We start from the raw sequence: 57,197 nt of genomic DNA, 5'->3' as shown, positions 1-57,197 counted from the left end.
GGCACGATCTCCGGCCAGATCTCGGCCCACACCTGGCGAAAGGGCTGGCCGAAGGCAGCCGGGTGCTTGTCGCCCATCAGCACGGCATAGGCGTCGTTGTACAGGAAGCGCAGGTCGGCGCCCCAGGTCAGGAACATCGGGAACGACGAGTCGAGCGCCATCCTGACTGCGGTCGCCAGTTCCGGCGGCCAGCTGTCGGGATGCCCGAGGGGACTGCCCTCCCAGTCATCACCGGCGAGCAGCGCGCGCACGCCGGCCAGGGGTTTCGAAGGGCTGCGTTGAAGTATGGCGGACATCCAGCGATTCTCGCACAGGAAGCGGGTTTACCCATGCACAGAAATGCGGCAGTGCCGGCACCAGGCAGGCCCGCCGCAATGTTGACGGACTGTTATACCTTGATGAAGTGCTCGCGGTAGTACTTCAGCTCTTCGACCGACTCGATGATGTCGGCCAGCGCCGTGTGCTTCTGGTGCTTCTTGAAGCCCGAGGCCAGCTCCGGCTTCCAGCGGCGGCACAGTTCCTTCAGGGTCGAGACGTCGAGGTTGCGGTAGTGGAAGAAGGCTTCCAGCTTCGGCATGCCGCGCGCCATGAAGCGGCGGTCCTGGCAGATCGTGTTGCCGCACATCGGCGACTTGCCGGCTGGTACGAAATTCTTGAGGAAGGCGATCAGCGCGGTTTCGGCGTCCGCTTCGGTGACGGTCGAGGCTTTCACGCGGTCGATCAGGCCGGAACGGCCGTGGGTGCCCTTGTTCCAGTTGTCCATCTTGTCCAGGGTTTCGTCCGACTGGTGGATCGCGAACACAGGGCCTTCGGCCAGCACGTTCAGGTGCATGTCGGTGACGACGACGGCCACTTCGATGATACGGTCGGTATCCGGATCGAGACCGGTCATTTCCATGTCGACCCAGACCAGGTTCATCTCGTTGGGACGCTGGGGCGCTGCAGCTGTGGTGGAATCAAGGGCTTGTGACATAATTCTCTCTTTGCCTAATCAATCCTGCATTTTCTCACAGGCACTGAATGTCTTCACTCGCGTTTTCGGTTTTGTTCGTCGTTTTTTTCGTGCTCACGCTGGGCTTGCGCTTCTGGCTGGCCAACCGCCAGATCCGCCATGTGCTGCGCCACCGCGGCCGCGTGCCGCCTGAATTCGCCCACAAGGTGTCGCTCGAGACACACCAGCGCGCCGCCGATTACACGGTCGCGAAAACCCGCTTCGGCATCGCCGGCCTGCTGTGGGGCGGCCTGACGCTGGTCGGCTTCACGCTGCTGGGCGGCTTGCAGGCCCTGTCTTCCAGCCTGCTGGCGGCGGCGGGACCTGGAATGCTACATCAGATCCTGCTGGTGGCGGCGTTTGCCGTGCTCTCCGGTGTGCTCGACCTGCCCTTCGATTACTACCGCCAGTTCGTGCTGGAAGAACGCTTCGGCTTCAACAAGATGACGCGCAAGCTGTGGCTGATGGACCTGCTCAAGGGCGCCCTGATCGGCGCCGTGATCGGCCTGCCCCTGCTGTGGGTGGTGCTCACGCTGATGGAAAAAACCGGCCCGCTCTGGTGGTTCTGGGTCTGGTGCGTCTGGAGCGGCTTCCAGCTCTTGATGATGGTGCTCTATCCGACCGTGATCGCGCCCCTCTTCAACAAGTTCACCCCGCTCGCCGACGACAGCCTCAAAAGCCGCATCGAAGGGCTGATGTCACGGGTCGGTTTTGCTTCGAAAGGTTTATTCGTGATGGACGGCAGCCGCCGCAGCGCCCACGGCAACGCCTATTTCTCGGGCTTCGGCGCCGCCAAGCGCATCGTGTTCTTCGATACCCTGATCGAGCGCCTGTCGCCGCAGGAGATCGAGGCGGTGCTGGCGCACGAACTGGGCCACTTCAAGCTGCGCCACATCGTCAAGCGCATCGTCGTCATGTTCGCGCTGTCGCTGGCCTTCCTGGCCCTGCTCGGCTACCTGAAGGAGCAGAGCTGGTTCTATACGGGCCTCGGCGTGATGCCGACCCTGGTCGCTCCGAACGACGCCATGGCCCTGCTGCTGTTCATGCTGGTGCTGCCGATCTTTACGTTCGTCCTCGGCCCCCTGAACTCGATCACCTCGCGCAAGCACGAATTCGAGGCCGACGCCTTCGCCGCGAAACACAGCGACGCCAGCCAGCTGGTGTCGGCGCTGGTCAAGATGTACGAGGACAACGCCTCGACCCTGACGCCGGACCCGGTGCACTCGGCCTTCTACGATTCGCATCCGCCGGCCTCGGTGCGCATCGCCCACCTGAATGCGGCGGCGGCATGATGCTGCGTGAAGGGCATTGCGTGCACGGCGCGCCCGCGCTGGCCGCCGCGGAGCTGGCGCCGCTGCTGGCGCAGGTGCCGCAATGGCAGCTGGCCGGCAACCGGATCGAGCGCACCTACGCATTCAAGGACTATCACGAGACCATCGCCTTCGTGAATGCGCTGGCCGCGATGATCCACGAACAGGACCACCATCCCGAACTGACGGTGCGCTATCGCCACTGCAGCGTCGCCTACACCACCCATTCGGCGGGCAATACCGTCTCGCTGAACGATTTTGTCTGCGCTGCGAAAGCCGACGCACTCTACGAAGAACGGACGCACGCATGAGCAAGAAACATAGCGAAAAGCACGGCGAAAAGCACGGCGACAGCCTGACCGGCACCATCATCGCCGCCCACGGGCGCCACTACCTGGCCGACGCCGGCGGCGAAAAACTCCAGTGCGTCACGCGCGGCAAGAAGACCAACGTGGCCGTCGGCGACGTGGTGCACCTGGTGCGCACCTCGAACGACCAGGCCGTGATCGAAAAAATCGCCGAGCGCACCACCCTCCTCTACCGCTCGGACCAGTACAAATCGAAACTGCTGGCGGCGAACATCTCGCGCCTGTTCATCGTGGTCGCCACCGAGCCGGGCTTTGCCGACGACCTGGTCTCGCGCTCGCTCGTCGCCGCCGAGGCGGCCGGCATCGAGGCCCACCTGATCCTCAACAAGACCGACGTGGAAGCACTGCTGCCGCGCGCGCGCGAACGCGCCGGCGTCTACGCGGCGCTCGGCTATCCGGTGCACGAGGTGTCGGCGCGCGCCAACCCCGAGCATGCGCTGTCCACCCTGCGCCCGCTGCTGGCCGGGCAGTCGTCGATCTTCATCGGCCAGTCCGGCATGGGCAAGTCCTCGCTGATCAACCTCTTGGTGCCGGATGCCGACATCGCCGTGCGCGAAATCTCGGCCGCGCTCGACACCGGCAAGCACACGACGACGTTTACCCGCCTGTATTGGTTGCCGGGCGGGCCGCCGGACGGCGCGTCCATCATCGACTCGCCCGGCTTCCAGGAATTCGGCCTGTACCACCTGAGCGAAGGCATGCTCGAGCGCGCCTTCGTCGAGTTCAAGCCCTATCTTGGCGGTTGCAAGTACTACAACTGCCGCCACCTGGCCGAGCCGCAGTGCGCGGTGCTCACCGCCGTCGCCGAGGGCAAGATTGCGAAACACCGCCATGAACTGTACGGCCAGTTGCTGCACGAGTCGGCGCAGACCCTGTATTGACAGCTTCGCCGCGGGGCGGAAGGCTTCGCCGTCCACCCTGCACAACCCGCTTTCCCTAGCGTCAAGCGAAACCCCTTATAATCAGGGGGATAATCTATGGATACCGATACCGTTATGCCAGGCACCAAAGCGATCAAGCACTTCCTGCAGTTCTCCGACTTCTCCCTCGACGAATTCGAATACGTCATCGAGCGCGCGAAGGTCATCAAGCGCAAGTTCAAGGCCTACGAGGTCTACCACCCGCTGGTCGACCGCACGCTGGTGATGGTGTTCGAGAAGAGCTCGACCCGGACCCGCCTGTCATTTGAGGCCGGCATGCACCAGCTGGGCGGCGCGGCGATCTACCTGAACACGCGCGACAGCCAGCTCGGACGCGGCGAACCGGTCGAGGACGCCGGCCAGGTGATGAGCCGCATGTGCGACATCATCATGGTGCGCACTTTTGGGCAGGACATCATCGAGCGCTTCGCGGCCAATTCGCGCGTCCCGGTGATCAACGGCCTGACCAACGAACACCACCCCTGCCAGGTGCTGGCCGACATCTTCACCTTCTACGAGCACCGCGGCCCGATCGCGGGCAAGAAGGTGGCCTGGATCGGCGACGCCAACAACATGCTGTACTCCTGGCTGCAGGCGGCCGAAGTTTTCGGCTTCCACCTGAACATCTCGACGCCGAAGGGCTACGACCTCGACCCGTCGCTGGTCTCGACCCAGCGCTACACGCTGTTCGATAATCCATCGGACGCCTGCGAAGGCGCGCACCTGGTCAGCACCGACGTCTGGACCAGCATGGGCTACGAAAAGGAAAACGCGGAGCGCATGAAAGCCTTCGACGGCTTCATCGTCGACGCCGCCAAGATGGCGCGCGCCACCCCGGACGCGGTCTTCATGCACTGCCTGCCCGCCCACCGCGGCGAGGAAGTGTCGGCCGAGGTCATCGACGGCCCGCAGTCGGTCGTCTGGGACGAAGCCGAAAACCGCCTGCACGTGCAGAAGGCGCTGATCGAATACCTGCTGCTCGGTAAAATCGAAGACAAGTAAACTTTTTTTCACCCACCTTTGTTTGATCGTCGGTTGTCCTTCCTGTCCCGGCAGGCAGGGCACACCGGCTGACCACTTCAATCCCTCCTCCTCTCCACACTGGAATCTCCATGAGCGACATCAAAAAAGTAGTTCTCGCCTACTCGGGCGGCCTCGACACCTCCGTCATCCTGAAATGGCTGCAAGACCACTACGGCTGCGAAATCGTCACCTTCACGGCCGACCTCGGCCAGGGCGAAGAACTCGAGCCGGCGCGCGCCAAGGCCATCAAGTTCGGCATCAAGCCTGAAAACATCTATATCGACGACGTGCGCGAGGAATTCGTGCGCGACTTCGTGTTCCCGATGTTCCGCGCGAACACCGTCTACGAAGGCGAATACCTGCTGGGCACCTCGATCGCGCGTCCGCTGATCGCGAAACGCTTGATTGAAATTGCCAACGAGACCGGCGCCGATGCGGTGTCGCACGGCGCGACCGGCAAGGGCAACGACCAGGTGCGCTTCGAGCTGGGCGCGTATGCCCTGAAACCGGACGTCAAGATCATCGCCCCGTGGCGCGAGTGGGACCTGCTGTCGCGCGAGAAGCTGCTGAAGTACGCGGAAGACGCCGGCATCGAAATCGACATGAAGCACAAGAACGGCGGCGCGCCCTACTCGATGGACGCCAACCTGCTGCACATCAGCTTCGAGGGCCGCCACCTGGAGAACCCGAGCGCGGAAGCCGAGGAATCGATGTGGCGCTGGACGGTGTCGCCGGAGCAGGCACCGAACGAAGCCGAATACCTCGACATCGAATACGAAAAGGGCGACATCGTGGCCCTGAACGGCAAGCGCATGAGCCCTGCCGAAGTGCTGACGGAACTGAACCGCCTGGGCGGCAAGCACGGCATCGGCCGCCTCGACCTGGTCGAGAACCGCTACGTCGGCATGAAGTCGCGCGGCTGCTACGAAACCCCGGGCGGCACCATCATGCTGCGCGCCCACCGCGCGATCGAATCGATCACGCTCGACCGCGAAGTGGCGCACCTGAAGGACGACCTGATGCCGCGCTACGCCAGCCTGATCTATAACGGCTACTGGTGGGCACCGGAACGCGTCGCGCTGCAGACCCTGATCGACCACACCCAGGCCACCGTCAACGGCTGGGTGCGCGTCAAGCTGTACAAGGGCAACGTGATCGTCGTGTCGCGCGACTCGAAGACCGATTCGCTGTTCGACATGAACATCGCGACCTTCGACGAAGACGGCGGCGCCTACAACCAGGCCGACGCCGGCGGCTTCATCAAGCTCAATGCGCTGCGCATGCGCATCGCGGCCAAGGCACGCGCCAAGCGCGGGCAATAAACCGCTCCGTCAACGGAACGTGAAAAGCCGCCTTCGGGCGGCTTTTTCATTTACAGATACCCTGTGATCGAGGTCACGATCTGCGCCGTCGGCGCCTGCGCCGGCACCATCGACCAGCGGTCGCGCCCCTCGTGGCCGATGCGTACCATGCCGGTGTGCTGCTTGAGGTCGGCGTCGCTTTCCGGGTTCAGGTTGTAGAAACCGAGCGTCAGGCGCAGCAGCTCGACCTCGCGCGGTTCGCCGGTGAGGAAGGTCCAGCCGCCGCGCACGCCGTACTGGTCCATGTAGCGGCGCAGGTCGGCCGGCTTGTCGATGGCCGGCTGCAGGGTCAGCGAATACATGAACACGTCGCGCCCGATGCGGCTGCCCAGCGCTTGCTGCACCCGCAGCAGGCTGGCCGTGTTCGGCGGGCAGATGTTGGCGCAGTTCGCGTACATCATGTTCAGCACCACCAGCCGGTCCTTGACCAGGTCGGTGTAGAAATGGACGTCGCGCCCCTCGTGGGTCTGCAGCAGCACCTCCGGCAGGCGCGTCGGCCGGGGCCCGCGCCCGGCGCGCGCCTGTGCCAGCGGATTGACGAGGGGCGCAATGGCCGCCATCGCCAGGAAGGATCTGCGTGTATGCATGGTGGTTCCTCTCTCGACTCTCTTGGTGCCGCCCTATTCCACGACATCGAAGCGCACCATCATGTGGTGGTCTTCGTGCACGGTGTTATGGCAATGCATGATGTATTTGCCGACGAAATCGTCGAAGCAGATCAGGATGCGCAGGACTTCGCCCGGCCTGAGCTCGAACACGTCCTTGCGCCCGCGCTCGTGGGGCGGCGGCGCCAGGCCGTTGCGCGTCAGGATGCGCGCTTCCTCGAAGTGGATGTGCACCGGGTGGTGCCAGCTGCCCTTGCCTTTCAGTTCCCAGATCTCCTCGACCCCGCGCTTGACGATAGCGGCCGGTTTGTTGAGGTCGAACAGGCGGCTGTTGACCGTCCACTGGTCGTTCTCGCGGTCGAATTCCCACTTGCGGACCCGTACGTTCCTCGGGATCACGGGAGGCGGCAGCGGGCGCAGCACGTCCGGCACCCGGCTCGGGTCCGGCTGGTCCGGCTCGCGGTCGACGTCGAAGCGCAGGACCGGGGTGCCCGGATCGAGCAGCAGCCCGGTCGGGCCGCGCCCGTCCAGGTGCTCGAGACGGTTGACGAAATACAGCTTGCTGCCGAGCGGGAACTTCGAGAAGTCGACCACGATGTCGCCGCGCTCGGCCGTCGCCAGGCGCAGCCTGTCGGCCACCAGCGGCGCGGGCAGCAGGTTGCCGTCGTTGGCGATCAGCGTGAACGGCTGGTAGGCGCCTTCGTGCACCAGGAAGAACTGGTAGAAGCGCACCGACGAGCCGTTCAGGCAGCGGAAGCGGTACTTGCGCCGCGCCACCGAAAAATAGGGCTGGATCTTGCCGTTGACGAGGAATTTCTCGCCGACGATGCCTTCCGGGTCGAACTGGTTGAAGTACAGGTAGCCGCCCGCATCGAAGGAGCGGTCCTGGAACACGAGCGGGATGTCGTACTGGCCGACCCCGCTCGGCAGGCGCAGGGCGCCCGGCGCCGGATCGCGCTCGTCGCCGGTGTCGACGCCGTCGAACATCAGGTAGAAGCCGGCCAGGCCGCGGTAGACATTGGGCGACGTGAACTCCATACGGTGGTCGTGGTACCACAGCGTGCCGAGGGCCGCGGCCGGGTCGCCGTCGGAATCCGGAAAATCGGCAGTATTCGACAGCTTGTTCGGGTAGTGATGATCCTTGTAGCGGCCGGCACGGGTGAGCGTGGGGCCATACTTGTCCCGGCTGTAGTAGTCGCCGGGGAAACCGTCGCTTTCCGATGGCGTATGGCCGTTGTGCAGGTGGGTCGAAATCTCGGGCGATCCGAAGCCGCGGTGCTCGTCCGGCAAGTCGTTCTCGATGCGCACCAGGACCGGCTCGCCATACTTGACGACGAAGGTCGGGCCGGGCGTCACGCCGTCATAGCCCCAGATCTTCTGCTCGGGCAGGTGCGGGTGGAAGGAATGCTGTGCCTCCCTCACGCGCAGCCGGTAGAAGCTGCGCGGCGGGTAACGCTCCCAAGCCTGGTGCGGCAGGCGCCCCGCCTCGTCCTTGCCGGCCTCGCGCGTCGGCTCGGGGCTGAGCCCGCTTTCCGGTTTTTTGATTTCCGGAATCGGCAGCGGGACCAGGAAAGGCGGCGTGGCCGGCCCCCGGACGACCGTGCTCTTCATGAAGTCGAGGCGCACGTCGGCCGCCGGCAGGGCCGGCCTGCCCACCGGCGCCGCGGCGCGGGGCGCGGCCCCTGTTGCCGCCACCCCGGCCGGGGCCGGCGGCGCAGCGCCAGGCGCGGGCGCCAGCGTGTCGCGCGCCAGGTCGGCCTGGGCGGCCAGCGCAGCGACCCCGGCCGCCGTTCCCGCAATGCCGAACAGGCGCCGTCCCGGATTGCCGGGATCATCGTCCTTGTCGTTCTGTTTGTGCTCATCGGTCTGGTTCATCGCATGCTCCCGTCCGGAATCGAAAAAGCGGGCGCTTGCCGCCTCAATTCAGATAATTGACGATCGAGTTGACGATCTGGCGCGGCGTGGCCAGGGCCGGAATCATCGACCAGCGGTCGCGCGCATCGTGGCCGATGCGCAGCATGCCCGTATGCTGCTTGAGGTCGGCATCAGCGGCGGCGTCGAGCGTGTAGAAGCCGAGCCGGCGGCGCAGCAGTTCGACATGGGCCGGTTCGCCGGTCAGGAAAGTCCAGCCCGGCTTGACCGCGAACCTGTCCATGTACCGGCGCAGGTCGAGCGGGCGGTCGATCGCCGGCTGCAGGGTCAGCGAATACATGAACACGTCGCGTCCGAGATGGTCTTGCAGCGTTTCCTGCACGCGCAACAGGTTGGCCGTGTTCGGCGGGCACAGCCTGGTGCAGTTGGCGTACATCATGTTGACGACGATCAGCCGGCCCTGCGCCAGGTCGTCGTAGAAGCGGACGTGCCGGCCCTCGTGGGTTTCCAGCGCCACGTTGGGCAGGCGGCGGCCGTTGTCGGCCGGTAGCGGCGTCGCCGGCGGCATGCGCGTCTGCGCATGCCGGGCCAGCGGGTACAGCAGCGGTGTGGCGGCCGCGGCCGCCAGGAAGGCCCTGCGCGATTTCATGATGTTCCCCTCGTTCTCTCTAAAACCCTGGTTCAGGCCACGACATCGAAGCGCGCCATCATGTGGTGGTCTTCGTGGATCGTGTTATGACAATGCATGACGTACTTGCCGAGGAAGTCGCGGAAGCAGACCAGGATCCGCACCTCCTCGCCCGGGCTGAGGACGAACACATCCTTGCGCCCTGCCTCGTGCGGCGGCGGCGGCCGGCCGTTGCGCGAGAGGATGCGCATCTCCTCGAAGTGGATGTGCACCGGGTGGCTCCAACTGCCCTTGCCGCGCAGTGTCCAGATTTCCTCGACGCCGCGCTTGACCTGCGCGATCGGCCTGGTCTCGTCGAATAGCTGGTCGTTGACGGTCCACATGTTGTTCAGGCGGCCGAAGTCGAAGCGGCGCTCCGGGCGCGGCTTGCGCAGGTCGACCGGCGAGAGCGGCCGCAGCACGGCCGGCACCTGGCTGTGGTCGGGCGTTTCCGGGTCGCGGTCGACGTCGATGCGCATGATCTGGGTGCCGGGCTCGAGGATGCGGCCGGTCGGCCCGCGCCCGTCCAGGTGCTCGAGCTTGTTGACGATGTAGAGCTTGGCGCCGAGCGGGTATTTCGCGAAATCGATGATCAGGTCGCCCCGTTCGGCCACCCCCAGGCGCAGCTTGTTGGTCGCCACCGGGGCCGGCAGCAGGTTGCCGTCGTTGCCGATCTGGTGAAAGCCCTGGTTCACGCCCTGGTAGACGAGATAGAACTCGTAGAAACGCAGGGCCGAGCCGTTGAGCATGCGGAAGCGGTATTTGCGCCGCTCGACCGAAAAATACGGCTGGACCTTGCCGTTCACGCAGAACTTGTCGCCGACGATGCCTTCCGGGTCGAGCTGGTCGAAGAACAGGTAGCCGCCGGAATCGAAGCGGCGGTCCTGGAACACCAGCGGGATATCGTACCTGCCGACCCCGGACGGCAGGCAGAGCGCGCCCGGGCGCGCGTCGTACTCGTCGCTGGAATCGAGTTCGTCGAAGATCAGGTAGAAGCCGGCCAGCCCGCGGTAGACGTTCGGCGCGGTGAATTCCATGCGGTGGTCGTGGTACCAGAGCGTGCCGAGCGCGAGCTGGCGGTTGCCGCCGGTGTCCGGATAGGCGTCGACGTTGGAACAGACGTTCGGGTAGTGGTGGTCCTTGAATTTGCCGGGCCGCTCGAGCGTCGAGCCGCACTTGGTTTCGCTGTAGTAGTCACCGGGAAAACCGTCGCTCTCCGAAGGGGTGTGGCCGTTGTGCAGGTGGGTCGAGATCTCCGGCGTGCCGTAGCCCACGTGGTCCTTCGGCAGGGCGTTTTCGATGCGCACGAGGATCGGCTCGCCATACTTGACGACGAAGGTCGGGCCCGGCGTGATGCCGTCGTAGCCCCAGATCTTTTGCCTGGGCAGTTCCGGATGGAACTCGTGCTCCTTTTCCTCGACCTTGATGTAATAGAATTTTTTCGGCGGGAAACGGCCCCAGGCCTGGTGCGGCAGCCGCCCGGCCTCGTCCTCGTCCGGATACTCGCCCGGTTCGGGACTCAGGCCGCTGACCGGCTCCTTGATCGGCGGCATCGGCAGCGGCACGATGAAGGGCGTCGTGTAGGGCGCCTTGCCGACGTCCTCGATCTTGAAGTCGCCGCGGGCGGCGGTGGTGCCGGTGCCGAGCGTGGCGACGGCGCCGGCCGTGGTGACCGTGCCGGGCGTCGCGGCGGCGCCACCGGCGCCCGCCGGGCCGCCAGCCGGCTCCGCCGGGGACGCCGGCGCGGTGGCGCTCGAGCCGAGCCTGGTCCCGGCGGCCAGCACGGCGGCACCGGCCGCCGCCAGCGAAGCGCCTGCCAGGCGCCGTTTGTGCACATGGGTGCGGGCCGGGCGTGCGCCGCCTGTCCCGCCATCGTCGGTATTCATGGTGTACTCCGTTTCCATTGTTGCGGTGTCGATGGCTGCCCGATCCGGCCAGGCCGGACGGCAGTCGCGTTGAAGGGGCGGTAGCTGCCGCGCGCGGTCCGCAGGGGCGAGGCGCCGGCGGGCCCGGCCCCGGCGGCAAGGCGCGGCGCGGCCTGGCGCGCCGGGTCGTCCTGCGCCGCCAGCAGCGCGCTGCCGCCGGCCAGCATCAGCAGCGTGAAGATGGCGCGCCGGCGCAGGTCGGTACGGCGTTCCTGCGGGTCCATGCGCGTGTTCCGGATGTCCATGCCAAAGCCCGCAGCTACATCTGGCGCCCTGCCCTGCGGATCGTCTTCATGACCGGCTCGGCCAGGTATTGCAGCGGCGTCTGTTTGGCACCGTCGACATACACCTCGGCCGACATGCCGGCCTGCAGCCTGATGTCGCGCGCGGCCAGCAGCGATTGCTCGCTGGCGGCGACCAGCACGCTGAAATACGCCTGCCCGGTGGCCTTGTCGACCAGCCGGTCGGCCGAGATATACGTCACTTCTCCCTCGACCATCGGGGCGCTGCGGTACGTCAGGGCGGTGAACTTGATGCGCGCCTTCTGGCGCAGGTGGACGTGGTTGATTTCTTCCGGACGAATGTGCGCCTCGAGCATCAGGCGCGCGTCCGACGGTACGATCTCGGCGATCGTGTCGCCCGGACGCACGATCGCGCCCGGGGAACTGAACTTGAGGTCGATGATGTCGCCGCCGGCCGGCGCCACCACCACCTGGCGGCTGGCCGCGTCGTCGGTCTTGCGCATTTCCTGGTCGATGTCGGTCAGGCGCGCGACGCTCGCCTTGACCTCGTCGCTGGCGCTTTGCATGTAGGCGTTCTGCAGCGAACGGATGCGCAGGTCGATGTCGGCGATGCGCTGGCCGGCGCGCGCCAGTTCCGAGCGCCGCTCGTCGGCCTTGGCCGCGTAATCGGCCACGGCCGCCTCGATCTGGGACAGCTTGGCGCTCGAAATGAACTTGTCCTGGTGCAGGCCGCGGTTCAGCTCCAGGTCCTGGCGCTGCAGGGCCAGCGAGCGCTCGATGTTGCGGATCTGGGCGCGCAGCGCCTCGACTTCGCTGGCCACCTGGGCGCGCTGGGCACGCATCAGCGCCGCTTCGCTCTCGAGCGAATTGCGGCGGCTGGCGAACAGGCTCATTTCCTTGTCGACCGCCTGGCGCACCCGCTCGTCGCGCCGGGCCGCCGCCAGGATGTCGTCGGGCAGGCGCAGGCTGGCGGCGCGCAGCTGCTCGCTCTCGAGGCGCGCCAGGGTGGCCCGCTCGATCACGGCGCGGTAGGCCAGCCGGTTGCGGTCGGCGTCGACCCCGACGTCGCCCAGCCGCAGCACCGGCTGCCCGGCGCGCACGTGCTGGCCGTCGCGCACCAGCACTTCGCGCACGATGCCGCCCTCGAGGTGCTGGATCGGGCGCCGGTTCAGGTCGACCTTGACATAGGCCGGCGCCACCACCGCCATCGACAGCGGCGCCAGGCAGGTCCACAGCGCCAGCGGCACCATCGCCACGTAGAACACGCGCATGCCGAAGCGCGCCAGCCGGCGCCCCTGCTCGCGCGGCGGCATGGCGCCATCGACCAGTTCGTCGGCCGGTGCGCCGGCCGTCATTGCGTAGTTCATGGTATTCCCCTTCACCGTTCTGATCAGCGTGCCACGGCGGCGCCGGCGGTATCGACCACGGCCTGCGCCTGGCGCTGCATTTCCTTCATGACTACACCCGCGTCGCCGTAGCGCTTGGCGCGGCCCGCTTCGAGCACCAGGATCTTGGTCACGTGCGCGATCAGCGAGGGCCGGTGCGTGATGATGATCGTCGTCACGCCGTCGGCGCGCAGGCCGCTGACCGCCTGCGCCAGCGCGACCTCTCCGGCGCCGTCGAGGTTCGAGTTCGGCTCGTCGAGCACCACCAGGCGCGGGTTGCCGTACAGCGCGCGGGCCAGCGCGATGCGCTGGCGCTGGCCCGGCGACAGGCGCAGGCCGCCCTCGCCGACCGGCGTGTCGTAGCCCTGCGCGAACTCGTTGATCATCTCGTGGGCGTTGGCGCGCTGCGCGGCCCGGATCACGCGCTCGGAATCGACCGCCTCCAGGCGCGCGATGTTATCGGCCACCGTGCCGTCGAACAGCTCGACATCCTGGGGCACGTAGCCGATCCACTGGCCGAGCTGGGCGCGGTTCCAGTAGGCGACGTCGACGCCGTCGAGGCGCACGGTGCCCGTGCTCGGCGCCCACAGGCCGATCAGGAGCCGCGCCAGGGTCGACTTGCCGGCGGCGCTGGCGCCGATGATGGCCAGCGACTCGCCCGGGTCCAGGTTCAGGGCCAGGTTGTAGAGCACCGGCTTGCCCGAGCCGGGCGCGCGGAACGACAGGCTTTCCACCGCCAGCCGCCCGGCCGGGCAGGGCAATTCGACCTGCTGGGCGCCGTCCGGAAAATCCTGCGCCAGCGTCTGCAGGCGGCGGTAGGCGGCGCGGCCGTCGGCCAGCGCGCGCCAGCTGCCGACCAGCTGCTCGACCGGCTGCAGGGCGCGCCCCAGCAGCACGGTGGTGGCGATCATGATGCCGGCCGAGGCCTCCTGGCTGATCACCAGCCAGGCGCCCAGCGCCAGCAGCAGGATCTGGATCGCCTGGCGCAGGCAGCGCGTCAGGGCCGTGAAGACGACGCTGCTGCGGCTGGCGCTGGCCTGCATGGCCGCCACCTCGCCCTGCAGGGCGCGCCAGCGTCCCAGCAGCTTGCCGGTCATGCCCAGCGCCTGGAGGATTTCGGCATTGCGCAGCGAGCTTTCCACGTATTTCGAGGCGCGCCGGCCGTCCTGCTGCAAGCCTTCGATCGCGCCCTGGGTGATGCGGTGGTTGAGCCAGGCCACGGCCAGCATCAGCGCCACGGCCACCAGCGCGCCCAGGCCGAGCGCCGGGTGGAAGCCCCAGATCAGCGCCAGGAACAGCGGCGCCCAGGGCGCATCGAACAGCGCCGCAAGGGCATTCGACGAGAGCACGTTCTTGAGCGTGGCCAGGTCGCGCATGCCCTCCCCGACGCCGGCATTCGGCATGCGCGCCGCGCGCTCGACCAGGGTCTCGACCACCGGCCGCGCCAGGCGCTCGTCGACCATCGCCGCCATCACTCCCTGCATGCTCTGGCGCACGTAGTCGAGCAGCAGCATGATGAGCAGCGCCACCCCGGTGCCGACCAGCAGCACGACCAGGGTTTCGCGGCTGTTGGTGGTCAGCACCCGGTCGAATACCTGCAGCATGAACAATGCCGGCACCAGGTAGAGCAGGTTGACGCAAAAGGAAAACAGGCCCATATAGCCAAGCAGGGGCCGCAGCTCTCGCCAAATCGTATTCATGGTGTTCTCCCAAGCGGTGCTGGGCTAGATCCGGGACGCGCCGTTCTTCCTGCGGCCGCAGGTGCCGCGCGGCCGCGCGGCGCCGGGCGGGACGGGCAAGGACGGGAGCCGGAAGGCGGGCCGGAAGCCGGCCGGATGGACCAGGATCAGGTCGGTGCTGGCCGGATCGGTTTCGGCGAGTGCGGCATGTAGCCGCCGCGCGCCGCTTGGGTGCTTGCTGATGGACTTCATTTTCTTCTCCCAGTTTTGTTTCTTGTAATCGTTGTTGTCTTGTTGTCCGGACCGGGGCCGCCGCAGGGCACGGCCGCCGGTCCTGGCATTGCACGGTCTCTTCGGTTGCGGCGTTCAGACGGTCAGCAGTTCTCCCGGCGCGGCGATGGCGGCCGGCGCCGACGGCGCCTGCCCCTGCAGGATGAAGTCGTCGATCGTGATGTCGGCCGGGTTCCCCACCCCTTGCAGGACGAAGGAACCGAGGGTGCCGATCGTCACGCGCAGGTCGGCGCCGAGGTCGGTGAAGGTGACGCTCGAGCCGAAACTGGACGCCGTGATGCCCAGGCCCGAGATGTCGAGCAGGTCCTGGCCGCCCACCGGATCGAAGTCGAAGCCGCCGGCGATCGTGTCGGCGCCGAAGCCGGCCGTCCCGAACACGAAGACATCGTTGCCGGTCCCGCCTTCGAGCCGGTCGTTGCCGGCGCCCCCTTCGAGCCGGTCGTTGCCGGCGCCGCCGCGCAGCGTGTCGCTGCCGCTGTTGCCGCGCAGGTAGTTGTCGAGCGCGTTGCCGGTGAAGACGACCGCACTGGTGCTGGTCTGGATTGCGTTCTCGACCCAGTCGCCGAGGATGTGCGAGGTGGAGGTCGACATCACGGTGTCGATGCCGCCGAACTCCGTCTCGACCACCACGTCGCCCGAGGCATTCACGTAATACGTGTCGTTGCCGCTGCCGCCGATCAGCCGGTCGTTGCCGGTGCCGCCGTTCAGGCTGTCGTCGCCGTCGCCGCCCGTCATCGTGTTGTTCGAACTGTTGCCGACACCGGTGAAGTTGCCGGTGCCGGTGAACACGAGTTCTTCGACATTGCTGCCCAACACGTAGCTGTTGACCGAGACCCGCGCCACGTCGATGCCGGCGGTCGTGCCCGTGCCTTCGACGATGACGTCGCCCACGTTGTCGACCAGGTAGACGTCGTTGCCGGCGCCCCCGGTCAGGCGGTCGGCGCCGAGTCCGCCGTCGAGGGTGTCGTTGCCGGCGCCGCCAGTGATCGCATTCACGGCCGCGTTGCCGATGCCGACAAAGTTTCCGGTGCCGGTAAAGGTCAGGTTCTCGAGGTTCGCGCCGAGCTCGTAGCTGGCGAGCGTCGTGCGCACCGTATCGGTGCCCTCCCCCGCCAGCTCGATCACCTGGTCGAGCGCTTCGTCGACAACATAGGTGTCGTTGCCGCGCCCGCCCGCCATCCAGTCCACGCCCTCGCGCCCGTCCAGGGTGTCGGAACCGGAACCGCCCTGCAGCCGGTTGGCCAGCGCATTGCCGGTGCCGCTGAAGGTCGAGGTGCCGGTGTAGGTCAGGTTCTCGAGTTCGGCGCCCAGCACGTAGCTGATGCTGGTGCGCACGGTATCGATGCCTTCGTTGCCGAGCTCGGTAACGATGTCGCCGGCGGCGCCGACCACATAGGTATCGTCGCCGCTGCCGCCGCGCATGGTGTCGTTGCCGCTGCCGCCGTCGAGCAGGTCGTCGCCCAGGCCGCCCTCGAGCAGGTCGTCGCCGCCCTGTCCGCGCAGGGTGTCGTTGCCGTCGCCGCCGAACAGGCTGTCGTTGCCGCCGCTGCCGCCGTCGAGCGTGTCGTTGCCGGCGCCGCCAGTGATGCTGTTGTTGCCGGTGTTGCCGGTTCCGGCGAAGTTGCCGGTGCCGATGTACACCATGTCCTCGACATTCGCCGCCAGCGCCAGCGCGCCCAGCGTGGTGCGCACCGTATCGAGGCCCTGGGCCGCCAGCTCGGTCACGCGGTCGCCGGTCTCGCCGACGATATACGTATCGTTGCCGAGGCCCCCGATCAGGGTGTCGGACCCGAGCCCGCCGTCGAGCGTGTCGTTGCCGTTGCCGCCGGTGATGGTGTTGGCCAGCGCGTTGCCGGTGCCGGCGAAATCGCCGCTGCCCGCGTAGGTCAGGTTTTCCAGGTTGTCGGCCAGCGTGCGTGCCGCCAGCGTGGTCTGCACCGTATCGGTACCGGCGCCGGCCGCCTCGATCACGATATCGCCGAGGTTGTCGACGACATAGGTGTCGTTGCCGGTGCCGCCGTCGAGCACGTCCGCGCCGAGGCCGCCGTTGAGCAGGTCGTTGCCGGCCAGCCCGATCAGCTCGTCGTCCCAGGGGGTGCCGTTCAGGGTGTCGGCGAGGGAAGTGCCGACTACCTGGTCGCCGACCGGCTGGGTCGCCGCCGACGGGATCGCGCGGCTGGCGCCGCCGGCGTCGCGGAAGCTGGCCATCACGCGCAGCTGCTGGCCGACCTGGGCCTGCTGCGGGATGAAGACGGCGCCGGTGGCGCCGGCGATGTTCACGAAGACGCCGTTGACCAGGGCCTGCCACTGGTAGCTGATGGCCGATTCCGGCACGTTCGCGAACGCGGCCACCGTGCCGGGCGTGGCGGTGAGCGCGTGGCGCTCGGTCGGCGTCAGGTCGTCGATGCTCGGCTCCCCGGTCAGGTTGACGATGTCGTCGACGAACACCAGCTCCTCGATGTTGCGGAGGGTGTCGGTGCCGTCGACGCCGGTGCCGCGCGCATGGGCCACGGTCCAGGTGTTGTCGGCGTTGCGCGTGATGTCATAGTTGGCGCGCAGGTCGGAATAGATGGCCTGGTCGATCTCGGCGGCCTTGGTGGTCGACTGCAGGATTTCGCGCACGATGCGCAGCTGGCCCGGGTTGATGGCGCCCGAGAGCATGTCGTCGCGCAGTTCGGCAATGCTGTCGACCGAGCGGATCTCCACGGTCGGATCGGTTTTCGACATCACGGCCACGCGCACGTTGAGCCAGGCGTCGCCGTCGATCAGGTCGTTGCCGTTCTTGCCGGTGATCTTGTCGCTGCCGGCGCCGCCGATCAGGATGTCGGCGCCGGTCCGGGGATCGAACACGATCGCCTCCGGGTTGTCGACGGCCGGCTTGCCCAGCAGCTCCTGGAAGCCGCGGATCAGGGCCACGTTCTTTTGCAGCAGGCCGCTGCCGTCGGGCGGCAGCAGGATGCCGCCCTCGCCTCCCGGTGCGCCTGTGGGGCGGATGGTGCCGACCAGGACGTCGTCGAACTTCCAGCCGGACAGGGCCTCGACCGAATCGAAGCGGTCGCGCAGGATGAACTGGGTCTGCTGGCCGAACAGCGGGATGCCGAGGTCGGAATTGGCAGCCACCGGGTCGCCCTTGTGGATGGCCCAGTCGAAGCCGAGCATGCCGTTGTTGCGCTGGATGCCGGCGCCCTGCACCATGATGTCGTCGCCCGATTCGCCGTCGTAGTCGGTGTCGTTGCCCTGTCCGTTGAGGACGTCGTGGCCGATGATGGTGCTGTTGAAGAACAGTTGCGAGTTTTCGCCCGACAGGCTGTCGAAGCCCTCGCCGCCCTCGATCCAGTCGTCGCCTTCGTTGCCCAGCAGGGCGTCCGAACCGTTTCCGCCGAGGATGAAGTCGTCGCCTTCGCCGGCGAACACCTCGGTGAAGTCGGGGCCGACGATGAAGAAGTCCTGGCCGGCGCCGCCGAACACGATGTCGTTGCCGGCGCCATTGCTGATGACGTCGTTGCCGTTGTCGCCGCGCAGGAAGTCGGCGGCCCCGGCCGGGGTGCCGTGGTCGGTGATGATGTCGTCGCCGTCGCCGCCATGCACCTGGTCGGCTTCGTCGCCGCCGTCGAGTCGGTCGTCGCCGGCGTCGCCCCACAGGGTGTCCATGCCGCGCCCGCCCTTGATGATGTCGTTGCCGGGCGTGCCGCCGAGCACCACGTGATCGGGACCGTCATAGGCATAGATCAGCTCGCCGCCGTCCTTGTGCCCGTCGCCGTCGACGTCCGCTCCCGGCGCCTTGCGCGTCACCAGCGAGGTGAAGGCGTTGAGGATCGGGTTGGCGCGTCCGGGGTCGCCGTTCATCAGGCCGTTGCTGCCGGCGATGCCGGTGCGCTGGTCGGCCTTGTTCATCTCGAGGATATAGCTCGGCGTGGCGAACATCAGGCCCGGCAGGTGGCTGGTGTTCATGGCGTCGCCGAGGTCGCTGTTGCGCATCGCCATGGCCGAGAACAGGTTGCCTTCCAGTTCGTTGAGCAGGTTCAGGCCCTGGGTCCGGCTCAGGTAGTAGAAGCGGTCGCCGTTCTGCAGCATTTCGAGCTGTTGTTCGAACACGAAGTTGAAGGTTGGCGCCAGCATGCCGCCGAACTCGAGCTTCGCTTCGGCCAGGCCGCCGATCCAGAAGTCGACCTTGTTCAGGCCGCTGTTGGCGGCGGTCCAGGCGCCGGTGCTGTTCAGGAAAGCGAGGCGGTCGCTCGGCGCGACTTCGTTCGGGCCGCTCGGCGGGGGCGCCGTCTCGCCTTCGGCGGGAGGTGCCGGGAAGTCGATCTTGCCGTTCTTGTTCAGGTCGAGGTCGCCCATCACCAGCAGGGTCGCGGCCGCGCGCTTGGCCTCGAGCGTGGTCGCCGAGGTGATGGTCGGGTGCAGGCCGTAGGCGGCGATGAAGTTGATGATCGAGGCCGGGTTCTTCATGTGCGGCGCGAAATCGGCCCAGCTCGTGTAGGGCTTGAGCTGGGCGTCGCCGGTCATCTTGAAGAAGGCCGCGCGCGCTTCGTTGAAGCTGGGCGCGCCGGTATCGCGCGCCCGCGCGATGTTGAGCGTGGCCAGGTCGAGCGGCAGGCCGACCAGGTTATTGCGCAGGGCATCGGTGACGAATTCGTCGATCTCGTTGCCGACCTGGCGCGTCATGCCGCGCACGATCTCGCCGACCGCATCGTGGGCATTGAGCGCGCCGTCCTTGTCGAAGGCGACCGGGTTGAGGAAGGCTTCGATCAGGCCGATGTCGTCCGACTGCATGTCGCCGTCGATGCGCGCCACGCTTTCGTTGAGCATCGAGTGGCCGAAGCGGTACACGACGTTGGCGAATTCCTCCATGATAGCCGGATCGATGTCGGCCGAGTTCGAGAACACGAAGGGATCGATGCTCGGCTGCACGGCGCGCGCGAATTCCTCGAACACCATGTGCTGGTACTGCATCTCGTTGACGAAACGCCCGGCCTGGAACAGGCGCTCGCCGTCCCATTGCAGGGTCGACGGGTCGGCCGGCAGCGCGCTGATGTCGACCCGCAGCCACTCGTTGATGAAGGCCAGGTCGCCGCTGGCGAGGATGGTGTCCTTGTACTGCTCGACCAGGCGGTTGTGCTCGCTGTGGAAGATCTGGTGGATCGCGGTCAGGCCGATGTTTTCGTTGCCGCGGCCGTCGCCGGTGACGAAGTGACGGTCGAGCAGCTCGTTGTCGTATTTGCCGACGGCGACCGGACCGCCGGCAACGTTGTCGTCGTCGGCCTCCAGCGGCACGCCCGGGGTGCTCGGATTGTGGTCGTGGTCGTAGGTCCCGGGCACCGCATTGTGGGCGATGTCGTCGAGGAAGGCGTGGCCGGTGCGCATGGTGTCGGCGGGCAGCGCCACTCCTTTCCCCCCGTTCGCGCTCGGATCGCCTTCGACCAGCCCGTGATCCTTGGTGACGATCTGCACGAAGCCGTTTGGTCCGCGGATGAATTCGCCGTAGCGGTCGGTCGCCAGCAGCGGCACATTGAAGATGTCGGTGTCGGTCAGCTGGATGCCCAGCAGCTTGGCGGCCTGCTCCTTCACCTCGCCCCAGTTGCCGGTGCCGTGCGCGCCGTCGAGCAGGCGGCCGGTGGCGAGCGGCTTGCCGTCGACCATGGCGTAGTCGCGCAGGAACACCTGGTGCGAGGGATGCGAGGTGTAGGTCTGGTTCTGGTCGATGAAGGGGGTGGTGGTATTGACGTGGCCGCGCGGGTCGTCGTCGGCGGTGCCCATCTTGCCGTCGGGGCCGGGGCCGGCGGTATTCGTGGCGCGGGTAAGCACCATGAAGTTGGTCGGGCTGCCTTCGACATACAGCGGGTCGTCCGGCTGCAGGGGCACGAACACGGTGCCGCCGCCCTTGCCGATCAGGTCGAGGCCGTGGTCGAAGAACTGGCCGAACAGCGCCATCATGCCGTTGAACGGCGGCGACAGGCCGATGTCGGGCGACTGGTTCGGGATCAGGAGCGTGCCGTCGGGCGATTTCTGGACGACGTCCAGGCCCGGATAGGTGGCGATGTCGGCGCGGTCCTGGGCGGCGATCACGGCCGCCGGATTGCGCTCGGTCTGGTCGACGATCAGGTTCGAGATGATGCGCGGCTGCGAGTCGAACACCATGTTGCCTGCATAGGTCTGCTTGTAGCTGGAACTGCCGACCGCGGGGCTGCCGGGTCCGAAGAAATTGGCCTGGATGCCTTCGGCGTCATGCCAGACGCCGGCGATCAGGCGCGGCATGACATTGTCCGCCGCCCCCATCCGCTCCATGCCCGGCAACAAGCTGTTCCAGGTGCCGTCGACGGTGCGCAGTCCGTAGGGCAGCAGCGGGCTGCCGACGTCGGCGCGCAGCTTGGCGCCGTCGATCGAGCCGTCCGCCTTGGTGCTGTTTTCGGCAATCTTGATCTGGTTCAGGATGAACAACAGGTCATCCAGATTGACGTTAAAGTTGTACTGCGGGTTCTGGGCCATGACTGATTCCCCTTGGATAGTTTTGGATGACCATATTCATTTAATCGACTCCGGTCCCGCGGCGCCGAGCGACCGTTTTTACTAATTCCGACCCAGCTCCGGATCGAACGGGCAAAGCAATGCCCGTCACGTCCGGCTATCCATGCAAAACCAGCCAGGATAGGCAGAGTAACCATTAGTGTCAGCGGTGTATTTACTAAGCTAGCACGAAAATTTTACGCAAAATGCATAAATTTTTCGATGTGGAAAAAACAACACATCAGCTTGTTTAGCGTTCCATGAATTATTTCTATCGCCCCGCAACCATGCATAGCGGGTAAGACAATACCTACACAGGCGTCGGAATGCGGCAGCCGCCGCCTCTTCATAGGAAGCCGACTACGCCCCGCATTTCAGAAAATTTCGTCGGGAAACTTTGTAGGCCTCGCCTACTCTTGAATCGCGCCCCTTATTGACCGGCCGGTTCAATTTCATGCGTTGCGCATTACACGAATCGCGGTGCACAATATTTTTGCATTCACAAATCCGTCATTTTAAAAGACGGCCAATCGCAGTGGCGTTTCTTATCTTCAATAACTGTTAATTACAAAAATAAGCGCCGCCGTATGCGGCATAAGTTGAATAAAAGAAAATCAAAATGAACTGGGGAAAATAATATGTGCGCACCTGCGAAGGATCGCCTGGCGGTTGTTTCATATAAACAAATTAGCTGTCCTGAAAGACAGGAGCGGCGCCTGGCGGCAATGCGCTGTCATGCCCTGCTGCTGGCGGCCGGCATGGCGCTGAGCGCCTGCGGTGGCGGCGGTGGCGACGGCGGCACGCAGACGGCCGTCGTCGCGCCGCCGACCGCGGTCACGCCGCCGGCCACCCCGCCCACGACGCCGCCTGCGACGCCGCCTGCGACGCCGGTGACGCCGCCCGCCACCGCTTCGGTGCTGGAGAAGTATGCCGGCACCTGGTACGGCCCCTGCCAGGGCCGCATGCAGGACACCGCGACACTGGCCAGGGCCGGCGGCGGTGCGGATGCCTTGCAGCTGAACCTGGTGCGCAACTTCCATGATGCGCTCGGCTGCACCGGCAGCCCGATCGCCTCCGAGACGCTCAGCGCGGATTTTTCGCTGACCTACACCAGCACGGCGACGGCGCCGGCGGCCCTGGCGCCGAATACGGCAGCGGTCCCGGTCGCGCTCGACCTGGTCACGATCGCGGTGCCGGCCTACACGCGCACCCGCAGCGGGCCGGCGGTGACGACGACGGTCGAAAACGGGGTGCGCAACTGGTGCATTGCGTATTCCGACGGGCCGGTCTGCAGCGCCGATGCCGGGCAGCAGCCGGCGGCAAGCGCGCCCGGTGCGCTCTATCTCGACAAGGGCGAGCTGGTCCTGCTCTCGCCGGTCGGTGCCGGCTACCTGGCCGACAGCCGCTACACGAAAGACCGCGCCAGCACGCCGCAAGGCCAGGGGCCGGCCTTCCAGCGGATCGACACCACGCCCGGCAGCGGGACGCTGGCCACCTCGGGGCGCACTCTGACGGTGCATTACACCGGCTGGCTCTACGATGCGAGCAAGGTCGACTTCAAGGGGGCGCAATTCGACACCTCGGTCGGGCGGGCGCCCTTCACGTTCCGGCTCGGTGCCGGCCAGGTGATCCAGGGCTGGGAACAGGGGCTGACCGGGATGCGTGTCGGCGGCAAGCGCACCCTGATCGTTCCGGCGTCGATGGCTTACGGGCGGGCCGGCAGCGGCAGTGCGGTTCCGCCGGACGCGGCCCTGCTGTTCGAGATCGAGCTGATAGGCGTTCAGTAATGCATTTCATTATTTCGCAGAAAAGATTAACGAACATGACGCCCACAGGCAGCATGGAGCACGTCATTGGAGGTAGGGTTGGACAAGCCTTTGAAGGAGCGCCGCCAGGAGCGCCGCATCGATCCCATGCTGGCCACGCTGGTCGACGTGGCGCTCGCCTACCGCGAAAACCTGGGCAGCGAGGTGGCGCAAGCTTTCATGCGCGAGACCGACATGCCCGCGGCACTGGTGCAGCGCGTGCTCGCCGGCTCGGCCAGACAGCGCTCGGGCGTGCCGCGGCGCTGGACGCTGCGCGGCGTGCCCGGCCTGCCGGCGCCGGAGCGCATCGGGGACGGGCCTGCCCTTCCTTGAGCACAGGCCGGCGGCAGGCGCCGCCGCAAGTACGGTTCATCCTTCCCCTTTTTTCCCAACGATCGATCAAATGATGAGTGTCTCTAAGATAGAAGCAGGCCGGCAGCGCAGCGGCTGGCTGTGGTACACCGTGGAAGAGGTATGCAGCCTCCTGGACATCCGGCTTACCTTCCCGGTCAGCTGCGACAACCTGCTGTTCCAGCGTGTGCATTTCAAGGCCGGGCAGCATGTCTACCGGACCGGGCACACCTTCGACAACTTGTATGTCGTCAACACGGGCTTCCTGAAAATCGTGCAGTTCGACCAGTCCGACAACGAGCAGGTACTGAGTTTCCCGATGAGGGGCGACCTCATCGGTGTCGATGGCATCGATACCCGGCAGTACATGTCGGAAGCCGTCGCCTTGTCGGATTGCGATCTGGTCGTATTGCCGTTCAAGACCTTGTCCAGGCTGGGCCACCTGTATCCGGACGTGGAAAACATGGTGTATCGGATTATGAGCCGGGAGTTGATGAGGCGGCAGGCCAGCATCGGGATGCTCAGCACAATGTCGGCCGAGGCGCGGGTTGCCCGTTTTCTGGTGTCGCTTTCCGAACGCTTTGCCGCAATGGGCTACTCGTGCAGGACGTTCAACCTGCGCATGACACGCCAGGAAATCGGAAGCCATCTCGGCCTCACCCTGGAGACGGTCAGCCGCACGGTGTCCGGGTTTGCGGAGGCGGGGCTGATCACCATCCACCAGCGCGCCGTCAACATCAACGACCTGGAAGCACTCAAGGCCCTGCGGCGGCAGCCGTCGTCGCGCTCGCATGCGAAGTACGGGGCGCCAGGTCTGATTTGCGTGGCCCGGCGGCGCTGACGCCACCGCTTCCTGCCTCGACCCTCGCTATCCGCGCGCTAGGCCCGGCGCAGGTCGTCGGCCGGCCGGGCGCCGAAGCGCGGCGCCAGCAGGTAGTCGACCAGCGCCGCGGCGCACGCCTCGGGCGGAGTCAAGGCCCCTTCCTGCTTGAGCCGCTCGAAACGCTCCTTCATCGGAAAGCGCGCCGCGGGCGTGGCGCGGATCTCGGCCTGCATGCCGGTGTCGATCACGCCGGGCGCCAGGCTGCAGGCGCGCACCGCCGGGTCGGCGTCGAGCGCGACCGCTTCGGCATGCCGGTCGAGCGCGGCCTTGGTGGCGCAGTAGACGCTCCAGCCGGGATAGGCGCTGCGCCCGGCCCCGCTCGACACGTGCAGGATGCGCCGCTGCGCCCCCGGGCTGGCACGCACGGCGGCGGCAGCCAGCGCCAGCGGCGCCGCCACGTTCAGCGTGACGGCCTTGATGGCGTCGAGCGGGTCCTGTTCGGCGAGCGGCCCGACCGGCCAGACCACGCCGGCATTGTTAACCAGCAGCACGGCGCCCTCGCCCGCCAGCAAGGCGGCCAGCGCGTCGCCTGCCAGCCATGCGGACAAGGCCGCACTGTCGGACAGGTCGAGGGCGATTTCCTGGAGCAGGCCGGGGAAGCGGGCGGCGAGGCCCGGGGCCCCGCCCCTGGCCAGGCCCAGCACGGGAATGCCGCGCCCCAGCAGGTCGGCGGCGATGGCGGCGCCCAGGCCCTTGCTGTGGCCGGTGACGATGGCTTTCATGCGGTTCTCCTTTGCGCGAGGTAGGCAGGATAGCCGATTCGCCGGCGATGCCGCTTGGAGCGCCAAACAAAAATCCATCGCTGCGTTGCAGCGTCTCGCCGCACAACGGGTACTGTCTTCGACGCCGCTTCGGGTGGCCGCATCCCTTGCCCTGAAGGTTTTGTCAGGCGCCCTGACCGTTGTAAGCAGGCACGGCTGATAAATCAAATGCAACACATTTGTCATCTGCTCGGGGTAGAATGTGCCGCCCAGTCCCTCTCAGCCGATTCGATGTCACCTGTCCTCGCCTTCCTGCCGCCCCACCCCCGATGCCGCGTTTTGCTGGTGGGGGCGCCGCCTTTCGCCGCCGCGCTGCGCGAAATGCTGGCCGATGCCGGCGACATCGAATTGCACTTGAGCGACGCCGCCGGCGCCGCCCGCCAGGCGGCCGCGCTGCGGCCCGCGGTGATCGTGCGCGCCCTGCCCGGCGCCCAGGATTGCAGCGCCTTCGTGCGCGCCTGCCGCGGCGACGAGACCATGCGCGCGTTGCCGCTGCTGGTGCTGGCGCCCGGCTGCGACGGCATCCACCGCGAATCCGCGTTTGCCGCCGGCGCCACCGATTACCTGGCCGCCCTGCCCGGCAGGGCCGAGCTGCTGGCGCGCCTGCGCTACCACGCGGCGGTCAGCCGCGCCGTGGAAGAGCACGACGAGGCGCTGCGCCGCCTGCACGCCAGCCAGGATACGCTGGGACGCATCCAGGCCCAGCTCGACCGCCACGCCGGTGTCGATCCGCTCACCGGCATTCCGAGCCGCAACCGTTTCGACGAGGCGGCGCAGGCGGAATGGGGCCGCGCCCGCCGCAGCGGCCAGCCGCTCTCGCTGCTGGTGTGCGACATCGACAATTTCCATCATTTCAACGAACGCCTCGGGCGCGAGGCGGGCGACCTGTGCCTGCGCAAGCTGGCCGGCGTGCTGACCGGGCAGCTCAAGCGCCCGTCGGACCTGGCGGCGCGCTACGACGGCAAGCGCTTCGCGATCCTGCTGCCCGACACCAAGCTCGACGGCGCGGTGCAGGTGGCGGAGGCCTGCCGCACGGCACTGGAACACCTGGCCCTGTCGCATCCGCTGCCGGAGCGGCGCATCGTGACCATGTCGATCGGCGTGGCCAGCACCGTGCCGACCGAGGACGGCGCCTTCGAGACCGTCGTCACCCGCGCCGAGGAAGCGGTCAGCGCGGCCAAGGGACGCGGGCGCAACCGGGTGGCGGCCTTCCGGGTCTGATCCGCGCCCTTAGATAAAAACCGGTTCCGGTTCCAGTGCGACGCCGAAGCGTTCGAACACGTCGTCCTGGATCGCGCGCGCCAGCGCCAGCACCTCGGCGCCCGTCGCGCCGCCCTTGTTCACCAGCACCAGCGCCTGCTTCGGGTAGACCCCGGCGGCGCCCAGCTCCCTGCCCTTCCAGCCGCACTGGTCGATGAGCCAGCCGGCGGCCAGCTTTTCGCTGCCGTCCGGCTGGCGGTGGTGCACCAGCTGCGGATGCTGCGCCAGCAAGGCTTCGCACTGCGCGCCGCCCACCACCGGGTTCTTGAAGAAGCTGCCGGCGTTGCCGACCTCGGCCGGGTCGGGCAGCTTGCGGCGCCGGATCGCGACCACCGTGTCGCTCACCTGGCGCGGCGTCGGCGCCGCCAGGCCGGCCGCTTCCAGCGCGTTTGCCAGCTCGGCATAGCGCAGGTTCGGCTGCCAGGCGCGCGGCAGGGCGAAGGTAACGTCGAGCACCACCAGGCCGGCCCCTTCCGGATGCTTGAAGATGCTGTCGCGGTAGCCGAAACGGCAGTCGGCGCCGCGCAGCGTGCGGCGCGCGCCGCTGGCCGGATCGAACACGGTCAGCGAATGGAACACGTCCTTGATCTCGAGGCCGTAGGCGCCGATGTTCTGGATCGGGGCGGCGCCCACGGTGCCGGGAATGAGCGACAGGTTTTCCAGCCCGCCGAGACCCTGCCCGAGCGTATAGTCGACGAAACCGTGCCAGTTCTCGCCGGCGCCGGCGCGCACCAGCGTGCAGCCGTCCTCCTCGCCCACGATGGCGCGCCCGGGAATGGCCATGTGCAGCACCAGCGCATCGACGTCGCGCGTGAGCAGCACATTGCTGCCGCCGCCGAGCACGAAGCGCGGCAGGGACGCCAGCGCCGGGTCGGTGTGCAACTGTTCGAGCTGGGCCGGGCTCGTGACGCGCAGGTAACGGCGGGCACGCGCCGCCAGGCCGAAGGTGTTGAATGCTTGCAGGGAAACGTCGTGTTCGATGGGCAGGTCGTGGGGCATGGACTCGGAGGCGGAGCGGAACGTTGAACGGGAATCCATCCGATTATAGAGGCAAGCCCGGCGCTGCCGGAAATCCCCGTGCCGGGCAATGCTACCAAACGGTCGTACTATTTCCGGCTTGTCCGTTAAAATACCGGCAATCCAAATTCAGCAGTAACAGTTAAAAGGAAACCGCCATGCCATCGTTTGACGTGGTCTGCGAAGCAGACATGGTCGAAGTGAAGAATGCCGTCGAGCAATCGAACAAGGAAATCACCACCCGCTTCGACTTCAAGGGCAGCTCGGCCAAGGTCGAGCAGAAGGAGCGCGAACTGACCCTGTTCGCCGATTCCGACTTCCAGTTGAGCCAGGTGCGCGACGTGCTCGTCAACAAAATGACGAAGCGGAAAGTCGACGTGCGTTTCCTCGACGAGGAAAAGATCGAGAAGATCGGCGGCGACAAGGTCAAGCAAGTCATCAAGGTGCGCAACGGCATCGAGACCGAGGACGCCAAGAAGATCACCAAGGCGATCAAGGAAAGCAAGATGAAGGTCCAGGCCAGCATCCAGGGCGAAACCGTGCGCGTCACGGGTGCCAAGCGCGACGACCTGCAGGCCGCGATGGCCCTGCTGCGCAAGGACATCCAGGACCTGCCGCTGGCATTCAACAATTTCCGCGATTAATCGGCGTGCCGATTAATTAAATTCTGACATATGTCCGCGGCGGGGCCGGTAGGCCTCGCCGTCGCCAACGGCCGCGCTCCACCCCAATGTGCTTGGGGTAGAATTGAGGCTGCACAAACTCGTTCAATCTGCGATGGCGCGGTTTTGAGCGAACGCAACTTTGGTAGTCTAAGGATAGCAATGAAACGTGTTGATGATTTCCGCCTGCGTCTGGGCAACAAGGAATATGTGCCCATCATGATTGGCGGAATGGGCGTGGACATTTCGACCTCCGAGCTGGCGCTGGAAGCGGCGCGCCTGGGCGGCATCGGCCATATCTCGGACGCGATGGTGCAGGACGTTTCGGACCGCAAGTTCGATACCACCTTCGTCAAGGACAAGACCAAGCTCTACAAGTTCAACATCAACAACATGGACAAGGCCGTGGTGCAGTTCGACCTCGAGCGCCTGGCCGAGGCGACCCGCCTGCACGTGGGCGCGACGATGGCGGCGAAACAGGGCGATGGCCTGATTTTCGTGAACTGCATGGAAAAGCTGACCATGAACGCGCCGAAGGAGACGCTGCGCACGCGCCTGTCCGCGGCGCTGGACGCGGGCATCGACGGCATCACCATGTCGGCCGGCCTCCACCTCGGCTCGTTCGAACTGATCAAGGACCACCCGCGTTTCCGCGAAGCGAAACTCGGCATCATCGTGTCGTCCGTGCGCGCGCTGCAACTGTTCCTGCGCAAGGTCTCGAAACTGAACCGCCTGCCCGACTTCGTCATCGTCGAAGGCCCGCTGGCCGGCGGCCACCTGGGCTTCGGCTTCGACTGGAACAAGTACGACCTGCACACGATCATCGACGAAATCCTCGCCTACATGCGCGCGGAAAACATCGACATCCCGCTGATCGCGGCCGGCGGCGTGTTCACCGGCTCGGACGCCGTCAGCTTCCTCGAAAAAGGCGTCGGCGGCGTGCAGGTGGCCACGCGCTTCACCGTGACCCACGAATGCGGCCTGCCCGACAGCGTCAAGCAGGAGTATTTCCGCGCCAGCGAGGAAGACATCATCGTCAACGGCATCTCGCCGACCGGCTATCCGATGCGCATGCTGAAAAGCACGCCGGCCATCGGTTCCGGCATCCGCCCGGGCTGCGAATCCTACGGCTACCTGCTCGACGCCACCGGCAACTGCGCCTACATCAACTCGTACAACCGCGAGGTGCTGGCCAACCCGGATGTGAAAAACCCGCCGGTGATGGACAAGACCTGCCTGTGCACGCACATGCGCAATTTCAATTGCTGGACCTGCGGCCACTACACTTACCGTCTCAAGGACACGACCCACAAGCTCGACGACGGCAACTACCAGATCCTGAGCGCCGAGCACGTGTTCAAGGACTACCAGTTCAGCACCGGCAACGAGATCGCCCTGCCCGAACGCGAGGCCAGCGCGGCGGCGTAAGACCGCGGCCCGCAAGGCCGCGCCCGCGTGACGAAGAGCCACCGCATGCCGGTGGCTCTTTGCTTTTGCACAGACGCGACAAACCTGCGGGAACGCGTGTAGGCTTAGCGAGTCCAACTGAGGATGCCCAACTACCCATAGGCGCCCAGCATGAGCTTGCCAGTACCGACTGCCCGCGCTGCCTTCCTGGTCGATGAGTCCGGCATCATCGCTGCCTGGAACGAGGCCTGCCAGCGGCTGCTCGGGTTCGCGCCGCAGGGGGCGCTCGGCCAGCCGCTCTGGTCCTTGCTCATCGGCGTCGATGCGGCGGGCAGCGAGGAGCGCTGGCGCGCCCTCGCCAACGGCCACGGCCATACCAACCCGGTCGCCATGCGCCATGCCGACGGCCTCACGGTCCAGGCCGACCTGGCACTGCTGCCCCAGGCCGGGCCGGGAGGCGCCGTCCAGTCCTGGGTCGCCTTCATCGACAACGTCCACGACGATTCCACGCCCGAGTCCGAACTGGTCGGGCGCACCCCGCTGGCGCGCCTGGTCGATGTCCTGCCCGGCACCTTCTATGCGATCAACCGCGCGGGCCGCTTCGTGCTGTGGAACCGCAACCATGAGCGCATCACCGGACTCAGCTCCGAGGAAACGGCCGCCACCAGCGCCGTCGAGCTGTTCGACCTCGATACCCGGCCCCTGATCGCCGAGAAAATCCGCCAGGTGTTCGAGGACAACCAGGAAGTCATGATCGAAGCCGACGTCGTCTCGCGCAGCGGCCGCGAAACGCCGATGCTGCTGTGCGGCTCGCGCATCGCCTGCGACAGCGGCGAGTACCTGTTCGGCATGGGGCTCGACATCTCCGAGCGGCGCCGCCAGGAACGCGCGCTGCGCCTGCGCGAACGGGCGCTGCACGCGGCCAACAACGGCATCGTGATCACCCGCATCGAGGGGCGCGACTGCCCGATCGAATACGTCAACCCGGCCTTCGAACGCATCAGCGGCTACCCGGCCGCCGAGGTCATCGGCCGTGATTCGCGCTTCATGGCCGCGCCCGGCATGGACAGCAACGAACGCGCCCGGGTGCACGACGCCATCGCCGCGCGCCAGCCGGTCAACGTGGTGTTTCGCAACCTGCGCAAGAACGGCGAGCTGTTCTGGAACGACCTGAGCATCACGCCCGTGCTCGACGAACATGGCGAGGCCACCCATTTCATCGGCATCATCATGGACGTCACCGCCAGCAAGCAGCGCACGGCCCACCTCGAGCACGAAGTCAACCACGACGCCCTCACCGGCCTGGCCAACCGCAACCTGCTGTGGGACCGGATCGAGCATGCGCTGCACCTGTCGCAGCGCCAGAAGTCGCTGGTTGCCGTCGTGCTCATCGACCTGAACAACTTCAAGAACATCAACGACAGCTTCGGCCACGAGGCAGGCGACGTCGTGCTCAAGGTGGTGGCGCGGCGCCTGCAGGCCTCGGTGCGCGACAGCGACACGGTGGCGCGGCTGTCGGGCGACGAATTCGTGCTGGTGCTGGTCAACCAGCCTTCGCTGCGCTACACGCTGCGCATGATCGAGCGCCTGCGCCAGGGCCTGACCCAGCCGGTTTCGTTCATGCACAAGGAAATCGCGGTCGGCGCCAGCCTGGGCGTGTCGGTGTATCCGCACGACGGCGTCACCACGGCCGACCTGATCCGCGCGGCCGACGTCGCCATGTACCACGCCAAGGCGACCGGGCGCGACGAAATCTATTTTTTCTCGACCGACATGAAGTCGACCACCGAGGCGCGCCACGAACTCGATTCCGGCATGGCGCATGCGATCGAGCGCAACGAACTGTTCATGCTGTACCAGCCCTCGATCGATGCGCGCAACGGGCGCGTGATCTGCTTCGAAGCCCTGCTGCGCTGGCGCCATCCGCAGCACGGCGTGCTGCTGCCGGCCGCCTTCCTCCAGGAAGCCGAGGAAAACGGGCGCATCGTCCAGTTCGGCGCCTGGGTGCTCGACCAGGCCTGCGCCTTCCTGCGCGACCTCAAGGAGCTCGGCATCACCGACGTGCCGGTGGCGGTGAACGTCTCGGCGCGCGAATATGGCCAACAGGATTTTGTTTCCGGCATCGCCGCGCGCCTGTCCCAGTACGGCCTCGCGCCCGGCAGCCTGCAGATCGAACTGCGCGAAGAAACCCTGATCCGCAACCCGGGCCAGGTGCGCGACCTGGCCAGCCAGCTGCGCCAGCTCGGCCTGATGCTGTCGGTGGACGAATTCGGCCACGGCATGTCCGACCTCGGCTTCCTGCGCGAACTGTGCGTGGGCCAATTGAAACTGGCCCAGGAAGCCGTGCACGCCATTACCGCCGACGAGCCCGACGGCGGCGAAGGCAGCACCATGGCGCGCACCCTGATCGACATCGGCCACAACCTGAACATGCCGGTGATCGGCGAAGCGGTGGAAACCCGGGCACAGCGCGATTTTCTCACTTCGCACGGTTGCGAGGCCTTGCAGGGCATGCTGTTGCGCGAGCCCCTGGCGGCCGACGAGGCGCGCGAGCTGGTGCGGGACCGGATGCCGGCTTGACGCCGGGTGGATGCGGGCGCTGCGGGTTTGCTACAGCGCCAACAAGCCGGTGGCGTCGGGAGCGGTTCGCCGCCCGCTCCACCCTGCACGCGTTCCCGCGCCGATGCATTCCACTCCCCGCTTCCTGCAGGCTGTCGCAAAGCGGCTGCCCGCTCCGGGCCAGGCGAGTAAAGTTGCATCATTCCAACACCTGCGCCGGTCCGCCTTCTGTTCTGCGGAGCAGTTTTTCGGCACCGGGCTGCCGGGACGCGGTACACTCGCTGCGCCCATGAATCGATGACCAGACCCTGACCATGCAAGCCCGTAGCTCCGCCAACCATTACTTTGCCGGCCTCCTGTCGTCGCTGTACCGCGCCTTCGACGCGGTCGCGACCTGGGTGACCCAATTGTCGTGGTGGATGTTTTTCCTGTTCGCGGCCTTGCTGCTGATCGCCGGCTTCATCCTGGAAGACATCCTGTTTTCGGGCAGCCAGGTCGACATCGCGGCCGCCGAGCGCGCCGCCCGCCGCGACCAGGCCAGCATCGTGATCGACGACAGCGGCATCCGCTTCAACCCGCGCAACAAGCCGCGGCCTCCCACGCCGGAAACACCGCCACAGCCACCGCAGCCGCCGGGCCTGGCGGAGCCGCCGCCTGGACCGGTCCCGGGCGCGGCGCCGCCCAAGGCCATGCAGCCGAACGGCGACGCCGTCCACATCGAACTGCCGCCGCAGATCGCCGAAGAACTGTCGGTGGCGATCGAAGGGGCCGTCGACGATGCGGCCGAAGCGAAAGTGTCGCGTTACCACAAACAGGCATCGACCTGGTTCACCAGCTTCGTGCTGCTGCTGGTGTTGACCCTGTTCGGCATCAAGGCCCTGATGGGCGGCAAGAAACGCGCCGAGCAGCAGACCCGCAACGCGAACGCCGCCGCCGAGCGCGAATCAATGCAGCGCCAGCTCTCGGAAACGAAGATGCAGATGATGCAGGCCCAGGTCGAGCCGCACTTCCTGTTCAACACGCTGGCCTCGGTCGAACACCTGATCGAGACCAATCCGCCACGCGCCTCGGCCATGCAGCGCAGCCTGATCCAGTACCTGCGCGCGGTGCTGCCGCAAATGCGCGACAACACCCTCGTCACCGACCTCGGGCGCGAGGTGGACATGGTGACGGCCTACCTGGACCTGCTCAAGATGCGCATGGAAGAGCGGCTGACGGTCGACATGCGCATCCCCGATGCGCTCAGGAGCGCCGCGTTTCCGCCGATGATGCTCCAGTCGATGGTCGAGAACGCCATCAAGCACGGCCTCGAATGCAAGCCCGAGGGCGGCACCCTGAAAGTCACGGCCGACGTGGTCGACGGCAAATTGCGCCTGACCGTCACCGACGACGGCGTCGGCTTCGGCGTGGTGCCGAGCAAGGGCACCGGACTCGGCCTGCCGACCATCCGCGAGCGCCTGCGCCTGCTGCACGGCGACGCCGGCCAGCTCCACATCGCGGCCAACAGCCCGAGCGGCGTGATCGCCATGGTCGAGGTGCCCTACCAGGTGTCGCAGGCCCCTGCCGCCAAAGGCCGCGCCGCCCAGGGCGCCGAGGCGAGGTAAGCGATGGCTTGCCTGCCGCGCTGTTTTCTTGAATAATTGTCACTCTCTTTTTCCGACCGGATTACACCATGCCTACCGCGATTATTGCCGACGATGAAAGATTGATGCGCGACCAGTTGCGCATGCGCCTGGAGCAGGTGTGGCCGGAACTGGAAATCGTGGGCGAAGCCAAGAACGGCGAGGAAGCAGTGGAACTGGTCGGCCAGCACAAGCCCGACTTCACTTTCCTGGACATCCGCATGCCGGGCAAGACCGGCATCGAAGCGGCGCGCGAAATCGGCGACCGCAGCCAGATCGTGTTCGTCACCGCCTACGACCAGTATGCGGTCGAGGCCTTCGAGCGCGGCGCGGTCGACTACGTGCTCAAGCCGTCCGAACCGGAGCGCCTGAAGGTGACGGTCGAACGCCTCAAGGAGCGGCTGCGGGCCCGCCTCGGCGAGCCGGGCGGCGCGGTCAACGACAGCGTCACCGCCATGCTGTCGCAGCTGGCCGAAAAGATCGCCGCCCCGAAACCGAAGCACCTGCAATGGATCCAGGCCAGCATCGGCCAGGACTTGCGCATGATCCCGGTCGAGGACATCCTGTTCTTCCGCTCCGACGAGAAATATACCTGCGTTCAGACCGCGACCTTCGAAGCCCTGATCCGCAAGCCGGTGCGCGACCTGGCCGACGAACTCGACCCCGCCCTGTTCTGGCAGATCCACCGCGCCACCCTCGTCAACGTCAACGCCATCGAGGGCGTGACGCGCGACATCCGCGGCCGCCACCTGGTGCTGGTCAAGGGCCGCCCGGAAAAACTCGAAGTCAGCCGCAGTTTCCTGCACCTGTTCAAGCAGATGTAATACCGGCGGGTTTCCTGGAGCGAACATGCGTAAACGGCTTTTGCTACCCTTGGCGGTTTTCCAAAGCACGACTGCGTGGGCACGAGTGCCCACCCTACCTTGCGCGTCACCCGTGGCAGCCCCGCTTGTGCCTGCTCAACCATACCCAGCCGCGCGCGCCGTATCGTAGCGTTTGGTCCGCGCACGCGGACGTTACAGCAGGCTTACCACATGAAACGACAGCGCAACCTGCGTCCCGGCAAGGCCGGCCTGGCCATGTTCGGGCTCGGTTACCTGGCCGCGCGCCTGCTCGACCGCGTCAGGCGCAGCGAGGCCGGCGACGCCCCGCTGCTGCACAGCCGGCGCATCGTCCACAACGCGGGCGAAGCCATCATCTCGGCCGACGAGACCAGCCGCATCGTGCTGGCCAACCCGGCGGCCGCCAGCATGTTCGGCGTCAGCGTGAACGAGATGCAGGGCAGCCCGCTGGCGCGCTTTATCGAGGTACCGCGCGAGGCCCCGCGCGAGCATAACGGTGCGCCGCCCGACTATTTCCCGGCCGACGGACGGGCCGGCCGGCGCGGCACCGATTACGCCGGCACCGGCCTGCGCCCCAAGGGCGAACGCTTCGCCATCGAAGGCTCGATCGCCGATACCCTGCAGGACGGGCACACCCTGTATACGATCATCCTGCGCGACGTCTCCGAGCGCCAGCGCGTGCAGCGCAAGCTGGCGCGCTCGCACGACCAGCTGCGCCAGCTGTCGGCGGCGCTCCAGACCATCCGCGAGGAAGAGCGCACCCACATCGCGCGCGAACTGCACGACGACCTCGGCCAGCTGCTCGCCTCGCTGCGCATGGACCTGACCCTGCTGCGCGAGGCCTGCGGCGCCGCGCCGAATGCGCAGCACCTGATCGAGGGCATGGACGGCAACCTGCTGACGGCGATCACCTCGCTGCGCCGCATCGCCACCAACCTGCGCCCGCGCGCCCTCGACGAGGGCGGCCTCTATTTCGCGCTGCAGGGCTTGCGCGACGATTTCGTCGAGCGCCACGGCATTGCCTGCACCCTGCTCGCCGACGAGGCCGAGCTGCGCCTGGACGACGCGGCCAGCACCGCCGTGTTCCGCATCGTCCAGGAAGCGCTCACCAACGTCGCGCGCCATGCCCAGGCCACCAGCGTGACGATGAATCTGTACCGCCTCGACCACCAGCTCCTGATCACGATCCGCGACGACGGCCGCGGCATCCGCGAGGAAGACCTCGACAAGGCCGAGTCGCTCGGCCTGATCGGCATGCGCGAGCGCGTCTGGGCCCTGAAGGGAGACATCTCCGTCAGCGCCGACGAACCGCCCGGCACCCGCATCGACATCGTGCTGCCGGTAACCGACCATACGGTGTAGCCCTTCTTCCTCATCCGACGCGCAGCTGTCCCCGGCTGCACGTCGGCGTAATGGAGCCTTGGTACGCCTCTGTCATCAGCAGGAAATATTGACCCGATAAGATGCGCTGGACCTTGAGTTTGACAACTTGCCAACTCAATCCTTCGTCATACCTTATTGGAGATCTTCATGCATTACAAAGCCCTGGCCGCTGCGCTGGTCACGACCCTGCCGCTGTTCGCGCATGCGCAAACCAACGTCACCATCTACGGCATCATGGATGCAGCCGTCGCCGTCGAGGACACGGATGCGCCGGGCGAAAAGCGCCGCACTGTCATCAATTCGGGCAACCAGTCGAGCAGCCGCCTGGGATTCCGCGGCACTGAAGACCTGGGCAATGGCCTGAAGGCGGTATTCAACATCGAAGCGGGCGTCGCGCTCGACACCGGCGCGTCCGACTCCGCCCTCTTCGGCCGCCGCGCCGTGGTCGGCCTGGAAGGCGGCTTCGGCCTGCTGACCGTGGGCCGCGAGTACAGCCCGATCGCGGCAATCGCTTCCGCCACCGACGCCTTCGGCCAGGGCTTCTACGGCAGCAACCTGTCGGCCTTCACCAGCAACCGCCTGACCCGCCGCCTGTCGAATTCGGTCAACTTCAAGAGCGCGCCGATGGGCGGCTTCTCGCTGCTGGCAGCCTACTCGGCCGGCGAGCGCACGGCCGACCCGTCGGGCAGCCTGATGGGCGTGGCACTGGAATACAAGAACGGCCCGTTCTACCTTGGTGCCGGTTACCACCGCCTGGAGCGCGTGGCGCTCGAAGACGACAAGGAAATGGCGGTCGGTATCGGCTACAAGCTGGGCAGCTTCGACCTCAAGGCCAACTACCTGAACGCGGACCAGGCCGGCCCGAACAACGAATTCGAGCAGATCAACGTCGGCGGCAACTACACTGCGGGCGCGAACAAGTTCTTCGTGAACCTGCAGCGCAACGAACTCGAAAGCGGCGCCCGCGGCAATGCCTGGGCCCTGGCCTACGCCTACTCGCTGTCCAAGCGCACCAGCCTGTACACCAGCTACGGCACGATGCGCAACAACGAGCGCGCCGTGTTCGGCCTGAACTCGTCCTCGACCAACGTGACGCCGCCGGCGACCGCGCTGGGCGCCGATCCGAGCGCGTTCACGGTGGGTGTGCGCCACGCGTTTTGATGTGACGAGATGAGGTAAACGACGAACGCGCGTGCTGCCACGCGCGTTCGTTTTTCGTACGCCTTATTTCAGGCGGCAGGTCAGGATCCAGAAGAACTCGATGCGCTCGATCTTGATTTCCTTGCCCACATTCCCCAGCCGCTTTCTCAGCGCGCTGTCCGACTGGTAGCTCTTCGGCAGTTCGAAACGCTCGCCCTCGGGCGTGGTCAGGATCTGGTACGTGGTGCCATCCGCGTCCGTGCGGGCAATGGTTTCGCTGAAGCCTTCGACGAAGGAATCGTCGAGGATCACCAGTAGCACGTCCTTGCCCAGGCGTTTCTTGAGTGTCGCGAGCAGTTGCTCCTGCTCTTTCTTGTTCAGGTGCGACCAGAGAAAGCTCACCAGCACCGCGCTGAACTTGCCGATGTCTTCCGGCAGGTCGAGCGCGTCGGCGACACGGAAATTGACCTTGCCCTCCGGCATGCCACGCTCGCGGGCGATGTCGACCAGGCCGGCATTGATGTCCAGCGCCAGCACCGATTGCGCCGACTCTGCCACGATTTCGGTCCAGAACCCGGTGCCGCAGCCCAGTTCCAGCACCGTATGCCCGGACAGCACATTGCCCAGGTGGATGCTCATGTCGTCGATGTCTTCGTCCATGTCCGGCTCGAGGTACTTGTCCTCGCCGGCCTCGCCCAGCAGGGCGTAATACTTTGCAACTTGTTGATTGTTCATACTTTTCTCTGACAGTTCGTCGCTTTACAGCTCATAGTTCTCGCCGCCGCGCATCGCCGACTCCACCATCTTGCGGTTCAGGCTGGGCGCCAGCAGTTCGATGAAGGTATAGATATAGCTGCGCAGGTAGGCGCCCTGCTTCACCGCCACGCGCGACACGTTCATCCCGAACAGGTGCCCGACCGGAATCGTGCGCAGGTTGCGGTCGCGCTCGGCGTCGAAGGCCATGCCGGCAATGATGCCGACCCCCATCCCGAGCTCGACATAGGTCTTGATGACGTCGGCATCGATGGCTTCCAGCAGCACGTCCGGCTTCAGGTCGCGCAAGCTGAAGGCGTGGTCGATCTTGCTGCGCCCCGCAAAGGCGGCATCATAGGTGATCAAGGGATAGGTCGCAATTTCTTCCAGCGAGATCGCCTTCGAGCGCAGCAGTTCATGGTCGGGCGGCACCACGAGCACGTGCTCCCACTGGTAGCAGGGCAAGGTCACCAGGCCGTCGATGGCGGCGATCGCCTCGGTGGCGATGGCGAGGTCGGCCTGCCCGATCTTGACCATGTCGGCGATCTGTTTCGGGTTGCCCTGCAGCAAAGACAAGCGCACTTTCGGGAATTTGCCCATGAAGGCCTGCACTACCTTGGGCAGGATGTAGCGTGCCTGGGTGTGCGTGGTGGCAATCGTGAAGCTGCCGCTGTCGTGGGCCGCGTATTCCTTGCCGATCCGTTTCAGGCTGTCGATCTCCTGCATGATCAGCTCGACCGATTGCAGCACCAGCCGGCCCGGCTCGGTCAGGCCGCGAATGCGCTTGCCGTGACGGGTAAAGATGTCGACGCCGAGCTCTTCCTCGAGCTCGATGATGGCCTTCGACACGCCCGGCTGGGACGTGAACAGCGCCTTGGCCGCGTCGGTCAGGTTGTAGTTCTGGCGCACGGCTTCGCGCACGAAACGCAGTTGGTGGAGGTTCATTCCTGTTGTTGTGTGTTGTGTGGAAGGGATTCCTGGAAAAGCCAATCGCTATTTTATGCGATTGCTTATGCCCCTACCGTATATAAGCAAATAAATTGTCAGTAGTTTGGAATAAAGCTCCCAGCCATTACCATCGGACTTAGCTTAGAGGGTTTACAACAACCCGCCCTTACAGGATTACGAATATGTACAAGTATGACCAGTACGACCATCTCATCGTTCGCGAGCGCATCGCCCAGTACCGCGACCAGGTGGCGCGCCGCCTGAACGACGAGCTGACCGAAGAAGAGTTCCTGCCGCTGCGCCTGCAGAACGGCCTGTACATGCAGCGCCATGCCTACATGCTGCGCATCGCCGTGCCCTACGGCCTGCTGAACACCCAACAAATGCGGATGTTCGCCCACATCGCGCGCAAGTACGACCGCGGCTACGGCCACTTCACGACGCGCCAGAACATCCAGTTCAACTGGATCGAGCTGGAGCAGACGCCGGACATCCTGCTTGACCTGGCCTCGGTCGAAATGCACGCGATCCAAACCTCGGGCAATTGCATCCGCAACATCACGACCGACGAGTTCGCCGGCGTGGCTGCCGATGAGATCATGGACCCGCGCCCCTTCGCCGAGATCCTGCGCCAGTGGAGCACCTTCCACCCCGAGTTCATCGCCTTGCCGCGCAAGTTCAAGGTGGCGATCAACGGCGCCGTCGAAGACCGCGCCGCGATCGCCATCCACGACATCGGCCTGACCCTGGTCCACAACGAGGCGGGCGAGGCCGGCTTCAAGTTCATGGCCGGCGGCGGCATGGGCCGCACCCCGATCATCGGCAGCGTGATCCGCGACTTCCTGCCATGGCAGCACCTGCTGACCTATACCGAAGCCGTGATGCGCGTCTATAACTCGTATGGCCGCCGCGACAACAAGTACAAGGCCCGCATCAAGATCCTGCTGAAGTCGCTCGGCGTGGAGGAATTCGCGCGCCTGGTCGAGGAAGAGTGGCAAGACCTGAAGGACGGCCCGGAAACCCTGACCCGCGAAGAGTACGACCGCGTGGCGGCGTACTTCGAAGCGCCCGCCTACGAGACCCTGCCCGCCATCGACCCGCTGGCCGCGCACGCGGACAGCAAGCCCTTCGCGAACTGGCTGCAGCGCAACGTCAAGCCGCACAAGGTGCCGGGCTACGCCTCGGTCGTGCTGTCGCTGAAGAAAACCGGCGTGCCGCCGGGCGACGCGACCGCCGAGCAGATGGACTTCGTGGCCGATCTGGCCGACAAGTTCAGCTTCGGCGAACTGCGCGTGACCCACGAGCAAAACCTGGTGCTGGCGGACGTCAAGCAGTCGGACCTGTTCGAGGTCTGGACCCTGGCCAAGTCGAAAGGCCTGGCGACCCCGAACATCGGTTTGCTGACCGACATCATCTCCTGCCCGGGCGGCGATTTCTGCTCGCTGGCGAACGCGAAGTCGATCCCGATCGCGGCCGCCATTGCCGAACGTTTCGACAATCTCGATTTCCAGCACGACATCGGCGACATCGAACTGAACATCTCGGGCTGCATCAATGCCTGCGGCCACCACCACGTCGGCTCCATCGGCGTGCTCGGCGTCGACAAGGACGGCAGCGAGTGGTACCAGGTGTCGATCGGCGGCGCCCAGGGCAATAACGCGGCCATCGGCAAGATCATCGGCCCCTCGTTCTCGGGCACCCAGATGCCGGAAGTGATCGACCGCCTGTTGCAGGTCTATGTCGGACAGCGCTTCGAAGGCGAGCGTTTCGTCGACACCGCGCAGCGCCTCGGTATCGCGCCATTCAAGGAACACGTGTATGCCACGCCGATCTCGGCAGGCGAACTGGTTGGGGAAGACCATGCTTGAAGCACATAAAGAAATTATCCGCGGCCGCGAAGTCGTGCCTGACGACTGGAGCGTGCTGCGCCTGGCCGAGGGCGAGGCTGCCGAGACCACCGTCGTCCCGGAAGGCAAGGTCATCGTGCCGCTGACGGTCTGGCTGGCGCAAAAAGAAACCTTGTCGCAACGGCCCGAACTGGGCGTGTGGATCGCCGCCGACGAACGCTTCGAGCAGCTCAAGGGCGACTCAAGCCGCTTCCAGGTGATTGCAGTCGACTTCCCGAAGTTCAGCGACGGTCGCGGCTATTCGATCGCCTACAACGTGCGGCGCCGCCTCGGCTATACGGGCGAACTGCGCGCCATCGGCGACGTGCTGCGCGACCAGTTGTTTTCGATGTCGCGCGTCGGCTTCAATGCCTACGCCACGCGCCAGGACCGCTCGATCCACGACGCATTGAAGGGCCTGACCGTGTTCTCCGAAACCTACCAGGCCTCGGTCGACCAGCCGCTGCCGCTGTTCCGCCGCAAGGAACGCGACATTCCGCCGGAGCACCTTGATACCGGCGCCGGGATCTGAGGCAACGAGCATGAGCGACCTCGCCATCCGCGTCCGTGAAACCGAAGCCATCCTCGCGCGCATCGCCGCCGAGTTCACCCCAAGCGTGTTCGCCTCGAGCCTGGCAGCCGAGGACATGGTGCTGACGGACCTGATCCTGAAGGCGAAGCTGCCGATCGGCATCTTCTCGCTGGAGACGGGCCGCCTGCACGAGGAAACCCTGGCCGTGCTCGACGCCGTCAAGGCACGTTACGGCCACGACATCACCCTGTTCCGCCCGCAAACGGAGGCGGTGGACGCCTATGTCGCCCAGAACGGCCTGAACGCCTTCTACGACAGCATCGACATGCGCCGCGAATGCTGCCGCGTGCGCAAGGTCGAGCCGCTCGGCCGCGCGCTGGCCGGCAACCGCGCCTGGATCACGGGCCAGCGCCGCGCCCAGTCTGCCACGCGCTCGGACCTCTCGGTGCAGGAAGACGACCCGGCACATGGCATGGTCAAGTTCAATCCGCTGGCCGACTGGTCGGAGGAGAACGTCTGGGAATACATCCGTGCCAATGGCGTGCCCTACAACGCGCTGCACGACCGCGGCTATCCCTCGATCGGCTGCGAGCCCTGCACCCGCGCGGTGCAACCGGGCGAAGACGTGCGGGCCGGGCGCTGGTGGTGGGAAAACCCCGAATCGAAAGAGTGCGGCCTGCACGTGGTCGACGGCAAGCTGATCCGCATTAAATCCGTGGCCTGAGCCATCAAGAATACAAGGCACTTCATGACGAACCTTTCCGACACCCATAACGTCCTCGCCGACGTCAACGCGCGCCACCTCGACGCGCTCGAATCCGAAGCGATCCACATCCTGCGCGAAGTGGCGGCGGAATGCAGCAACCCTGCCCTGCTGTTCTCGGGCGGCAAGGACTCGGTCGTGCTGCTGCGCCTGGCCGAGAAGGCTTTCCGCCCCGGCAAATTTCCCTTCCCGCTGGTGCACATCGACACCGGGCACAATTTCGACGAAGTGATCGCCTTCCGCGACGCGCGCGTGGCCGAGCTCGGTGAGCGCCTGATCGTGGGCTCGGTCGAGGACTCGATCAAAAAAGGGACCGTGCGCCTGCGCAACCCGGCCACCGACTCGCGCAACGCGGCCCAGGCCGTGACCCTGCTCGAGACGATCGCCGAACACGGTTTCGACGCCTGCATCGGCGGCGCCCGCCGCGACGAAGAAAAGGCACGCGCCAAGGAGCGCATCTTTTCCTTCCGCGACGAATTCGGCCAGTGGGACCCGAAGGCCCAGCGCCCGGAACTGTGGGACCTGTATAACACCCGCGTGCATCCGGGCGAAAACATGCGCGTGTTCCCGATCTCGAACTGGACCGAACTCGACGTGTGGCAGTACATCGCCCGCGAAAAGCTGGCCCTGCCGCCTATCTATTTTGCGCACCAGCGCCAGGTGATCCCGCGCAACGGCCTGCTGGTGCCGCTGACCCCGCTGACCCCGGCACGCGAAGGCGAGACCGTCGAAACGCAGACCGTCCGTTTCCGTACCGTCGGCGACATCTCCTGCACCTGCCCGGTGTCCTCCAGCGCAAGCACGGTCGAGGCGATCATCGCCGAGACGGCCGTCACGCAAGTGACCGAACGCGGTGCGACCAGGATGGACGACCAGACCTCGGAAGCCTCGATGGAAAAACGCAAGAAGCAAGGATATTTCTGATGAACGCCCTGAACGATAAACTGACCCAGCACAGTCTCCTGCGCTTCATCACCGCCGGTTCCGTCGACGACGGCAAGAGCACGCTGATCGGCCGCCTGCTGTACGACAGCAAGGGCATCTTCGCGGACCAGCTGGCCGCCGTGTCGCGCTCGAAGCACAAGCGCACCGTGGGCGACACGATCGACCTGTCGCTGCTGACCGACGGCCTGGAAGCCGAGCGCGAGCAAGGCATCACGATCGACGTGGCCTACCGCTACTTCGCGACCCCGAAGCGCAAGTTCATCATCGCCGACACCCCGGGCCACGAGCAGTACACCCGCAACATGGTGACCGGCGCCTCGACCGCGGACGCCGTGATCATCCTGGTCGACGTGTCGAAAGTGAAGCTGCGCGAGGACGGCGGAGTGGACCTCTTAATCCAGACCAAGCGCCACTCGACCATCGCCCACCTGCTCCAGATCGAGCACGTGATCGTTGCCGTCAACAAGATGGACCTGATCGGGTACGACCAGGCCGTGTACGAGCGCATCGTCGCCGCCTACCGGGAATTCGCCGCGTCGCTGGGCCTGAAGGACGTCACCGCGATCCCGCTGTCGGCCCTGGCCGGCGACAACGTCGTCGAGCGCTCCGAGAACATGGACTGGTACACGGGTCCGACCCTGATCGACCTGTTGGAAAGCATCTCGGTCTACGACGAAGCGCACGATGCGCCGTTCCGCTTCCCGGTGCAGCTGGTCGCCCGCCACAACGGTCACGAGGCGAACGACTTCCGCGGCTACATGGGCCGCATCGAGTCGGGCAGCGTCGCGGTCGGCGACAAGCTGGTGGTGCAGCCTTCGGGCCAGGGGGCGACGGTGAAAGAGATCCTTACCTTCGACGGCCCGCTCGACACGGCCGCCGCCGGCCAGTCGGTCACGCTGCTGCTCGACGAGTACCTGGACATCTCGCGCGGCGACACCCTGGCCGGTGCCGCGGCCCCGGCGAAGCTCTTGAGGCAGGTGGTGGCCGACGTCTGCTGGATGTCGGACGAGCCGCTCGACCTGCGCCGCAAGTACTGGATCAAGCACGGCACGCGCCAGACCGGTGCCAAGGTGACCAAGGTCGACACCCTGCTCGACATCAACACCCAGGTACGCCACGCGGTCGAGGACCAGGGCGCGGGCCTGAAGCTGAACGACATCGCGCGCATCCACCTGACGGTGCAGCAGCCGCTGGTGGCCGACGCCTATGCCGACATCCGCGCCACCGGCGCCTTCATCCTGATCGACGAAGTCACGCACCAGACCGTCGCCGCGGGTATGATTCGCCTGAGCGAATAACAGGAGCAACCCGATGGCGGCGAAGATGACGGCGACAGGCAAGGTGTACCTGGTCGGCGCCGGCCCCGGTGCCGCCGACCTGATCACCGTGCGCGGCGCGCGCCTGCTGGCGCAAGCCGACGTCGTGCTCTACGACGCGCTGGTGACGCCCGACATGCTGGCGCTGTGCGCCGGGGCCGAGCTGATCTCGGTCGGCAAGCGCTCCGGCCAGCGCTCCACCGCCCAGGATGCGATCAATGCCCTGCTGGTCGATTGCGCCTCCCGGTTTTCCACCGTCGTGCGCCTGAAGGGCGGCGACCCGATGCTGTTCGGCCGCGCCGACGAAGAACTGCGCGCGCTGGAGGCCGAGGGCATCGAGGTCGAGGTCGTCCCCGGCATCACCACCGCCGTCGCCGCCGCGGCGGCCACCAGGCAACCGCTCACCAAGCGCGGCGTCGCGCGCAGCGTCGCTTTCTTCACCTCGAGCACGGGACCGGACCAGCCGGAGCATCCCGCCCTGCCCCACACCGACACGATGGTCCAGTACATGGGCGGACGCGAAGCCGCGGCCACCGCCGAGCGCCTGCTGGCGCAAGGGCGGCGCGCCGACACGCCGGTGGTGGTGGTCGAGAATTGCAGCCGGCCGGACGAACGCATCGAGCGCCTGACCCTGGCCGACCTGGCACGGGGGCTGGGCACGGCGCACGGGCCGGTGCTCGTGATGATCGGCGAAGCCTTGCGCCTGCGCGAACACCAGCCGGTGGACGGCGCTCGCGCGCCGGAACTGCGCCGCAGCGCCTGAGCACCTTGCCCGCTCAGGCTGAGCGGGCGCTGTCGTATTCCTCGATTTGCCTGACCAATCGGTCGGCGGCCGCATGGGTCTCGGCCGCGATGCGGTTCAGCTGCGCGATCGCCTGTTCCAGCCGGGCGCCGGCGCGGCCGCGGCATTCGCGGGTGCGCCAGAGCGCCAGGTCGCGCCGCATGCCGGCCAGGTCGTCCTTCAGTTCGCACAGCATCCGGCGCAGGCTGCGGTCGGCGTCGACCATGCCGGGTATGCTGCCGGCGCTCAGGCGCTTCGAGAGGGTGGCGATTTTCATGCCCATCGCCCCGATGCGGCGCGCGGTGGCCTCGATGTGGCGCGCGCAGCGGGTCTGCGCGAACAGCCCGCCGGGCAGCCGGACCCCGTCCCAGAATGGCGCCTCGCCGGCACGCGCGCGCAGGAGCTTGGCAACGATCTGTCTCAGGAAGGATGGGAGCATGAAGGCGCACCTGTCGGTTGGGTTGGCCGGACGCGGCCGGAAGTGCCCGAGCAGTGTGTTCGACAACGCAGGGGCTGTCAAACGGCTGAGCGACCCGCGCGCATGATTCGGAACAATCCGTGGCGTGTTCGCCGCGTTTGTTGGCAGGGCGTTATTGGTCTGCGGCGCTGATGGGACGTGCCTGGCGCGCTGGCCGAAACCGGGACGCGCCAAGCGCGATCGGATGGAGTCGGGTAAGCTCGCAAGACATGCCATGCCGACATCACGCCCCCGGCCTGGTGCTGCGCAGGACTACCCGTTACCACTTCGCATTCGAGGAGATCTTCATGTCCGACCAACCCTACGTGCCGCCCAAGGTCTGGGCCCCGGCCGAATCCGGTGGCACGTTTGCCAACATCAACCGCCCCGTTGCCGGCCCGACCCACGAGGCCGAACTCCCGGTCGGCAAGCACCCGCTGCAACTGTATTCGCTGGCCACGCCGAACGGCGTGAAGGTGACGATCATGCTGGAGGAACTGCTCGCCGCCGGCCACCAGGGCGCGGAATACGACGCCTGGCTCATCCGCATCAACGAGGGCGCGCAATTCTCCAGCGGCTTCGTGGACGTCAACCCGAACTCGAAGATCCCGGCGCTGATGGACCGCAGCGTGACGCCGCCCGTGCGCGTGTTCGAATCCGGTTCGATCCTGGTCTACCTGGCCGAAAAGTTCGGCGCCTTCCTGCCGAAAGAGGTCGCGGCGCGCACCGAGACGCTCAACTGGCTGTTCTGGCAGATGGGATCGGCGCCTTTCGTCGGCGGCGGTTTCGGCCACTTCTACGCCTACGCCCCCGAGAAATACGAATACCCGATCAACCGCTATGCGATGGAAGCGAAACGCCAGCTCGACGTGCTCGAGCGCCAGCTGGCCACCCATCGCTTCGTGGCGGGCGACGAGTACACGATCGCCGACATGGCGATCTGGCCCTGGTATGGCGGCCTCGTGCTGGGCGAGCTGTACGACGCGGGCGAATTCCTGTCGGTGCACGAGTATAAAAACGTGCGGCGCTGGGCCGACGAAGTCGCGGCCCGTCCGGCGGTGATCCGCGGCCGCAAGGTCAACCGCGTGCGCGGCAAGCCGGAGGAGCAGGTCGCCGAGCGCCACGACGCGTCGGACCTGGCGTAGGTGGACGGCTCCACCCGGCGGGGTGCGTTCACGCGGCACTGACGCCGCCCACGCGTTCAAGCGTCACATGCACTGCCGCGAATGATCGTCCGTGCGTCGAACGCGCGGGCGGCATTCGGGCAGCGTGATCGCAGACCTTCAGGCCGAGCCGCCCACCCTACGCGAGCGAGCGCACGCAGTAATCCGTCATCGCGGCCAGCACGGCCGGATCTTCCCCGACCGCGCCCACGACCTCCACGCGCAGGCCCGGGTGCGCGGCGCGCAGGCCTTCGGCCAGCAGCGGCAGGTCGCGCAGCAGGTGGCCGCCCTGCCCCAAAAACACCGGGACGACCGTCACCGCTTCTACGCCATCGGCCACCAGGGCCGCGACCGTCTCCGGCAGGCGCGGCTCCATCAATTCGAGGAAGGCCAGCCTGACCTCCACCTGCGGCAGCCGCGCACGGGTCGCGTCGCGCAGGCGCTCGAAGGGCGCGGCCCAGGAAGCGGCGCGGGCGCCGTGCGCGAACAGGACCAGGGCGCGCTTCATGGCGGTCTCCATCAGTGTCGCTCCACCCAGCGCAGCGCGCCGATGGCAAGCAGCAGGAACAAGAGGCTCGGCGCCACCGCCGTGAAGAAGGCGGGCCAGGTCGAGAGCAGGCCGAGGTGGGCGAACAGCGAATTGATCAGGATGAAGCCCACGCCGATCATGATGCCGATGAAAATCTTCAGGCTGACGCCGCCGCTGCGGGTGTGCAGGTAGGCGAAGGGCAGCGCCAGGGCCATCAGGACGAAGATCGCCAGCGGATCGATCAGCTTTTTCCAGAACGCGATCTTGAAGCGCTCGCTCTCCTGGCGGTTCTCGGCCAGGTGGCGCGAATAGACGGCCAGTTCGTTGGCCGACATGCGCTCCGGATCGCGGCGCGACACCTGCAGGATCTTGGGCGTGATCTCGGAGACCAGGTCCAGGCTGGCGACCTTGCGCGTGGCGACCGCGCTGGTCTCCTGGCCGTAGGTGCTCTGGATGCTTTGCCCTTTCGGAACCGGCGTCCCCGGCTCGGGCAGCACGCGGCTGTTGGAAAACAGGGTTTCGGTGACGTCGTTCAGGCGCCAGGTGCTGTTGCCGCTGAAGGTGGCGCTTTGCGCCGTGATCAGGGCGCGCATGCGCAGCGCGTTGTCGAATTCGTAGAGGCGCACATCGACCAGCGAACCGTCCGGGCGGATCTGGCGCGCGTTGAAGAAGCGCGAGCCGACGATCGGGCCGCGCACGCCGTTGGCCCCTTCCGCATGCACGTTATCCTTGGTCCACATCCCCGAGCGGAATTCGGAAGCGAGCGTGGCGCCCTTGGCCGACAGGCGCACCTTCTCGGCCAGCGGCGCCGTGCGCGGCGTGATCAGCTCGCCGAAGATGAAGGTGATGATCACGAACACGATGCCGATCTTGAACAGCATCCAGCCGGCCATGCGCGTCGACATCGAGGAGGCGCGCATGATCGTGAACTCGGAGGTCTGCGCGAACTGCGCCATCGCATAGATGGTGCCGATCAGGGCCGCGACCGGCATGACCTCGTACACGTGCCCTGGCAGCATCAGCGCCACGTACAGCAGCGCGTGCTGGAACATGTAATTGCCCTTGCCGACCTGGGGCAGCTCGCGCGTCAGGTCCATGAAGGCGATCAGGCCGAGGAAGGCGAACAGTACGAAGACGACAGCCTGCGTGATGTTGATCGCAAAATAACGTTGTAGTACCTTCATTCCTGCACTTTCATCGGCTCTCCACCATGGCGCCATGGGTCTTGCGCTGCAGGCGGCGGCGCTTCCAGGCGTTGATCAGGACCAGCGGGTGGTAATGGTGGTTCACGTTCAGGCGCCAGGCGAACAGGCCGACCACGATCAGGGCCACGGCCAGGTGCAGCGGCCACCAGGCGAGCGCGAAATCGACCTTCTCCTGCTTGACGCTGGCTTCGACCATCTTGACCAGGTTATTGTAGGTAAAGAAGATCAGCAGGGCCAGGATCAGGTTGGCGGAACTGCCGGCGCGCGGGTTCACGAAACCCAGCGGAATCGCCAGCAGGATCAGCACCAGGCAGACGATCGGCTGCGAGATGCGCGAGAGCAGCTCCGAGCGCGTGTACTGGTTTTTAACCGCGAGCAGGGTCGGCGTCGATTGGGCGTCGAGCGGCACGTCGGTGCCGAGCACCGGCACCGTGGTCGCCACGCGCATGCTGTAGCGCTCGAACTCCATCGACTGGAAATCGGCCTGGCCGGGCACGCCCTGGTAGCGCCGGCCGTTTGTCAGCACCAGGTACTGGCCGCCCTTGCCGTCCGCTTCGATCACGCCTTCGCGCGCGACGACGATCGACTTGCGGCCCTTGCCGTCGTCGGAATTGACGAACACGTTCTGCACGACGGTCGAGCCATTGGTGCTGCCTTCGACGAAGAAGACGCGGTCGGCCGAGGAGGACTCGCGGAACTGGCCGGGCGCCACGCGCTTGAGGTCTTCGCGCTTCTCGAAGCGCTGGATGAACTCCGCGCTTTTCATCTTGGCCCAGGGCGCGACCACCAGCGACACCGCCCCCACCAGCAGCACCAGCGGCAGGCCGAAGGTGAGCACGGGACGGATCCAGGCCAGCAGCGACTGGCCCGAGGCGAACCAGACGACCATTTCGGAATCGCGGTAGCTGCGCGTGATGGCGACCAGCACCGAAATAAAACTGGTGAGAATCAGGACAGTTGGCAGATAATTCAATGATTGAAACGCAATCAATGCGACGACGTCGCCGGATGCGACACGCCCGCCGGCGGCCCTGCCCAGGATGGCGATCAGGGTCCAGGTGACGGTCACCGTGAACAAGACCGTGAAGGTTGCCCCGGCTGCGCTGGCCAGTTCTCGAAGCAGGGAGCGTTGGAAAATCATTCGATAGTTATAATTGCAGGTTGAGCAGCTCAGGTAACACTGCGCGCATAAGGCGCGCACGATGCCTGCACAATACGAAACGGAGAATCAAATGGACTTTAGCATAAAAGCATTCGACACAAAAAACACCCTGGCCACGGCCAAAACCGGCTGTGTCGCAGTGGCGGTGTTCGAAAACAAAAAACTGTCGCAGGCTGCGAAAGCCCTCGATCAAACCGGCGAAATCACTGCGGCACTGAAGTCGGGCGACATCACCGGCAAGGCCGGTTCGACGCTGCTGCTGCGCGGCGTGGCCGGTGTGGCCGCGGCACGCGTGCTGCTGGTCGGGATGGGCGCCGACGAGGCGGTGGGCGAGAAGAGTTTCAATACCGCGGTCGGCGCGACGCTGAAAGCATTCGCGTCGCTGGGCGCGGCGGATGCCATTATCGCATTTCCGACCACCGAAGTGAAAGAGCGCACGCCTGACTGGGCCGTGCGCGCCATCGTCGTTGCCGCCACCGAGAGCGAATTCCGCACCGACGCGCAAAAGAGCAAGAAGGAGCCAAGCGCCACCGGCGTGCGCAAGATCACCCTGGCCGTGCCGCTGGCAAACGCCGAAGCCAAGTCCACGCTGGCACAGGCGATCGCGATCGCCAACGGCATGAACCTGACCAAGGAACTGGGCAACCTGTCGCCGAACATCTGCACCCCGACCTACCTGGCCAACGTCGCGCGCAAACTCGGCGACGATTTCGGTTTCGACGTCGAAGTCCTCGAGCGCAAGCAGCTCGAAGCCCTGAAGATGGGTTCCTTCCTGGCCGTGGCCAAGGGCAGCGAGGAAGCGCCGAAGTTCATCGTCCTCAAGCACATGGGCGGCAACAAGAAGGACGCGCCGGTGGTCCTGGTCGGCAAGGGCATCACCTTCGACTCGGGCGGCATCTCGATCAAGCCGGGTCCGGCGATGGACGAAATGAAGTACGACATGTGCGGCGCCGGCTCGGTGCTGGGCACCTTCCGCGCGATCGGCGAGATGAACCTCAAGCTGAACGTCATCGGCATCGTCGCCGCCTGCGAAAACATGCCGTCGGGCCGCGCCACCAAGCCGGGCGACATCGTCACCGCCATGAGCGGCCTGACCATCGAGATCCTCAACACCGACGCCGAAGGCCGCCTGGTCCTGTGCGACGCCCTCACCTACGCCGAGCGCTTCAAGCCGGCCGCCGTGGTCGACATCGCGACCCTGACGGGCGCCTGCATCGTCTCGCTGGGCCACCACAACAGCGGCCTGTTCACCCGCCACGACGCCGCCCACGACGCGCTGGCCGACGAACTGCTCGACGCCGGCAAGCAGACCGGCGACGGCGCCTGGCGCCTGCCGATCGGCGAGATCTACAACGAGCAGCTCAAGTCGAACTTCGCCGACCTTGCCAACATCGGCACCCCGGGCGGCGCCTCGATCACGGCGGCCTGCTTCCTCGAGAACTTCACCCGCAACTACACCTGGGCCCACCTGGACATCGCCGGCACCGCCTGGAAGAGCGGCGCGCAAAAAGGCGCGACCGGCCGTCCGGTGCCGCTGCTGACGACCTTCCTGATGAACCGGGTCTAAACCGGTAGCGGGACATGAGAACGGGCCGCGAAAGCGGCCCGTTTTTTATCGCCGACGCTCCTGCGGCGCCCGAACGAAAAACGGCGCGTGAAATATTCTTTCACGTGCCGTTAATTTGTGAAATTTAATTTCACGCAGTGTGACTACGACACCGGCGCAAAGCGCGGCACCAGCACACCCTCCACCTCGATCAGTTCGAAGAACACCGACTTCGGCCGCGCCCAGATCGAGCCGTCGGCGGCGCGGTAGATGATCATCGGCGTCAGGTCGGCCTCGAGCGTGGCCTCGCAGACCAGCTCGTACAGGCCGCCTTTATAGTGCCGGTACTGTATCAAGCCCAGCCCCTCAAGCCTGCTCGGCCGTGGCTTTCTGCTTCTTCTTCAGGCCCTGGATCACCTTCAGCACGCCTTCGATGCCGGCGGTCTCGTCGAGCTCACTGAATGCGTCCAGCACTTCATTGAGCACGCGGTTGCGTACGGCTGCCTCGTCCGGCTGAACGGGCTTGACGGCGGTGTCGCCCGCAAACTTCGACGGCGTCTCGGCTGCCGTCTTGGCGCCATGCGCCAGGGCGGCCTGCCAGATCACCCAGCGGCGCTGGGTTTCGTAGACGAGGTATTCCTCGGGCTTGTCCTCACGGCGACGAACAATGTGGCCATCGCGCTGGGCCCATGCTTCAAATGCACTGCGCATCTCTGTCCTTTTCATGTGGGTACGGATATTCGCTATAAAAACAGCAATATTTCGCCATAGTACCATTTCACCGCAGAGACCCTTGCACGAATGAACTCAATCGTGCGTCGGCTGGTGGAATGCCTTTTGGAACGAAATACTACCCTGCAAGTTATCCGAATACAACTGAATATTACCTTTGGGTAATATTCACAGAATGTGACATGCTACACCGTAACTCTCACCTTTCGCCACACTAAATTGCGAGCGTCATGGCAATATATTTTAAACCACTCACTTGCTTTTTATGCACTTCGCTTGCAATTTCAGCAAATGAACAGCGAATGTGTGCCATTTGCGCACAGTCTTATCCGGTTGCAGGAATCGTGACGAGGATCGATACTGCGCACGCGCCGTGGCGGAAGGTCCGCCGCGCATTCACTTAGACCTGCCTACATGAAAATAGCAACTTGGAATGTTAATTCGCTAAAAGTGCGCCTGCCGCATTTATTGCGCTGGCTGGACACCAATCCGGTTGACGTCCTCTGCCTCCAAGAAACGAAACTTACCGACGATAAATTTCCTATCGAGGAAATCAATGCAGCCGGTTATCAGGTCGCGTTTACTGGCCAGAAAACCTATAACGGCGTGGCCATCCTGTCGCGCCACCCGATTCACGATGTCGTGAAAAACAATCCCCGTTTCGAAGACGCACAGCAGCGCATCATCGCCGCCACGATCGAAGGCGTGCGCTTCGTCTGCGCCTATATCCCGAACGGCCAGGCGGTCGACTCGGACAAGTATGTCTACAAGATGGCCTGGCTCACCGCCCTGCACGACTGGCTCGGCGAGGAACTGGCGCGCCACCCGCAGCTGGCCCTGCTCGGCGACTACAACATCGCGCCGGAAGACCGCGACGTGCACGATCCGGTCGAATGGGAGGGCAAGATCCACTGTTCCGAGCGCGAACGCGCTGCGATGGTCGCGCTCGGCGGCCTGGGCCTGGTCGACTCGTTCCGCATGTTCGAGCAGCCCGAAAAACAGTACAGCTGGTGGGATTACCGCATGATGGGCTTCCGCCGCAACCGCGGCCTGCGCATCGACCATATCCTGCTCTCGGCCGAGCTGGCCAAGCGCTGCACGGGCTGCGTGATCGACCGCGAGCCGCGTACCTGGGAGCAGCCGTCGGATCACACGCCGGTGATTGCCACGTTGGCGTAGGGTGGGCGGCTTCGCCGCGCACGCGTTCAGGCGGCCGTAGCGACGTCGCGCATGCTCTGAAACCTGTTGGACGCGTGGGCGGGAGACCCGCCCACCCTACGCGTATGTCTCAAGCGCAGCCCGCCTTGCGCTCGCCCTCGAGCAGCAGCGTCCGGGTCCCCGCGCTGTCGAGCGCGCGCGCGAACAGCCAGCCCTGCACGTACTGGCAGCCGTAGCCGCGCAGCAGGGCCAGTTGCTCCTCGGTCTCCACGCCCTCGGCCACGACCTGCAGCTGCAGGCTGTTGGCCAGCGCCATCACGGCCGCGACGATCGCCTGGTCCTCGCTGCTGGCCACCAGCTCGCGCACGAAGGTGCGGTCAATCTTGATCTTCCTGACCGGGAAGCGCTTCAGGTAGGCCAGGCTCGAGTAGCCGGTGCCGAAATCGTCGATCGACAGGCGCATGCCCATGCGGTTGATCTGGCCGAGGATGTCGAGCGTCTGCTCGCCGTGCTGCATCAGCGCGGTCTCGGTGATCTCGAATTCGACCAGCGCCGGATCGATGCCGGTTTCGTCGACGATGCGCCGGATCGAGGCGACCAGCGCCTTGTGCATGAACTGGCGCGCCGACAGGTTGATCGCCAGCGGCACCGGCGCCAGGCCGGCGCGCTGCCAGGCCATGCTCTGCTCGCAGGCGCGCCGGATCACCCATTCGCCGACCGGCACGATCATCCCGTTCTCTTCCAGCACCGGGATGAAGTCGTCCGGCAGCACCAGCACCGACCCGGTTTCCCCCGCCCCGCCCGGCGTCGGCTTGCGCCAGCGCAGCAGCACTTCAAGCGCATGCACGCGGCCGGTCGCGATGTCCATGATCGGCTGGTAGAAGGGTTCGAACTCGCCGTTCGCCAGCGCCTGGCGCAGGTTCGATTCGAGCTCGAAGTGGCGCGCCGCCGCGCCGTTCATGCGCTGGGTGAAGAACTGGTAGTTGTTGCGGCCGGCGGCCTTGGCCTGGTACATCGCCGCGTCGGCATTGCGCATCAGGGTCTCGACGTCGCTGCCGTCGTCCGGATAGATGCAGATGCCGATCGAGGGCGAGATGTGCAGGTGATGGCCTTCGAAGGGCACGGGCGAGGCCAGCGCCTCGATGATCTTGTCGCCGATCGCGCTGCATTCCTCGAGCGCATGCACGCCCGGTACCAGCACCACGAATTCGTCGCCGCCGAGGCGGGCCACCGTGTCGCTGGCGCGCACCGCGCGGCACAGGCGCCCCGCCACTTCGCGCAGCAGGTGATCGCCCGTCGCGTGGCCGAGCGAATCGTTGATGTTCTTGAAGCGGTCGAGGTCGAGGAACATGATGGCCAGCTTGCCGTCGGCGCGCTGCGCGGCCAGGATCGCGCGCTCGAGGCGGTCGGCCAGCAGCGCGCGGTTCGGCAGGCCGGTCAGGCTGTCGTGGTAGGCCATGTGGTGCACGCGCGCCTCGGCCTGGCGCCGCTCCAGGATCTCTTCCTGCAGCAGGGCGTTGGCGCCGGCCAGCTCGGCCGTGCGCTCGGCCACGCGCACCTCGAGCTCGTCGCGCGCGCGGCGCACCGCCTCGGCCGCCTCGCGCTGGGCCGTCACGTCGTCGACCAGCCACAGGCTGCGCCCGCCCGGGTCGGCCAGGTCGAAGGGACGGCCCGACAGCCGGCCCCAGAAGGTGGCGCCGTCGCGCCGCACCAGCAGGTGCTCGCCGACGCTGACGCGGCCGGCGGCGAAGTCGCGCGCGGTCTCGCGGCGCGCGGCCAGCCAGCCCTGGGCGTCCTGGTAGAGCGAGCGCACGCTGGCGCCGCGGCAGCCGCCGGGCTCGTAACCGAACAGCTCCTCCATCTTGCGGTTGCAGTGCAGCGTGCGGCCCTGCTCGACGACGGCGATGCCGAGCACGGCCGTGTCGAGGATGGCCTGGTTCTCCAGCAGCGCCACGCGCAGCGACTGCTCGTCGCGCTTCTGGCGGGTGCGGTCCTCGACGATCCATACGTAGCCATGCGACAGCTCTTCGGGATTGACGGCATAACCGATGATCTTGGCCCAGATCGGGGTGCCGTCGCGGCGCATCAATTCGGCCTCGCCCTGGTAGGCACGTCCCTGGGCGAACAGCGGGTAGGCTTCGGCGGCGATGCGTTCGAAGTCGCCGATGCTCGGGTGCAGGGCCTGCACCATCAGGCCCTCCGCCTGCTCGCCGGCATAGCCGAACATGTCGAGGAAACCCGCGTTCCAGCGCCGCACGCGCTGCTTGCGCGTAAACATGATCGCGAGCGAGGCGTTGTTCATCAGTGCCTGCAGTTCGCGCCGCGCGTGGCGCGTTTCGCTCACGTCCTCGATGATCCAGATCGTGCCCGCTTCGCGCCGGCCCGGCACCACCGCGCTGGCGCGCACCCGCGCCCAGAAGCGCGAGCCGTCGCGGCGCCGGAAGCGGCACTCGGCCTTTTCGTAGATGCCGTCGCGCGACAGCGCCTCCAGCGCCTCGTCCTTGAATACCTGGTAGTCGAGCGGCGAAGCGAACATCTCGCCCGGATTGCGGTCGGCCAGTTCCTCGACGCTGTAGCCGATCATGCTCGACAAGCGCGGGTTGCACTCCTTGAGCAGGCCCGGCTTGGTGAAGACGATGCCGACCGGGGCGTTGTCGAAGATCGCCTTCTGCTGGCCCATGGCGGTGCGCAGCGCCTGCTGGCCGCGCTCGTATTCGCTGACGTCGGTGAAGACGAAGGTGGCGCCCGGCGCGCCCGCGCCGGGCGGCAGCGGCTTGGAGCGGATCTGGACGGCGATGTCCAGGCCCGGCGCGCCCGGCCGGCTCAGTTGGGTATGCCAGCAGCGTTCGGTGCGCATGGCGCGCCGCAGTTCGGCCATGGCGATGCGCGCCGCCGCGCCGCTGAACAGCTCGAGCAGCGAACGGCCCTCGGGCGAGCCGCCGGCCAGCGCGCACATCGCGCCGTTGGCCGCGAACACGACGCCCGAGGCATCGACGGCGCAGGCGGCGCCCGCAATGAGGTCCAGCGCATCGGCCACGCAGGCCGGCTTGCACGCAATTCTATCCATTGTTTCCCGCAGTCCCCTGGCATGCAGCCTCGATGCGGGCCGCTAAATGTTGCTGGATGATAAACCAGCGGAGGCGGAATCTCTACCATGTCATGACAAAAAAAGAAGCCTGGCGGCCGCGCGTTGCGCGTCCGCCAGGCTTCCCTTGCCTTCCGTTTGCCTTGCGGCTTGCGAAGCGCTCAGAACGTGTCGCCCGGCACCCGCACCCAGCCTTCCATCAGCACGCGCGCGCTGCGGCTCATGACGGCCTTGGTGACGCTCCATTCGCCGTTCGCCTCGATCGCTTCGGCGCCGACGCGCAGGGTGCCCGAAGGATGGCCGAAACGTACCGCGGCGGGCTGGCCGCCGCCGGCCGCGAGATTGACCAGGGTGCCCGGCACGGCTGCCGCGGTGCCGATCGCCACCGCCGCCGTGCCCATCATCGCGTGGTGCAGTTTGCCCATCGACATGGCGCGCACCAGCAGGTCGATCTCGCCGGCCGCGACCGGCTTGCCGCTCGACGAAGTGTAGGCTAGCGGACGCGCAACGAAGGCGACCTTCGGCGTGTGCTGGCGGCTCGCGGCCTCCTTGACATCCTTGATCAGGCCCATGCGCAGCGCGCCGTGGGCGCGGATGGTCTCGAACAGCGCCAGCGCGCGCGGGTCGCCGTTGATGGCGTCCTGCAGTTCGGTGCCCGTATAGCCGATGTCTTCGGCATTCACGAAAATGGTCGGGATGCCGGCGTTGATCATGGTCGCCGGGATCGTGCCCAGGCCAGGCACCTCGAGTTCGTCGACCAGCTTCCCGGTCGGGAACATCGAGCCCCCGGCGCCCTCCTCGTCGGCAGCCGGATCCATGAATTCGAGCTGCACTTCGGCCGCCGGGAAGGTCACGCCATCGAGTTCGAAGTCGCCCGTTTCCTGCACCTCGCCGTTCGTCACGGGCACATGGGCGACGATGGTTTTACTGATGTTGGCCTGCCAGATGCGCACGGTCACGATGCCGTCCTGCGGGATGCGCTCGCGCTCGACCAGGCCGGCGCCGATCGCGAACGAGCCGACCGCCGACGACAGGTTGCCGCAGTTGCCGCTCCAGTCCACGAAAGGCTTGTCGATCGAGACCTGGCCGAACAGGTAGTCGACGTCATGTCCGGGGCGCGTGCTCTTCGAGACGATCACGGCCTTGCTGGTGCTCGAGGTGGCGCCGCCCATGCCGTCGATCTGCTTGCCGTAGGGGTCGGGGCTGCCGATCACGCGCAGCAGCAGCTTGTCGCGCGCCGTGCCCGGAACGCGGGCGGCTTCGGGCAGGTCGTCGAGGCGGAAGAACACGCCTTTCGAGGTGCCGCCACGCATGTAGGTGGCGGGGATTTTGATTTGGGGAGTGTGTGGCATGTGGTTGTCCAATTGGTGAGCCGAAAGGACGTAGGGTGGACGGCTC

Annotated in this window: 48 protein-coding genes (1 of these 48 running past the window's edge); 25 read left to right on the top strand and 23 right to left on the bottom strand. The window is 66.1% G+C overall.

Annotated features, from left to right (window positions below; genetic code table 11):
- Positions 1–296, bottom strand: partial view of an ATP-binding protein gene (locus ACFPAH_RS21625; RefSeq protein WP_379749488.1) — the 5' portion only. 2,206 nt of this gene lie to the left of the window's left edge; only the first 296 of its 2,502 coding nucleotides appear in the window; its start codon is at positions 294–296; its stop codon lies beyond the left edge, outside the window.
- Between the two features lie 92 nt (positions 297–388).
- A complete protein-coding gene (gene orn, locus ACFPAH_RS21620) occupies positions 389–973 on the bottom strand; it encodes an oligoribonuclease (RefSeq protein WP_379749486.1) in 585 nt (194 codons plus the stop codon).
- A gap of 47 nt (positions 974–1,020) precedes the next feature.
- Here orn and ACFPAH_RS21615 point away from each other — a divergent pair, with 47 nt between their 5' ends.
- From ACFPAH_RS21615 to ACFPAH_RS21595, 5 genes are all read left to right on the top strand, one after another.
- Positions 1,021–2,283, top strand: a complete 1,263-nt coding sequence (locus ACFPAH_RS21615; RefSeq protein WP_379749484.1) for a M48 family metallopeptidase — start codon at positions 1,021–1,023, stop codon at positions 2,281–2,283.
- Positions 2,280–2,612, top strand: a complete 333-nt coding sequence (locus ACFPAH_RS21610) for a 4a-hydroxytetrahydrobiopterin dehydratase (RefSeq protein WP_379749481.1) — start codon at positions 2,280–2,282, stop codon at positions 2,610–2,612. The genes ACFPAH_RS21615 and ACFPAH_RS21610 overlap by 4 nt, the downstream gene beginning before the upstream one ends.
- The gene (rsgA, locus tag ACFPAH_RS21605; RefSeq protein ID WP_379749477.1) at positions 2,609–3,550 is read left to right on the top strand and encodes a ribosome small subunit-dependent GTPase A; all 942 of its coding nucleotides are present in this window, start codon (positions 2,609–2,611) and stop codon (positions 3,548–3,550) included. The genes ACFPAH_RS21610 and rsgA overlap by 4 nt, the downstream gene beginning before the upstream one ends.
- A 114-nt stretch (positions 3,551–3,664) precedes the next feature.
- Positions 3,665–4,591, top strand: coding sequence for an ornithine carbamoyltransferase (argF, locus tag ACFPAH_RS21600; protein WP_379749474.1), 927 nt, complete (start codon positions 3,665–3,667; stop codon positions 4,589–4,591).
- A gap of 110 nt (positions 4,592–4,701) precedes the next feature.
- Positions 4,702–5,934 carry an argininosuccinate synthase gene (locus ACFPAH_RS21595; RefSeq protein WP_379749472.1) on the top strand — a complete coding sequence of 411 codons (1,233 nt, stop codon included), beginning with the start codon at positions 4,702–4,704 and terminating at the stop codon, positions 5,932–5,934.
- Between the two features lie 50 nt (positions 5,935–5,984).
- Here ACFPAH_RS21595 and ACFPAH_RS21590 read toward each other — a convergent pair whose 3' ends face one another.
- The 9 genes from ACFPAH_RS21590 to ACFPAH_RS21550 all read right to left on the bottom strand — a co-directional run bounded on the left by ACFPAH_RS21590 (position 5,985) and on the right by ACFPAH_RS21550 (position 21,128).
- Positions 5,985–6,560 carry an SCO family protein gene (locus ACFPAH_RS21590; protein ID WP_379749469.1) on the bottom strand — a complete coding sequence of 192 codons (576 nt, stop codon included), beginning with the start codon at positions 6,558–6,560 and terminating at the stop codon, positions 5,985–5,987.
- Between the two features lie 33 nt (positions 6,561–6,593).
- Positions 6,594–8,453 (bottom strand): multicopper oxidase family protein, encoded by a 1,860-nt coding sequence (locus ACFPAH_RS21585; protein ID WP_379749467.1) that lies wholly within the window; start codon positions 8,451–8,453, stop codon positions 6,594–6,596.
- 43 nt (positions 8,454–8,496) lie between these two features.
- Complete coding sequence (locus tag ACFPAH_RS21580; protein WP_379749465.1) at positions 8,497–9,099, bottom strand: SCO family protein; 603 nt, start codon at positions 9,097–9,099, stop codon at positions 8,497–8,499.
- A 32-nt stretch (positions 9,100–9,131) separates the two neighbouring features.
- Positions 9,132–11,003: a multicopper oxidase family protein gene (locus ACFPAH_RS21575; RefSeq protein ID WP_379749463.1), complete on the bottom strand. Its 1,872-nt coding sequence runs from the start codon at positions 11,001–11,003 to the stop codon at positions 9,132–9,134.
- The gene (locus tag ACFPAH_RS21570) at positions 11,000–11,287 is read right to left on the bottom strand and encodes a hypothetical protein (protein ID WP_379749461.1); all 288 of its coding nucleotides are present in this window, start codon (positions 11,285–11,287) and stop codon (positions 11,000–11,002) included. Before ACFPAH_RS21570 ends, ACFPAH_RS21575 begins: the two co-directional genes overlap by 4 nt.
- Positions 11,288–11,301: 14 nt before the next feature.
- A complete protein-coding gene (locus ACFPAH_RS21565; protein WP_379749459.1) occupies positions 11,302–12,651 on the bottom strand; it encodes an HlyD family type I secretion periplasmic adaptor subunit in 1,350 nt (449 codons plus the stop codon).
- 23 nt (positions 12,652–12,674) lie between these two features.
- The gene (locus ACFPAH_RS21560; RefSeq protein WP_379749457.1) at positions 12,675–14,369 is read right to left on the bottom strand and encodes a type I secretion system permease/ATPase; all 1,695 of its coding nucleotides are present in this window, start codon (positions 14,367–14,369) and stop codon (positions 12,675–12,677) included.
- 24 nt (positions 14,370–14,393) lie between these two features.
- Positions 14,394–14,600 carry a hypothetical protein gene (locus ACFPAH_RS21555; RefSeq protein ID WP_379749455.1) on the bottom strand — a complete coding sequence of 69 codons (207 nt, stop codon included), beginning with the start codon at positions 14,598–14,600 and terminating at the stop codon, positions 14,394–14,396.
- Between the two features lie 114 nt (positions 14,601–14,714).
- Positions 14,715–21,128, bottom strand: coding sequence for a peroxidase family protein (locus tag ACFPAH_RS21550; RefSeq protein ID WP_379749453.1), 6,414 nt, complete (start codon positions 21,126–21,128; stop codon positions 14,715–14,717).
- Between the two features lie 743 nt (positions 21,129–21,871).
- Here ACFPAH_RS21550 and ACFPAH_RS21545 point away from each other — a divergent pair.
- The 3 genes from ACFPAH_RS21545 to ACFPAH_RS21535 all read left to right on the top strand — a co-directional run bounded on the left by ACFPAH_RS21545 (position 21,872) and on the right by ACFPAH_RS21535 (position 24,143).
- Complete coding sequence (locus tag ACFPAH_RS21545; RefSeq protein WP_379749451.1) at positions 21,872–22,933, top strand: FKBP-type peptidyl-prolyl cis-trans isomerase; 1,062 nt, start codon at positions 21,872–21,874, stop codon at positions 22,931–22,933.
- Between the two features lie 78 nt (positions 22,934–23,011).
- Positions 23,012–23,284, top strand: a complete 273-nt coding sequence (locus tag ACFPAH_RS21540) for a hypothetical protein (protein ID WP_379749448.1) — start codon at positions 23,012–23,014, stop codon at positions 23,282–23,284.
- A 73-nt stretch (positions 23,285–23,357) separates the two neighbouring features.
- Positions 23,358–24,143 carry a Crp/Fnr family transcriptional regulator gene (locus ACFPAH_RS21535; RefSeq protein ID WP_379749576.1) on the top strand — a complete coding sequence of 262 codons (786 nt, stop codon included), beginning with the start codon at positions 23,358–23,360 and terminating at the stop codon, positions 24,141–24,143.
- Positions 24,144–24,181: 38 nt separating this feature from the next.
- Here ACFPAH_RS21535 and ACFPAH_RS21530 read toward each other — a convergent pair whose 3' ends face one another.
- The gene (locus tag ACFPAH_RS21530; RefSeq protein ID WP_379749445.1) at positions 24,182–24,907 is read right to left on the bottom strand and encodes an SDR family oxidoreductase; all 726 of its coding nucleotides are present in this window, start codon (positions 24,905–24,907) and stop codon (positions 24,182–24,184) included.
- 270 nt (positions 24,908–25,177) lie between these two features.
- Here ACFPAH_RS21530 and ACFPAH_RS21525 point away from each other — a divergent pair, with 270 nt between their 5' ends.
- Positions 25,178–26,167: a GGDEF domain-containing protein gene (locus ACFPAH_RS21525; protein ID WP_379749442.1), complete on the top strand. Its 990-nt coding sequence runs from the start codon at positions 25,178–25,180 to the stop codon at positions 26,165–26,167.
- A 9-nt stretch (positions 26,168–26,176) separates the two neighbouring features.
- On the opposite strand, the gene murB is transcribed toward ACFPAH_RS21525, so the two are convergent.
- Positions 26,177–27,205: a UDP-N-acetylmuramate dehydrogenase gene (gene murB / locus ACFPAH_RS21520; protein ID WP_379749439.1), complete on the bottom strand. Its 1,029-nt coding sequence runs from the start codon at positions 27,203–27,205 to the stop codon at positions 26,177–26,179.
- Between the two features lie 176 nt (positions 27,206–27,381).
- On the opposite strand from murB, the gene ACFPAH_RS21515 reads away from it, so the two are divergent.
- The 7 genes from ACFPAH_RS21515 (at position 27,382) to ACFPAH_RS21485 (ending at position 36,859) form a co-directional block, all read left to right on the top strand.
- Complete coding sequence (locus ACFPAH_RS21515) at positions 27,382–27,867, top strand: YajQ family cyclic di-GMP-binding protein (protein WP_379749437.1); 486 nt, start codon at positions 27,382–27,384, stop codon at positions 27,865–27,867.
- A gap of 180 nt (positions 27,868–28,047) precedes the next feature.
- Entirely contained in the window at positions 28,048–29,313 is a 1,266-nt protein-coding gene (locus ACFPAH_RS21510) for a nitronate monooxygenase (RefSeq protein ID WP_379749435.1), read from the top strand.
- Between the two features lie 150 nt (positions 29,314–29,463).
- Positions 29,464–31,872: an EAL domain-containing protein gene (locus ACFPAH_RS21505; protein WP_379749433.1), complete on the top strand. Its 2,409-nt coding sequence runs from the start codon at positions 29,464–29,466 to the stop codon at positions 31,870–31,872.
- A gap of 293 nt (positions 31,873–32,165) precedes the next feature.
- On the top strand, positions 32,166–33,455 hold the full coding sequence (locus ACFPAH_RS21500; RefSeq protein ID WP_379749430.1) for a sensor histidine kinase: 1,290 nt from the start codon (positions 32,166–32,168) through the stop codon (positions 33,453–33,455).
- 68 nt (positions 33,456–33,523) lie between these two features.
- Positions 33,524–34,297, top strand: a complete 774-nt coding sequence (locus ACFPAH_RS21495; RefSeq protein ID WP_379749428.1) for a LytR/AlgR family response regulator transcription factor — start codon at positions 33,524–33,526, stop codon at positions 34,295–34,297.
- A gap of 210 nt (positions 34,298–34,507) precedes the next feature.
- Complete coding sequence (locus ACFPAH_RS21490) at positions 34,508–35,677, top strand: histidine kinase (protein WP_379749426.1); 1,170 nt, start codon at positions 34,508–34,510, stop codon at positions 35,675–35,677.
- Between the two features lie 168 nt (positions 35,678–35,845).
- Positions 35,846–36,859 (top strand): porin, encoded by a 1,014-nt coding sequence (locus ACFPAH_RS21485; RefSeq protein WP_379749424.1) that lies wholly within the window; start codon positions 35,846–35,848, stop codon positions 36,857–36,859.
- Positions 36,860–36,922: 63 nt separating this feature from the next.
- Here ACFPAH_RS21485 and ACFPAH_RS21480 read toward each other — a convergent pair whose 3' ends face one another.
- Positions 36,923–37,573, bottom strand: a complete 651-nt coding sequence (locus ACFPAH_RS21480) for a class I SAM-dependent methyltransferase (protein WP_379749422.1) — start codon at positions 37,571–37,573, stop codon at positions 36,923–36,925.
- A gap of 24 nt (positions 37,574–37,597) precedes the next feature.
- The gene (locus tag ACFPAH_RS21475) at positions 37,598–38,536 is read right to left on the bottom strand and encodes a CysB family HTH-type transcriptional regulator (RefSeq protein ID WP_379749420.1); all 939 of its coding nucleotides are present in this window, start codon (positions 38,534–38,536) and stop codon (positions 37,598–37,600) included.
- A 185-nt stretch (positions 38,537–38,721) separates the two neighbouring features.
- Here ACFPAH_RS21475 and ACFPAH_RS21470 point away from each other — a divergent pair, with 185 nt between their 5' ends.
- The 6 genes from ACFPAH_RS21470 to cobA are packed head-to-tail and all read left to right on the top strand — an operon-like array spanning position 38,722 to position 44,744.
- Entirely contained in the window at positions 38,722–40,407 is a 1,686-nt protein-coding gene (locus ACFPAH_RS21470) for a nitrite/sulfite reductase (RefSeq protein WP_379749418.1), read from the top strand.
- Positions 40,400–40,957: a DUF934 domain-containing protein gene (locus ACFPAH_RS21465; RefSeq protein WP_379749416.1), complete on the top strand. Its 558-nt coding sequence runs from the start codon at positions 40,400–40,402 to the stop codon at positions 40,955–40,957. The genes ACFPAH_RS21470 and ACFPAH_RS21465 overlap by 8 nt, the downstream gene beginning before the upstream one ends.
- A 10-nt stretch (positions 40,958–40,967) precedes the next feature.
- The gene (locus tag ACFPAH_RS21460; RefSeq protein ID WP_379749414.1) at positions 40,968–41,681 is read left to right on the top strand and encodes a phosphoadenylyl-sulfate reductase; all 714 of its coding nucleotides are present in this window, start codon (positions 40,968–40,970) and stop codon (positions 41,679–41,681) included.
- 24 nt (positions 41,682–41,705) lie between these two features.
- A complete protein-coding gene (gene cysD, locus ACFPAH_RS21455) occupies positions 41,706–42,644 on the top strand; it encodes a sulfate adenylyltransferase subunit CysD (RefSeq protein ID WP_379749412.1) in 939 nt (312 codons plus the stop codon).
- Complete coding sequence (locus ACFPAH_RS21450) at positions 42,644–43,963, top strand: sulfate adenylyltransferase subunit 1 (RefSeq protein WP_379749410.1); 1,320 nt, start codon at positions 42,644–42,646, stop codon at positions 43,961–43,963. The genes cysD and ACFPAH_RS21450 overlap by 1 nt, the downstream gene beginning before the upstream one ends.
- Before the next feature lie 25 nt (positions 43,964–43,988).
- On the top strand, positions 43,989–44,744 hold the full coding sequence (cobA, locus tag ACFPAH_RS21445) for a uroporphyrinogen-III C-methyltransferase (protein WP_379749574.1): 756 nt from the start codon (positions 43,989–43,991) through the stop codon (positions 44,742–44,744).
- A gap of 13 nt (positions 44,745–44,757) precedes the next feature.
- Here the strand turns inward: cobA and ACFPAH_RS21440 are convergent, their stop codons facing one another.
- On the bottom strand, positions 44,758–45,201 hold the full coding sequence (locus ACFPAH_RS21440) for a hypothetical protein (protein ID WP_379749408.1): 444 nt from the start codon (positions 45,199–45,201) through the stop codon (positions 44,758–44,760).
- Positions 45,202–45,527: 326 nt separating this feature from the next.
- Between ACFPAH_RS21440 and yghU the strand changes: the two genes are divergently transcribed.
- Positions 45,528–46,364 (top strand): glutathione-dependent disulfide-bond oxidoreductase, encoded by an 837-nt coding sequence (gene yghU / locus ACFPAH_RS21435; RefSeq protein WP_379749406.1) that lies wholly within the window; start codon positions 45,528–45,530, stop codon positions 46,362–46,364.
- Between the two features lie 157 nt (positions 46,365–46,521).
- On the opposite strand, the gene ACFPAH_RS21430 is transcribed toward yghU, so the two are convergent.
- The 3 genes from ACFPAH_RS21430 to lptF are packed head-to-tail and all read right to left on the bottom strand — an operon-like array spanning position 46,522 to position 49,257.
- Positions 46,522–46,890, bottom strand: coding sequence for a sirohydrochlorin chelatase (locus ACFPAH_RS21430; protein ID WP_379749404.1), 369 nt, complete (start codon positions 46,888–46,890; stop codon positions 46,522–46,524).
- 11 nt (positions 46,891–46,901) lie between these two features.
- Complete coding sequence (lptG, locus tag ACFPAH_RS21425; RefSeq protein ID WP_379749402.1) at positions 46,902–48,095, bottom strand: LPS export ABC transporter permease LptG; 1,194 nt, start codon at positions 48,093–48,095, stop codon at positions 46,902–46,904.
- Between the two features lie 10 nt (positions 48,096–48,105).
- The gene (gene lptF / locus ACFPAH_RS21420) at positions 48,106–49,257 is read right to left on the bottom strand and encodes an LPS export ABC transporter permease LptF (protein ID WP_379749400.1); all 1,152 of its coding nucleotides are present in this window, start codon (positions 49,255–49,257) and stop codon (positions 48,106–48,108) included.
- Positions 49,258–49,348: 91 nt separating this feature from the next.
- Here lptF and ACFPAH_RS21415 point away from each other — a divergent pair, with 91 nt between their 5' ends.
- Positions 49,349–50,845, top strand: a complete 1,497-nt coding sequence (locus ACFPAH_RS21415; RefSeq protein ID WP_379749398.1) for a leucyl aminopeptidase — start codon at positions 49,349–49,351, stop codon at positions 50,843–50,845.
- Positions 50,846–50,988: 143 nt separating this feature from the next.
- On the opposite strand, the gene ACFPAH_RS21410 is transcribed toward ACFPAH_RS21415, so the two are convergent.
- Both ACFPAH_RS21410 and ACFPAH_RS21405 read right to left on the bottom strand, forming a co-directional pair.
- Positions 50,989–51,177, bottom strand: a complete 189-nt coding sequence (locus ACFPAH_RS21410) for a DUF1653 domain-containing protein (RefSeq protein WP_379749572.1) — start codon at positions 51,175–51,177, stop codon at positions 50,989–50,991.
- A gap of 13 nt (positions 51,178–51,190) precedes the next feature.
- Positions 51,191–51,535, bottom strand: a complete 345-nt coding sequence (locus tag ACFPAH_RS21405; RefSeq protein ID WP_379749396.1) for a hypothetical protein — start codon at positions 51,533–51,535, stop codon at positions 51,191–51,193.
- Positions 51,536–51,970: 435 nt separating this feature from the next.
- Here ACFPAH_RS21405 and xth point away from each other — a divergent pair, with 435 nt between their 5' ends.
- Positions 51,971–52,735, top strand: coding sequence for an exodeoxyribonuclease III (gene xth, locus ACFPAH_RS21400; protein ID WP_379749394.1), 765 nt, complete (start codon positions 51,971–51,973; stop codon positions 52,733–52,735).
- A 109-nt stretch (positions 52,736–52,844) separates the two neighbouring features.
- Here the strand turns inward: xth and ACFPAH_RS21395 are convergent, their stop codons facing one another.
- Together ACFPAH_RS21395 and prpF are read right to left on the bottom strand one after the other, a co-directional pair.
- Positions 52,845–55,781: an EAL domain-containing protein gene (locus tag ACFPAH_RS21395; protein WP_379749392.1), complete on the bottom strand. Its 2,937-nt coding sequence runs from the start codon at positions 55,779–55,781 to the stop codon at positions 52,845–52,847.
- A 179-nt stretch (positions 55,782–55,960) separates the two neighbouring features.
- On the bottom strand, positions 55,961–57,151 hold the full coding sequence (gene prpF / locus ACFPAH_RS21390) for a 2-methylaconitate cis-trans isomerase PrpF (protein WP_379749390.1): 1,191 nt from the start codon (positions 57,149–57,151) through the stop codon (positions 55,961–55,963).
- Between the last annotated feature and the right edge of the window lie 46 nt (positions 57,152–57,197).

It is taken from the genome of Massilia sp. GCM10023247, assembly GCF_042653325.1.
Lineage (GTDB): Bacteria > Pseudomonadota > Gammaproteobacteria > Burkholderiales > Burkholderiaceae_D > Telluria.
This window is presented reverse-complemented; position numbering and strand designations above follow the sequence as displayed.

Bases quoted from the DNA above. Each gene is read 5' to 3' on its own strand.
- ACFPAH_RS21575 (WP_379749463.1), bottom strand. From the start codon at position 11,003: ATGAATACCGACGATGGCGGGACAGGCGGCGCACGCCCGGCCCGCACC.
- ACFPAH_RS21610 (WP_379749481.1), top strand. From the start codon at position 2,280: ATGATGCTGCGTGAAGGGCATTGCGTGCACGGCGCGCCCGCGCTGGCC.
- murB (WP_379749439.1), bottom strand. From the start codon at position 27,205: ATGCCCCACGACCTGCCCATCGAACACGACGTTTCCCTGCAAGCATTC.
- ACFPAH_RS21555 (WP_379749455.1), bottom strand. From the start codon at position 14,600: ATGAAGTCCATCAGCAAGCACCCAAGCGGCGCGCGGCGGCTACATGCC.
- lptF (WP_379749400.1), bottom strand. From the start codon at position 49,257: ATGATTTTCCAACGCTCCCTGCTTCGAGAACTGGCCAGCGCAGCCGGG.
- lptG (WP_379749402.1), bottom strand. From the start codon at position 48,095: ATGAAGGTACTACAACGTTATTTTGCGATCAACATCACGCAGGCTGTC.
- ACFPAH_RS21470 (WP_379749418.1), top strand. From the start codon at position 38,722: ATGTACAAGTATGACCAGTACGACCATCTCATCGTTCGCGAGCGCATC.
- ACFPAH_RS21565 (WP_379749459.1), bottom strand. From the start codon at position 12,651: ATGAACTACGCAATGACGGCCGGCGCACCGGCCGACGAACTGGTCGAT.
- ACFPAH_RS21590 (WP_379749469.1), bottom strand. From the start codon at position 6,560: ATGCATACACGCAGATCCTTCCTGGCGATGGCGGCCATTGCGCCCCTC.
- ACFPAH_RS21485 (WP_379749424.1), top strand. From the start codon at position 35,846: ATGCATTACAAAGCCCTGGCCGCTGCGCTGGTCACGACCCTGCCGCTG.
- orn (WP_379749486.1), bottom strand. From the start codon at position 973: ATGTCACAAGCCCTTGATTCCACCACAGCTGCAGCGCCCCAGCGTCCC.
- ACFPAH_RS21490 (WP_379749426.1), top strand. From the start codon at position 34,508: ATGAAACGACAGCGCAACCTGCGTCCCGGCAAGGCCGGCCTGGCCATG.
- argF (WP_379749474.1), top strand. From the start codon at position 3,665: ATGCCAGGCACCAAAGCGATCAAGCACTTCCTGCAGTTCTCCGACTTC.
- ACFPAH_RS21570 (WP_379749461.1), bottom strand. From the start codon at position 11,287: ATGGACATCCGGAACACGCGCATGGACCCGCAGGAACGCCGTACCGAC.
- ACFPAH_RS21560 (WP_379749457.1), bottom strand. From the start codon at position 14,369: ATGAATACGATTTGGCGAGAGCTGCGGCCCCTGCTTGGCTATATGGGC.
- ACFPAH_RS21405 (WP_379749396.1), bottom strand. From the start codon at position 51,535: ATGCGCAGTGCATTTGAAGCATGGGCCCAGCGCGATGGCCACATTGTT.
- ACFPAH_RS21515 (WP_379749437.1), top strand. From the start codon at position 27,382: ATGCCATCGTTTGACGTGGTCTGCGAAGCAGACATGGTCGAAGTGAAG.
- ACFPAH_RS21460 (WP_379749414.1), top strand. From the start codon at position 40,968: ATGAGCGACCTCGCCATCCGCGTCCGTGAAACCGAAGCCATCCTCGCG.
- cobA (WP_379749574.1), top strand. From the start codon at position 43,989: ATGACGGCGACAGGCAAGGTGTACCTGGTCGGCGCCGGCCCCGGTGCC.
- xth (WP_379749394.1), top strand. From the start codon at position 51,971: ATGAAAATAGCAACTTGGAATGTTAATTCGCTAAAAGTGCGCCTGCCG.
- ACFPAH_RS21430 (WP_379749404.1), bottom strand. From the start codon at position 46,890: ATGAAGCGCGCCCTGGTCCTGTTCGCGCACGGCGCCCGCGCCGCTTCC.
- ACFPAH_RS21585 (WP_379749467.1), bottom strand. From the start codon at position 8,453: ATGAACCAGACCGATGAGCACAAACAGAACGACAAGGACGATGATCCC.
- ACFPAH_RS21480 (WP_379749422.1), bottom strand. From the start codon at position 37,573: ATGAACAATCAACAAGTTGCAAAGTATTACGCCCTGCTGGGCGAGGCC.
- ACFPAH_RS21475 (WP_379749420.1), bottom strand. From the start codon at position 38,536: ATGAACCTCCACCAACTGCGTTTCGTGCGCGAAGCCGTGCGCCAGAAC.
- ACFPAH_RS21615 (WP_379749484.1), top strand. From the start codon at position 1,021: ATGTCTTCACTCGCGTTTTCGGTTTTGTTCGTCGTTTTTTTCGTGCTC.
- ACFPAH_RS21495 (WP_379749428.1), top strand. From the start codon at position 33,524: ATGCCTACCGCGATTATTGCCGACGATGAAAGATTGATGCGCGACCAG.
- ACFPAH_RS21545 (WP_379749451.1), top strand. From the start codon at position 21,872: ATGCGCTGTCATGCCCTGCTGCTGGCGGCCGGCATGGCGCTGAGCGCC.
- ACFPAH_RS21415 (WP_379749398.1), top strand. From the start codon at position 49,349: ATGGACTTTAGCATAAAAGCATTCGACACAAAAAACACCCTGGCCACG.
- yghU (WP_379749406.1), top strand. From the start codon at position 45,528: ATGTCCGACCAACCCTACGTGCCGCCCAAGGTCTGGGCCCCGGCCGAA.
- ACFPAH_RS21450 (WP_379749410.1), top strand. From the start codon at position 42,644: ATGAACGCCCTGAACGATAAACTGACCCAGCACAGTCTCCTGCGCTTC.
- ACFPAH_RS21595 (WP_379749472.1), top strand. From the start codon at position 4,702: ATGAGCGACATCAAAAAAGTAGTTCTCGCCTACTCGGGCGGCCTCGAC.
- ACFPAH_RS21580 (WP_379749465.1), bottom strand. From the start codon at position 9,099: ATGAAATCGCGCAGGGCCTTCCTGGCGGCCGCGGCCGCCACACCGCTG.
- cysD (WP_379749412.1), top strand. From the start codon at position 41,706: ATGACGAACCTTTCCGACACCCATAACGTCCTCGCCGACGTCAACGCG.
- prpF (WP_379749390.1), bottom strand. From the start codon at position 57,151: ATGCCACACACTCCCCAAATCAAAATCCCCGCCACCTACATGCGTGGC.
- ACFPAH_RS21505 (WP_379749433.1), top strand. From the start codon at position 29,464: ATGAGCTTGCCAGTACCGACTGCCCGCGCTGCCTTCCTGGTCGATGAG.
- ACFPAH_RS21395 (WP_379749392.1), bottom strand. From the start codon at position 55,781: ATGGATAGAATTGCGTGCAAGCCGGCCTGCGTGGCCGATGCGCTGGAC.
- ACFPAH_RS21510 (WP_379749435.1), top strand. From the start codon at position 28,048: ATGAAACGTGTTGATGATTTCCGCCTGCGTCTGGGCAACAAGGAATAT.
- ACFPAH_RS21440 (WP_379749408.1), bottom strand. From the start codon at position 45,201: ATGCTCCCATCCTTCCTGAGACAGATCGTTGCCAAGCTCCTGCGCGCG.
- ACFPAH_RS21535 (WP_379749576.1), top strand. From the start codon at position 23,358: ATGAGTGTCTCTAAGATAGAAGCAGGCCGGCAGCGCAGCGGCTGGCTG.
- ACFPAH_RS21530 (WP_379749445.1), bottom strand. From the start codon at position 24,907: ATGAAAGCCATCGTCACCGGCCACAGCAAGGGCCTGGGCGCCGCCATC.
- ACFPAH_RS21525 (WP_379749442.1), top strand. From the start codon at position 25,178: ATGTCACCTGTCCTCGCCTTCCTGCCGCCCCACCCCCGATGCCGCGTT.
- ACFPAH_RS21500 (WP_379749430.1), top strand. From the start codon at position 32,166: ATGCAAGCCCGTAGCTCCGCCAACCATTACTTTGCCGGCCTCCTGTCG.
- ACFPAH_RS21550 (WP_379749453.1), bottom strand. From the start codon at position 21,128: ATGGCCCAGAACCCGCAGTACAACTTTAACGTCAATCTGGATGACCTG.
- ACFPAH_RS21465 (WP_379749416.1), top strand. From the start codon at position 40,400: ATGCTTGAAGCACATAAAGAAATTATCCGCGGCCGCGAAGTCGTGCCT.
- rsgA (WP_379749477.1), top strand. From the start codon at position 2,609: ATGAGCAAGAAACATAGCGAAAAGCACGGCGAAAAGCACGGCGACAGC.